The organism is Actinomadura bangladeshensis (genome assembly GCF_004348335.1).
Taxonomy (GTDB): domain Bacteria; phylum Actinomycetota; class Actinomycetes; order Streptosporangiales; family Streptosporangiaceae; genus Spirillospora; species Spirillospora bangladeshensis.
On record NZ_SMJW01000034.1, the window covers coordinates 1 to 44562 of the forward strand.

General features: G+C 70.2%; 41 protein-coding genes and 1 pseudogene. 24 read left to right on the forward strand and 18 right to left on the reverse strand.

Features of this window, described 5'->3' with window-relative positions:
* Positions 1-55: 55 nt before the first annotated feature.
* Positions 56-292, reverse strand: coding sequence for a hypothetical protein (locus tag E1284_RS09380; RefSeq protein WP_131938625.1), 237 nt, complete (start codon positions 290-292; stop codon positions 56-58).
* Between the two features lie 204 nt (positions 293-496).
* On the opposite strand from E1284_RS09380, the gene E1284_RS09385 reads away from it, so the two are divergent.
* Both E1284_RS09385 and E1284_RS09390 read left to right on the forward strand, forming a co-directional pair.
* Positions 497-1291, forward strand: coding sequence for a helix-turn-helix domain-containing protein (locus E1284_RS09385; protein WP_131938626.1), 795 nt, complete (start codon positions 497-499; stop codon positions 1289-1291).
* The gene (locus E1284_RS09390; RefSeq protein WP_131938627.1) at positions 1282-1467 is read left to right on the forward strand and encodes a DUF397 domain-containing protein; all 186 of its coding nucleotides are present in this window, start codon (positions 1282-1284) and stop codon (positions 1465-1467) included. The genes E1284_RS09385 and E1284_RS09390 overlap by 10 nt, the downstream gene beginning before the upstream one ends.
* A 1107-nt stretch (positions 1468-2574) precedes the next feature.
* Here E1284_RS09390 and E1284_RS09395 read toward each other — a convergent pair.
* Positions 2575-3764 (reverse strand): annotated as a pseudogene (locus E1284_RS09395) (IS110 family RNA-guided transposase); the annotation flags it as partial.
* A gap of 263 nt (positions 3765-4027) precedes the next feature.
* Here E1284_RS09395 and E1284_RS41320 point away from each other — a divergent pair.
* A complete protein-coding gene (locus E1284_RS41320; protein ID WP_165965190.1) occupies positions 4028-4174 on the forward strand; it encodes a hypothetical protein in 147 nt (48 codons plus the stop codon).
* A gap of 190 nt (positions 4175-4364) precedes the next feature.
* Here E1284_RS41320 and E1284_RS09400 read toward each other — a convergent pair whose 3' ends face one another.
* Positions 4365-5606 (reverse strand): HNH endonuclease signature motif containing protein, encoded by a 1242-nt coding sequence (locus E1284_RS09400; protein ID WP_165965191.1) that lies wholly within the window; start codon positions 5604-5606, stop codon positions 4365-4367.
* A gap of 875 nt (positions 5607-6481) precedes the next feature.
* Here E1284_RS09400 and E1284_RS09405 point away from each other — a divergent pair.
* From E1284_RS09405 to E1284_RS09445, 9 genes are read left to right on the forward strand one after another with little or no spacing between them, the layout of a single operon-like run.
* A complete protein-coding gene (locus tag E1284_RS09405) occupies positions 6482-10162 on the forward strand; it encodes a nitrate reductase subunit alpha (RefSeq protein WP_131938661.1) in 3681 nt (1226 codons plus the stop codon).
* Complete coding sequence (narH, locus tag E1284_RS09410; protein ID WP_131938629.1) at positions 10162-11790, forward strand: nitrate reductase subunit beta; 1629 nt, start codon at positions 10162-10164, stop codon at positions 11788-11790. Before E1284_RS09405 ends, narH begins: the two co-directional genes overlap by 1 nt.
* The gene (gene narJ / locus E1284_RS09415; RefSeq protein WP_131938630.1) at positions 11787-12407 is read left to right on the forward strand and encodes a nitrate reductase molybdenum cofactor assembly chaperone; all 621 of its coding nucleotides are present in this window, start codon (positions 11787-11789) and stop codon (positions 12405-12407) included. The genes narH and narJ overlap by 4 nt, the downstream gene beginning before the upstream one ends.
* A complete protein-coding gene (narI, locus tag E1284_RS09420; protein WP_131938631.1) occupies positions 12404-13147 on the forward strand; it encodes a respiratory nitrate reductase subunit gamma in 744 nt (247 codons plus the stop codon). Before narJ ends, narI begins: the two co-directional genes overlap by 4 nt.
* Before the next feature lies 1 nt (position 13148).
* Positions 13149-14213: a tellurite resistance/C4-dicarboxylate transporter family protein gene (locus E1284_RS09425; protein WP_207923656.1), complete on the forward strand. Its 1065-nt coding sequence runs from the start codon at positions 13149-13151 to the stop codon at positions 14211-14213.
* Between the two features lie 58 nt (positions 14214-14271).
* Entirely contained in the window at positions 14272-15177 is a 906-nt protein-coding gene (locus E1284_RS09430) for an ABC transporter ATP-binding protein (RefSeq protein WP_131938632.1), read from the forward strand.
* Between the two features lies 1 nt (position 15178).
* A complete protein-coding gene (locus tag E1284_RS09435; RefSeq protein ID WP_207923657.1) occupies positions 15179-15919 on the forward strand; it encodes an ABC transporter permease in 741 nt (246 codons plus the stop codon).
* A 31-nt stretch (positions 15920-15950) separates the two neighbouring features.
* Entirely contained in the window at positions 15951-17105 is a 1155-nt protein-coding gene (locus tag E1284_RS09440; protein WP_131938634.1) for a sensor histidine kinase, read from the forward strand.
* Positions 17098-17736, forward strand: coding sequence for a response regulator (locus E1284_RS09445; RefSeq protein WP_131938635.1), 639 nt, complete (start codon positions 17098-17100; stop codon positions 17734-17736). The genes E1284_RS09440 and E1284_RS09445 overlap by 8 nt, the downstream gene beginning before the upstream one ends.
* Positions 17737-17919: 183 nt before the next feature.
* Here the strand turns inward: E1284_RS09445 and E1284_RS09450 are convergent, their stop codons facing one another.
* Positions 17920-18492, reverse strand: coding sequence for a TetR/AcrR family transcriptional regulator (locus tag E1284_RS09450; RefSeq protein WP_131938636.1), 573 nt, complete (start codon positions 18490-18492; stop codon positions 17920-17922).
* 105 nt (positions 18493-18597) lie between these two features.
* On the opposite strand from E1284_RS09450, the gene E1284_RS09455 reads away from it, so the two are divergent.
* Positions 18598-20757 (forward strand): MMPL family transporter, encoded by a 2160-nt coding sequence (locus E1284_RS09455; protein ID WP_131938637.1) that lies wholly within the window; start codon positions 18598-18600, stop codon positions 20755-20757.
* Here the strand turns inward: E1284_RS09455 and E1284_RS09460 are convergent.
* Positions 20754-21389 carry a response regulator gene (locus E1284_RS09460; protein ID WP_131938638.1) on the reverse strand — a complete coding sequence of 212 codons (636 nt, stop codon included), beginning with the start codon at positions 21387-21389 and terminating at the stop codon, positions 20754-20756. The genes E1284_RS09455 and E1284_RS09460 overlap by 4 nt on opposite strands.
* Entirely contained in the window at positions 21386-22549 is a 1164-nt protein-coding gene (locus E1284_RS09465) for a sensor histidine kinase (protein ID WP_131938639.1), read from the reverse strand. Before E1284_RS09465 ends, E1284_RS09460 begins: the two co-directional genes overlap by 4 nt.
* Positions 22550-22693: 144 nt before the next feature.
* Between E1284_RS09465 and E1284_RS09470 the strand changes: the two genes are divergently transcribed.
* Both E1284_RS09470 and E1284_RS09475 read left to right on the forward strand, forming a co-directional pair.
* The gene (locus tag E1284_RS09470) at positions 22694-23728 is read left to right on the forward strand and encodes an FtsX-like permease family protein (RefSeq protein ID WP_341770384.1); all 1035 of its coding nucleotides are present in this window, start codon (positions 22694-22696) and stop codon (positions 23726-23728) included.
* Positions 23725-24420: an ABC transporter ATP-binding protein gene (locus E1284_RS09475; RefSeq protein ID WP_131938640.1), complete on the forward strand. Its 696-nt coding sequence runs from the start codon at positions 23725-23727 to the stop codon at positions 24418-24420. Before E1284_RS09470 ends, E1284_RS09475 begins: the two co-directional genes overlap by 4 nt.
* On the opposite strand, the gene E1284_RS09480 is transcribed toward E1284_RS09475, so the two are convergent.
* The gene (locus tag E1284_RS09480; RefSeq protein WP_165965192.1) at positions 24400-24849 is read right to left on the reverse strand and encodes a MarR family winged helix-turn-helix transcriptional regulator; all 450 of its coding nucleotides are present in this window, start codon (positions 24847-24849) and stop codon (positions 24400-24402) included. The two genes, E1284_RS09475 and E1284_RS09480, sit on opposite strands and share 21 nt — an antisense overlap.
* Before the next feature lie 62 nt (positions 24850-24911).
* On the opposite strand from E1284_RS09480, the gene E1284_RS09485 reads away from it, so the two are divergent.
* Positions 24912-26033: an FAD-dependent oxidoreductase gene (locus tag E1284_RS09485; protein WP_131938642.1), complete on the forward strand. Its 1122-nt coding sequence runs from the start codon at positions 24912-24914 to the stop codon at positions 26031-26033.
* Positions 26034-26251: 218 nt separating this feature from the next.
* Complete coding sequence (locus E1284_RS09490; RefSeq protein WP_131938643.1) at positions 26252-26896, forward strand: lytic polysaccharide monooxygenase auxiliary activity family 9 protein; 645 nt, start codon at positions 26252-26254, stop codon at positions 26894-26896.
* Positions 26897-26985: 89 nt separating this feature from the next.
* On the opposite strand, the gene E1284_RS09495 is transcribed toward E1284_RS09490, so the two are convergent.
* Positions 26986-27246: a DUF397 domain-containing protein gene (locus E1284_RS09495; protein ID WP_131938644.1), complete on the reverse strand. Its 261-nt coding sequence runs from the start codon at positions 27244-27246 to the stop codon at positions 26986-26988.
* Between the two features lie 166 nt (positions 27247-27412).
* A complete protein-coding gene (locus E1284_RS09500; RefSeq protein WP_131938645.1) occupies positions 27413-28060 on the reverse strand; it encodes a hypothetical protein in 648 nt (215 codons plus the stop codon).
* Positions 28061-28501: 441 nt separating this feature from the next.
* Here E1284_RS09500 and E1284_RS09505 point away from each other — a divergent pair, with 441 nt between their 5' ends.
* Together E1284_RS09505 and E1284_RS09510 are read left to right on the forward strand one after the other, a co-directional pair.
* On the forward strand, positions 28502-29347 hold the full coding sequence (locus E1284_RS09505; protein WP_243714365.1) for a helix-turn-helix domain-containing protein: 846 nt from the start codon (positions 28502-28504) through the stop codon (positions 29345-29347).
* 30 nt (positions 29348-29377) lie between these two features.
* The gene (locus E1284_RS09510) at positions 29378-29716 is read left to right on the forward strand and encodes a HEAT repeat domain-containing protein (RefSeq protein WP_131938647.1); all 339 of its coding nucleotides are present in this window, start codon (positions 29378-29380) and stop codon (positions 29714-29716) included.
* A gap of 36 nt (positions 29717-29752) precedes the next feature.
* Here E1284_RS09510 and E1284_RS09515 read toward each other — a convergent pair whose 3' ends face one another.
* From E1284_RS09515 to E1284_RS09525, 3 genes are all read right to left on the reverse strand, one after another.
* Positions 29753-30262: a flavin reductase family protein gene (locus E1284_RS09515; RefSeq protein ID WP_131938648.1), complete on the reverse strand. Its 510-nt coding sequence runs from the start codon at positions 30260-30262 to the stop codon at positions 29753-29755.
* Between the two features lie 85 nt (positions 30263-30347).
* Entirely contained in the window at positions 30348-30974 is a 627-nt protein-coding gene (locus tag E1284_RS09520; RefSeq protein ID WP_207923658.1) for a TetR/AcrR family transcriptional regulator, read from the reverse strand.
* An 8-nt stretch (positions 30975-30982) separates the two neighbouring features.
* Entirely contained in the window at positions 30983-31615 is a 633-nt protein-coding gene (locus E1284_RS09525) for a TetR/AcrR family transcriptional regulator (protein ID WP_131938650.1), read from the reverse strand.
* A gap of 199 nt (positions 31616-31814) precedes the next feature.
* On the opposite strand from E1284_RS09525, the gene E1284_RS09530 reads away from it, so the two are divergent.
* The 5 genes from E1284_RS09530 to E1284_RS09550 all read left to right on the forward strand — a co-directional run bounded on the left by E1284_RS09530 (position 31815) and on the right by E1284_RS09550 (position 38481).
* On the forward strand, positions 31815-33134 hold the full coding sequence (locus E1284_RS09530; RefSeq protein WP_131938651.1) for an ABC transporter substrate-binding protein: 1320 nt from the start codon (positions 31815-31817) through the stop codon (positions 33132-33134).
* 61 nt (positions 33135-33195) lie between these two features.
* Positions 33196-34101, forward strand: coding sequence for a branched-chain amino acid ABC transporter permease (locus E1284_RS09535; RefSeq protein WP_131938652.1), 906 nt, complete (start codon positions 33196-33198; stop codon positions 34099-34101).
* A 4-nt stretch (positions 34102-34105) separates the two neighbouring features.
* The gene (locus tag E1284_RS09540; RefSeq protein ID WP_131938653.1) at positions 34106-35797 is read left to right on the forward strand and encodes a branched-chain amino acid ABC transporter ATP-binding protein/permease; all 1692 of its coding nucleotides are present in this window, start codon (positions 34106-34108) and stop codon (positions 35795-35797) included.
* Positions 35798-35809: 12 nt separating this feature from the next.
* A complete protein-coding gene (locus tag E1284_RS09545) occupies positions 35810-36514 on the forward strand; it encodes an ABC transporter ATP-binding protein (protein WP_131938654.1) in 705 nt (234 codons plus the stop codon).
* A 218-nt stretch (positions 36515-36732) separates the two neighbouring features.
* Positions 36733-38481 carry an ATP-binding protein gene (locus tag E1284_RS09550; protein ID WP_131938655.1) on the forward strand — a complete coding sequence of 583 codons (1749 nt, stop codon included), beginning with the start codon at positions 36733-36735 and terminating at the stop codon, positions 38479-38481.
* A 119-nt stretch (positions 38482-38600) separates the two neighbouring features.
* On the opposite strand, the gene E1284_RS09555 is transcribed toward E1284_RS09550, so the two are convergent.
* The 6 genes from E1284_RS09555 to E1284_RS09580 are packed head-to-tail and all read right to left on the reverse strand — an operon-like array spanning position 38601 to position 44438.
* Positions 38601-39443 carry a fumarylacetoacetate hydrolase family protein gene (locus E1284_RS09555; RefSeq protein WP_131938656.1) on the reverse strand — a complete coding sequence of 281 codons (843 nt, stop codon included), beginning with the start codon at positions 39441-39443 and terminating at the stop codon, positions 38601-38603.
* Positions 39444-39451: 8 nt separating this feature from the next.
* Positions 39452-40303: an alpha/beta fold hydrolase gene (locus E1284_RS09560; RefSeq protein ID WP_165965193.1), complete on the reverse strand. Its 852-nt coding sequence runs from the start codon at positions 40301-40303 to the stop codon at positions 39452-39454.
* Positions 40300-41475 carry an acyl-CoA dehydrogenase family protein gene (locus E1284_RS09565; RefSeq protein ID WP_131938657.1) on the reverse strand — a complete coding sequence of 392 codons (1176 nt, stop codon included), beginning with the start codon at positions 41473-41475 and terminating at the stop codon, positions 40300-40302. The genes E1284_RS09560 and E1284_RS09565 overlap by 4 nt, the downstream gene beginning before the upstream one ends.
* A gap of 28 nt (positions 41476-41503) precedes the next feature.
* Positions 41504-42349 (reverse strand): alpha/beta fold hydrolase, encoded by an 846-nt coding sequence (locus E1284_RS09570; RefSeq protein WP_131938658.1) that lies wholly within the window; start codon positions 42347-42349, stop codon positions 41504-41506.
* On the reverse strand, positions 42346-43266 hold the full coding sequence (locus E1284_RS09575; RefSeq protein WP_131938659.1) for a VOC family protein: 921 nt from the start codon (positions 43264-43266) through the stop codon (positions 42346-42348). Before E1284_RS09575 ends, E1284_RS09570 begins: the two co-directional genes overlap by 4 nt.
* A complete protein-coding gene (locus E1284_RS09580) occupies positions 43263-44438 on the reverse strand; it encodes an acyl-CoA dehydrogenase family protein (protein WP_131938660.1) in 1176 nt (391 codons plus the stop codon). The genes E1284_RS09575 and E1284_RS09580 overlap by 4 nt, the downstream gene beginning before the upstream one ends.
* Positions 44439-44562 lie beyond the last annotated feature (124 nt).

Below are 44562 nucleotides of genomic sequence, written 5' to 3' on the forward strand. Positions count from 1 at the left end.
CGTTGGTTTTCTGGCATGCTACGGTCCCCTTCACCTTTCGGATCCAGGTAAGCCATTAGACCCAGAAACCTCCCTTCAGTTCCTCCCGACTGAGCCGGGGATATGACAGAGCGCCTCGTGGCGCACAGGCGTTGGTAACCAGTTCGCTAACCACGACCTGGCCGACGAAGTCGTCGGCGATGCCGAGTTCGCGGAACCGCTCGGCCAGGTATCGGCGCGCCAGCGAAGGCGCTCGGTCGGACGGCTCCAACACCAAGGGCGGCGCCTCGGGCGTGAGAAGTGCTGCGGGCATCGGTGAACCCCTCCAGCCTGGACGGTGTGGATGATCGAGAACAGGCCGTCCATCCCAAACTGGAAGAACCCGCCGCTATCACCCTGTGTTACTGAACGACCACCATCAAGCCATGGAAAGACGTAAGATTCCTGGGCACCTCCAAAGCAGTACCCAAATACTCACAATCGCTGCCATCAGTGGTAACCCCAGGTGGGAGGTCTCATGTCGGTGCAGAGAAGGGTCACGCCCGAGTTGCTGGGCTTTGGAGCGGAGGTCCGGCGTCTACGCAAGGCTGCGGGATTGAACCAGCAAAAGCTCGCTGACCTGATCAACGTGACGCGCAGTTACATCACACAGATCGAGTCCGGCCGGACGCGCTGCCGCCGGGAGAACGCTCTGCGCCTCGATCGGGCGCTCAAGTCGGGGACGACTCTCGCCGAGGCGTGGGATGAGCTACTAGACTCGATCAAGTCCGACAAGTACCCGGAATACTTTGCAAACTTCCCGAAGGCCGAGCAGTCGGCGATCATGATCCGGGCCTACGAAGAGAGGGTGATTCACGGACTTTTTCAGATAGAAGCGTATGCCCGCGTCCTGCTGAATGATGAGGATGCGGTTAAGAACAGGATGCGTCGACAAGAGGTGCTCACCCGCGATCCCGCGCCGTCGGTGACGGTCGTCATGGACGAGACCGTCCTTTATCGGGAAGTGGGCGGCAAGGAGGTGATGAGGAAGCAACTCGAGTTCCTCATCGAACTCTCCCATCGCGACAAGATCAATATACAGATCGCGCCAATTCGGTACATACGCAACGTGTGGGCCACCTTCGTGATAGCCACCTTGCCGGACCAGCGACAGGTTGTCTATACAGCGAAAGCCTACGGCGGCGAGACGTCCACCTCACCGGCCGAGGTGGCTTTTGTCAACGAGACAATGGCAACGTTGCAGGCTGGGGCGTTGAACGCAAGCGACTCGAGAGCGTTGATCAGAAAGGTGATCGAGGAAAGATGGACTTGAACGCGGTAGTGTGGAAGAAGGCTTCCCGAAGCAACGAGTCGGGAGATGCCTGTATTGAACTGGCGTCCGACGTCGATGCTGTTGCCATTCGAGACAGCAAGGACCCTGACGGTCCCAAGCTAATTATCGGCCACAGCGATTTCCGGCACCTCGCTGATGCTCTCAAGAGCCTATAGAACGTATCCGCGAGTTGCGTGGACTGGTTGGCGCCCCGGTCCTTGATCACGAGAAGTGATGGGCCAGGCAGGCATGGGTAAGGCAGTGTGGCGGAAGGCTTCGCACGGCAGCGAGCGAGGTGATGCCTGTGTTTGAGTCGGCAGCGACTTCAGGTCTCGTCGCCGCCCGCGACGGCAAGGACCCTCCGGCCCCGTCTCCTGCCGACCCGCGCGGCTCTGCGAACGGCCATCCAGTCAGCGGCCAACGCACTGACCGTCCAGCGCCTAGATCGCAGGGGTGGCGCGTTTTCCATGTCACTCAGGACGGACATCGTTAACGATTGGAGCGACTGGAGGAGCTGATAGGCGATATCGGCTTCATGTGACGTAGGGCGGGGACGATGGAAGATCGCGTACAGTTGCGTAGTGGAGCGCGGCGGCCGTTTTTAGGCTTTCTGCTGACTCTGAACATTGTTTCTTGGTTTGCCGTCGCTGTGGTGGCCGTGCATTGGAAGGGCATCGACGCTCCATCTGTGGTGCTGCTCGTGGCCGTCCTTCTCCTGCTTGTCAAGTTCTGGAGATCAGAAGGATCTTCGGTGGACGTCCTGTCGCCTGGCATGAGATCTCCGATATATCCGTCATCAGGAACGGCGGGTGGCGTCACGTCGCCATATGAACGGACAGTGGAAAGCTGCTAAGGCTGTCCGCGCCGGGCGACTGGTGGCCGAGGCGGGACGCTCTCTTCGATGAGGGGCTCCAGGAAATCTTGGGGCGTTGGGAGAAGCGCCGGACCGAGTCCGCCACCTGACGCTCGCGATGAGGATGCCTCGTTCTGCCAGTCGGGCAGGACCTGCTTGGCGCCGGGATCGGTGAACATCCACCAGAGCATGTCGCGGGCCTCGGGCGGGCGCGCCGACCAGTCCGTCCACAGCGTTCGGGCGGCCGGTTGGAGGCGAGGACGTCCCAGTGGCGGCCGGTCGCGTAGGTCGAGCACGGATCGAGCCGGTCAATGAGCCGGTCAACGAGGGCGACGACGGAGGGGGAAGTCGCTCCGCGAACCGCGGGTCGGTCGGCGGGCAGGGCGCCGTGTACGAGTTCGGGGACATGGGACCGCTCGGTGGCGTCGAACCGTAGCGCGGCGGCCAGCGCGTCGAGTACCTGGCGCGACGGACGTACCCGGCGGCCCTGTTCCGGGTAGGTGTAGTAGATCGAGGAGATCGCTGCGAGCTGGGCCACCGCTTCACGGCGCAGCCCTTGAGTCCGGCGTCGGCCTCCTGCGGGCAACATGACCACGCACTCACTGCCGTATCCCGTCCGTACCGAGCGCATCGACGTCACTGTGGAATTGGTGGTGGGGGCGAGGCCGGCGTAGGAGGCCGGGTGTGCGGCGGTGGGGACGTTGGTGCCGTCGCCGACGGTGACCAGCAGGACTGCTGCGGTCCTGACCGCGACCCCGGTCATCGAGGTCAGAACCGGGGAAAGAGGGTAAGCCTCCAACCGGGCGGTGATCTGGCTTTCCAGTGCGCGCCGCTGCTGGTGAACGGCCGTCAGGGAGCAGGCGAGTGAGGGGATCACCAGGTCGAGGGTGCTGGTGCCAGGGACGATCACGGTCTGCTCGTCGAGGGCGGCGAAGACCTCGTCGACAGCCGCTCGGCCATCCGCGGGGCCTTGGGACGGATCAGATCCGCGAGCCTTCGCCGTCCGGCTTTGCGTAGTGCTGCCGGAGAGCCGTGGCGCTCCAGTAGCCAGGTGACGGCTGGATGGTCCAGCCGGGGGCCCAGCACTCGTTTCAAGGGTGGGATGGAACTGGGCGAGCAGGCCACGGATCCGGTTGGAGGTGCGGTTGGCCTCAGCGGCCAGATCCTGGTCGAAGCCGACTAGCACGGTCAGCTCGGCGGTGATCTCGTCGGTGAGTTCCAGCGACCGCAGGACGTGTGGCATGGTTCGGGCGGCGTTAGCGATCATCGCGGCGTCCTTGACGGCGTCCTTGACGGCGTCCTTGGCGTCGGTCTTGGCCTCGCCCGGGTAGAGGTCGGCGATGCGCCGCATGGCCAGGCCGGGCAGGTAGGCGACTCGGCAGCCCGCGTCGCGTGCCACCGCCAGTGGCAGGGCGCCGATGGATGCGGGCTCGTCCACCACGACCAGCACGGTGCCGAACTCAGCGGTCAGCTTGTCGAACACAGCCCGCAGCTTCGGCTCGCTGTTGGGCAGCGGCTTGTCGAAGACCTTCTTGCCGACCGTGGTCAGCCGTGGCCGTGATGAGTGCTCTTCCCGACGTCCATGCCGAGGAAGACGCCCACGTCTTGGGTGTTGAACAACCCGACACTCTCCAGCTGCTCGCACGGGACCGGCCACAGGTGTCGTACACGCGCATCCACGTTATGCAGACCTGCCGCCCGCAAACGACCGGGCATTGCACCCGGCCGGGCAGTGGTCCGGCCTCTCATCAGCGTCTCCGACGGCACCCACGGGCCCGGTGACACCACCCCCCAGGTCATCGGTTCGACAGGGGGGGACAGTCATGCCGGGCCCGAAGGCCAGCGGCCCTCTTGCAGGACCACGAAGAACATAACGGGGGCCATTGGGGCCGTCGGCCGGCACCGCAAGCAGACCGGGACGTGCGAGCAAGGGTCGGGCACTGTCGGCGGATATGCAGCTGCTGATGACGCCGATGTACCTGGAGAACGACGCGACGCCGCAGGTCGTCCAGCACGTCTTCCACTGCTGATGACGTCGATGTACCTGGAGAACGGGTGACGCTCGCGCAGGTCGGCGCCGGGGTCTCGACCACCAAGGCCGGACGCGTGCGTGGTGGCCCCGCAAATACGCCGACGAATTCCAATCAGGACAACCCAAGGCGTCAGTTGGGCGGAGGGGCGTCAGGCGCATCCGCAGAACCACCACTCGCATCGTTACTGTCAGGCGGCTTGGAGCCAGGGCGGCGGCCGACCTTGTGCGGTGGTTGTTCTGTTTCCGGGTGGGTGGAGGTGGTAGGTGTAGCGGCCGTCCGGTCCCCGGCTGATATCGATCTGGTCGGGGTTGGTGGCTTTGAACCTGTTGTGCCATCCACAGCACAGAGCGAGTTGGTCGATGTCAGTGGCCGAGCCGAGGGCCCAACCGCGAACATGATCGACCTCGGCCAGGATGCCGGGGACTTCGCAGCCTTCGACGGCGCAGGTGGGATACAGAGTCTCCAAAACGCGCCGTTGCGCGGGGCTGGCGAACCGTTCAGTCCGCCCGAGGTAGAGCGGAATGTTCCCGCGCCCGAGCAGCAGAGGTGACACCCCGGCCGCCAGAGCGATGCGTCGGGCCTGCTCGGCAGGGATTGGTGTTCCGTCGGTCAGCCTGGCGGGGGCGGTGCCGCCGGTCAGGGTGTCCAGGTCGCAGATGACCGTGATCTTGGTGGCCTTGTGCCCACCCGACAGCACGCTGCTCAACGCTGCGGCGGTGCGTTCGGGCAGATCGCGTCGGTCGTCGGTGCCTGCGGGTTTGGCGAGCGGGCTGAGGGTGCCGTCCCAGATGGCGGCGTCTTCGGCATTAAGCCAGCCTCGGATGTAGCGGCCGCCGTCCAGGGAGCGGGTGGAGTCGATCCAGGAGTGCTCATAGTCGCGGCGGGCGTCCTGCGGGGGCGGGTCGGTGCCGTCGCGTTCGGCGATGACGTCGCGGATGCGGCGGCCGAACGAGGCGACCTTTCCCGCCGAGCACCCCTGCTCGACCAGACCCAGCAGGATGTCCTGCGCGGCGGCACAGTCAGCATCGTCCAGGCGTGCGGCGGCGTCGGCGATGGTGGCGGCGTACCCGGTGGACAGCTCCCCGGCGGCCCAGCGTTCCGCCACTTCGGGGAGGCGGTGCCGCTGCCGGGCCAGGGTGAGGCGTTCCTTGGCGCGGTTCTCGCGCATGCCCAGCCGGGACCGCAGCCAGGCCCGGGTGGAGGGGTACCCCCAGCGTTGCACTTCCCGGCCCCGGTCCACCACCTCGACCAGCCCGGCCAGGGCCGCCTCCTGCATGTCACCCGCCGCAGCGAGGGTCTCGGCGAGTTCCATGCAGGCCGCTGCGGACTCGGGCGGGGGCCGGCGGGCGAGTTCGGCCGCGATACCTGCGACGGCGTCCACCAATTCCATGGTGGACGCCTCAGCAAGGTCGATCCCGGCCGCTTCCATGACCCCCATTTTACTCGACCGGACCCATCATTGCATCGAATACCGGTTCGAATCCTTGCCGTTTTCTTGCCGCACACCGAAAGTGCAGCAAATGCTTTCAGAAATGGCATTTCGGAAAATTCCGGCATCGCTTCCGATGGACGGCTGCCACACCAGGCGCTGCAATGCCGCAGGACGTGCAGCCAAGGGGTGAAGTCGGTGGACGGGAAGCGGATGGCGCGAAACCGGAGGGGGCGGGCCGGCGAGGGGCGTGGTCGGTCCGCTTTGCGACGGGATGACGACGGGATGATTGGTGCCCGAGGCAGGGGACGCCTTCTTCGATGAGGGCTCCAGACGATCTCGGGACGCTTGGAGAAGCATCGGAGCGAATCCAGCACCCGACGCGGCCTGGATGACGACCGCGCCTGTGCGACGGGTGTAGAGGCCGGCCGACCGCGCATGAGCCGGGCGAGCGCCGCCGTCCTGGTCTGTGTGGTGGGCGTGGAGGCCGGTCGAGCATGAGTGAGGGAAGGGAATGGCGCTGTCCCGGTCTGTGCGGCGAGTGTGGAGGTCGGTCGAGTGTGGATGAGGCGGGCGAGCGGCACCGTTCCGGTCTGTCTGCGTTCTGGGCAGCGTGAACCTGCGCTGTGGCGATAGCCGTCCGGAGCGGAGCGGCTCTACCGCTCCATGCCGCGCCGCCGCGTGCGGGGAGCCCAGAGTGCGAGGCGGGGCATTTTTGCATCGGGATTTGGTATATCCGGGGGCTCGTCGGTTGGGGAGGCGTCGGGCCCGGGTAGTTGTGCCCGCGCACGCGCTCCGGATCGGCGAGGCTAGGTGGTGGCATGTCATCGGTGACGCAGGCGACGGCTCATGACGGAGATCGTCCTCGCGGGCTGATGGCGCCGCTGCTGCCTCAAGGTGAGCCCGTTGAGGGGCTGCTGCGGAAGGCGCAGTTCTTTGTGCCCGGGACGCCGTCCGATGACTACCGCATGCTCAACCGGGACGGCGGGCGCGGGGCCGAGGAGTTCTATCGGGAGCGGTGGCGGCACGACAAGGAAGTGCGGTCCACGCACGGGGTGAACTGCACGGGGTCGTGTTCGTGGAAGGTGTACGTCAAGGACGGCATCATCACGTGGGAGACCCAGCAGACCGACTATCCGTCGGTGGGGCCCGAATCGCCGGAGTACGAGCCGCGCGGTTGCCCGCGCGGGGCGGCCTTCTCCTGGTACACCTATTCGCCGTCGCGGGTGCGGTATCCGTATGTGCGGAGTCCGCTGCTGACGCTGTGGCGGGAGGCGCGGCGGCGGCACGGGGATCCGGTGGCCGCCTGGGCGGAGATCACCGGCGACCCGGAGGCGATGGCCGCGTACAAGAGCGCGCGGGGGAAGGGCGGGTTCGTCCGGTCGTCGTGGCCGGAGGTCACCGAGCTGATCGCCGCCGCGCATGTGCATACCGTCAAGGAGTACGGGCCTGATCGGGTGGTCGGATTCACCCCGATTCCCGCCATGTCGATGGTGTCGTATGCGGCGGGCACCCGGTTTCTTTCGATGATCGGCGGGACGATCCTGTCGTTCTACGACTGGTACGCCGACCTGCCGATCGCGTCGCCGCAGGTATACGGCGACCAGACCGATGTGCCCGAGTCCGGCGACTGGTGGAACTCCTCTTACCTGGTCATCTGGGGCACTAATTTGCCCATTACTCGTACTCCGGACGCGCACTTCATGACCGAGGCCCGGTATCGGGGGCAGAAGGTCGTCGTTGTCTCTCCGGACTTCTCCGACCATACGAAGTTCGCGGACGACTGGCTCGCGGCGGCGCCCGGTACGGATGGCGCGCTGGCCATGGCGATGGGCCATGTAGTGCTCACCGAGTTCTTCCGCGACCGGCGAGTGCCGTACTTCGACGAGTACGTCAAGAGCTACACCGATCTGCCGTTCCTCGTGACGCTGGAAGAGCACGGGGAGGCGATGCGGCCGGGGCGGTTTCTCACCGCGGCCGAGCTGGGGGACGACAGGGAGGGGGCGGCGCACAAGCCGGTGCTGTTCGACGCCCGTAAGGGCGAGCCGGTGGCGCCCAATGGGTCGCTCGGATTCCGCTACACCGAGTCCGGGCAGGGGAAGTGGAACCTGGAGCTGGGCGACATCGATCCGCTGCTGACCCTTTACGGGCGGCACACCGATGCGGCGGCGGTCGACCTGCCGCGGTTCGACATCGGCGAGACCGAGGGCGGGGCGGTCGTCCGGCGGGGCGTGCCGGTGATGCGGGTCGGCGGACGGCTCGTCACGACGGTGTTCGACCTGCTCATGGCCCAGTACGCGGTGCCGCGCGACGGGCTGCCCGGCGAGTGGCCGTCCGGGTACGACGACGCCGCGCACCCGAACACGCCCGCGTGGCAGGAGGAGATCACGTCCGTCCCGGCGGCGGCCGCGGTCAGGGTGGCACGGGAGTTCGCCCGCAACGCCGAACTGTCGCGCGGCCGGTCGATGATCTGCATGGGCGGCGGGACGAACCACTGGTACCACTCCGACCAGATCTACCGGGCGTTCTTCACGCTGACGATGCTGTGCGGCTGCCAGGGCGTGAACGGCGGCGGCTGGGCGCACTACGTCGGCCAGGAGAAGGTGCGTCCGCTGACCGGCTGGCAGCAGACGGCGTTCGCGCTGGACTGGCAGCGCCCCACCCGGCACATGACAGGCACCTCGTTCTTCTACCTGCACACCGACCAGTGGCGGTACGAGACGTTCGGGCCCGGCGAGATGGTCGGGCCGCTCGGCCGCGGCCTGTTCCAGGGGCGGATGTTCGCCGACTGCCTGGCGCAGGCGTCCCGGCTCGGCTGGACGCCGTCCCATCCGGGCTTCGACCGCAACCCGCTCGACCTCGCCGACGAGGCCGAGCGCGCGGGACGTCCCGTCGCCGACCACATCGTGGACGAGTTGAAGTCCGGCCGCCTCGGGTTCGCCGGCGAGGACCCGGACGCGCCGCAGAACTGGCCGCGGGTCATGACGATCTGGCGGGCCAACGTCCTCGGCTCCTCGGGCAAGGGCATGGAGTACTTCATGCGGCACCTGCTCGGGACCGACGACGCCGTCCGGGCCGAGGAGTCGCCGCCGGACCTGCGTCCGGCCGAGGTGGCCTGGCGGGACGAGGCGCCGCGCGGCAAGCTCGACCTGCTCACCACCATCGACTTCCGGATGACGAGTTCGTGCACCTACGCCGACATCGTCCTGCCTGCGGCGACCTGGTACGAGAAGCACGACCTGTCCAGCACGGACATGCACCCGTTCGTGCACTCGTTCAACCCGGCGATCGCGCCGCCGTGGGAGTCGCGCACCGACTTCGACGCGTTCCGGCTCATCGCCGAGGACTTCTCCAAGCTCGCCCGCGAGCACCTCGGCACCCGCACCGACGTGCTCCCGGTGCCGCTGATGCACGACAGCCCGGACGAGACGGCCCAGCCGGGCGGCCGGGTCCTCGACTGGAAGGCGGGGGAGTGCGCGCCGGTCCCCGGCGTGACGATGCCGAAGCTCGTCACCATCGAGCGCGACTACACGGCGGTCGCGGCGAAGATGGCCGCGCTCGGCCCGCTGGTCGACAAGGGGACGTCCACCAAGGGCGTCTCGTGGGTCCCGACCGAGGCGGTCGACTACCTGCGCCAGGCCAACGGGGTCGTGCGCGGAGGCGTCGCCGACGGCCGGCCGTCCCTCTCGCTGGACGTGCACGTGGCCGAGGCGATCCTGGCGCTGTCGGGCACCACGAACGGCCGCATCTCCGTGCTCGGCTGGAAGAACCTGGAGAAGAGGACCGGCGTCGAGCTCGCCGACCTCGGCGAGGAGCGCGCCGGGGAGCACATCTCGTTCGGTGACACCGTGGCGCAACCGCGTGCCGTCATCGCGAGCCCGGAATGGTCCGGCATCGAATCGGGCGGACGGAGATACTCCCCGTTCACCGTCAACGTCGAGCGCAAGAAACCCTGGCACACGCTCACCGGGCGGATGCACTTCTTCCTCGACCACGACTGGATGCACGAGTACGGCGAGGCGCTGCCGACCTACCGTCCGCCGCTGAACTACGTCCGGCACCACTCCGGTGAACTGGGCCTGCGGGAGGAGGGCCGGCCGGAGGTCACCGTCCGGTACCTCACCCCGCACTCGAAGTGGTCGATCCACTCGGAGTACCAGGACAACCTGCACATGCTCCGGCTGTTCCGCGGCGGCCCGGTGATCTGGATGAGCCCGGTCGACGCCGCGAAGATCGACGTCCGCGACAACGACTGGATCGAGGCGTACAACCGCAACGGGGTGGTGGCCTGCCGGGCGGTGGTCACGCACCGGATGCCGCGCGGCACGGTCTTCATGTACCACGCGATGGACCGGCACCTGATGACGCCGAAGTCGGAGCTGTCCGGCTGGCACGGCGGCTCCGACAACTCGCTGACCCGCCTGGTGATCAAGCCGACGCACCTGATCGGCGGCTACGGCCAGTTCAGCTACGGGTTCAACTACTACGGCCCGACCGGCAGCCAGCGGGACGAGGTCGGCGTGATCCGCAGGCGCTCCCAGGAGGTGCAGTTCTGATGCGGCCGATGGCGCAGGTGGCGATGGTGATGAACCTCGACAAGTGCATCGGCTGCCATACCTGCTCGGTCACCTGCAAGCAGACCTGGACCAACCGTCCAGGCACCGAGTACGTGTACTTCAACAATGTCGAGACCAAGCCCGGCCTCGGCTACCCGCGCCGCTACGAGGACCAGGAGCGGTGGAAGGGCGGCTGGACGCTCGACCGCAAGGGCCGCCTCCAGCTCAAGGCCGGCGGCCGGCTGAGCAGGCTGCTCGCGATCTTCTACAACCCGGACCTGCCGTCCATCGACGACTACGGCGACCCGTGGACCTACGACTACCAGACGGTGATCCACGCCCCGCTCGGCACGACGAACCCGAGCGCGCACTCCATCTCGGCGCTCACCGGCCGCGACATGAACCTGAAGTGGGGCAGCAACTGGGACGACGACCTCGCGGGCGCGCCCGAGCACGCCGTCGACGACCCCGACCTCGCCGGGATCGAGGACCGGGTCAAGATGGAGTTCGAGCAGGTGTTCATGTTCTACCTGCCGCGCATCTGCGAGCACTGCCTCAACCCGTCGTGCGTCGCGTCGTGCCCGTCCGGCGCGATGTACAAGCGGTCGGAGGACGGCATCGTCCTCGTCGACCAGGACCGCTGCCGGGGCTGGCGGTTCTGCGTGTCCGGCTGCCCGTACAAGAAGGTGTACTTCAACCACCGCACCGGCAAGGCGGAGAAGTGCACGCTCTGCTTCCCGCGCATCGAGGCCGGGCAGCCGACCATCTGCTCCGAGACGTGCGTCGGCCGGCTCCGCTACCTGGGCCTGTTCCTCTACGACGCCGACAAGGTGACCGAGGCCGCCGCGACGCCCGACGAGCAGGACCTGTACGAGGCGCAGCTGTCGGTGTTCCTCGATCCCTTCGACCCGGACGTGCAGCGGGAGGCGGCGGAGGCCGGCATCCCCGCCGACTGGATCGAGGCCGCCCAGCGCTCCCCGGTCTACTCGCTGGCCGTCCGGCACCGGGTGGCGCTGCCGCTGCATCCGGAGTACCGGACGCTGCCGATGGTCTGGTACATCCCGCCGCTGTCCCCGGTCGCGGACGTCGCGCACTCCGCCGGATACGACGCCGGGGACCCCGACCGGGTGTTCGCCACGATCGACGAGCTGCGCATCCCGATCGAGTACCTCGCGAACCTGTTCACGGCGGGGAAGACCTCGACCGTCCGGGACGTCCTGCGCAGGCTCGCCGCCGTCCGCGCCGTCCAGCGCGCCGGGCAGCTCGGCCTCGACCTCGACGAGGACCTGCCCGCGTCGGTCGGCTCCACCCCGGAGGAGCTGGACGACCTGTACCGGCTGCTCGCCATCGCCAAGTACGAGGAGCGCTACGTCATCCCGAAGGCGCACGCCGAGGACGCCGGACGGCTCATGGCCCAGCACGAGCAGCTGTTCTGCAGCCTCGACACCGACGGCGGCCCCGGCATGGGCGGCAGCGGGCCGCCGAGCGTGAAGGACTTCCATCCGGGCGAGGTCCGCGGCGGCGCCGGCACGTTCCGCGGCGACGACGGCAGGACGCACTTCAACCTGCTCGGCTGGGACGGCCGCGGCGACGCGCCCCACCTCTTCCCCGAGGGCGACGCGACATGACCGCCCCTTACAAGCTCGCGTCGGTGCTGCTGCAATACCCGACGGCGGCGCTGTTCGAGGGGCTCGACCAGCTCGACGCCGCCGCGTCCGACACCGCGCCGAAGGCGTCCCGGGAGGCGTTCGAGCGGTTCCTCGGCTGGCTGCGCGCCACCCCGTCCGGCGAGGTCGCCCAGCACTACGTCGAGACGTTCGACCTGCGGCGCCGCTGCGCGCTGTACCTCACCTACTACCGGTACGGCGACACCCGCAAGCGCGGCATGGCGATGCTCGCGTTCAAGACCGCCTACCGGGTCGCGGGGTTCCAGCCGTCCGACGAGGACCTGCCCGACTACCTGCCGCTCGTCCTCGACTTCGCGGCGCTCACCCCCGCCGGCGAGAAGCTGCTGCGGCGGCACCGCGCCGACCTGGAACTGCTGCGCAAGGCGCTGCGCGGGGCGGGCACCCCCTACGCCGACCTGGTCGAGGCGGTGTGCGCGGGACTGCCGCGGCTGACCCGCCGCGACCTCGCGCTGGTCCGCCACGCATGGGAGAAGGGACCCCCGGACGAGGAGGTGGGCCTCGAACCGTTCGCCCCACCGGAGTACCTGGACGGAACCGGGGCGGGAGGACGCCGATGACGAACTGGGACCTGTGGTGGTGGATCATCCTGCCCTACGCCGCGCTGATCGTGTTCGTGGTCGGGCACATCTGGCGCTGGCGCTACGACCAGTTCGGCTGGACGAGCCGCTCCACCCAGCTGCAGGAGCGCCGGCTCCTCAAATGGGGCGCGCCGCTGTTCCACTACGCCACGTTCGCCGCCATCGCCGGGCACGTCATCGGCATCCTCATCCCGAAGTCGGTCACCGAGTGGATGGGCATCCCGGAACGCGCCTACACCCTGTTCTCCGGCATCGCCGGGTCGGTCGCGGCGATCGGCGTCCTCATCGGCGCCGGCATCCTGATCTTCCGCCGGATGGGCGTGCCGCGGGTGCGCGCCACCACCAGCGCGGTCGACTACCTGGCGCTGATCCTGCTCGGCATCATCAGCGTGCTCGGCATCTACCTGACCCTCGGGGTCCAGCAGTTCGGCAACGGCTACGACTACCGCCACACCGTGTCCCCGTGGTTCCGCAGCCTGTTCGCCGGCAGCCCCGACTACCGAGCGATCGCCGCCGCGCCGGTGATGTACCAGGTGCACGCGACCGCCGCCTGGGCGATCCTCGCGGTGTGGCCGTTCAGCCGGCTCGTCCACGCGTGGAGCTACCCGCTCTGGTACCTGTGGCGCCCCTACGTCGTCTACCGGAACCGCCGCGCCGCCCCGCCCCCCGAACCGGGAACCGGCGGACGAAAGTGGCGCAAGATCGGCGTACCGTACTGATGTGACCACCCTCCCAGGGCGTGCCGCCGCGATGAAGCAGGCCGTCGCGACCCTCAACCCCGGCTACTTCGCCCTGGTGATGGGCACGTGCATCGTGTCGATCGGCGTCCACACCAACGGGCTGACCCTGCTGTCGGACGTGATGATGTGGGTGGCCGTCGTCTGCTACGCCGTCCTCGTCGTGGCGACCGTGTGGCGCGCGGTCGCCTTCCCCGCCGAACTGCGGGCCGACTTCACCGACCCGCGCCGCGGCTTCGGGTTCTTCACCTTCGTCGCCGGCACCGACGTGCTCGGCACCCGGATCGCCGGGACGGGCCAGTACGGCGTCGCGCTCGGGCTGCTCGTCGTCGGCGTTCTCGGCTGGTTCGTCCTCGGCTATGTCGTGCCGTGGACGGCGGTGATCGGTCACAAGGACCGTCCCGTCGTGGCCGGGGCGAACGGCACCTGGTTCATCTGGGTCGTCGCCAGCCAGTCCGTCGCGGTGCTCGCCGCCGTCCTGGAAACGGCGGGCGACACGGGCCGCCGCGAGCTGGCGCTGCTCGCCGTCTGCTCCTGGTCGGTCGGCGCGATCCTGTACGCCGCGGCCGGGATCTTCGTCGCCGCCCGGCTGCTGATCTATCCGCTGCGCCCGGTGGACCTGACGCCGCCCTACTGGGTCGCCATGGGCGCCACCGCCATCACCGTGGTGGCCGGCGCCCGCATCGTGGAGATGGCCGACGCGCCGATGGTGAACGCCACCCGCGGGCTCATCGCCGGCACGTCCGTCGTGTTCTGGGCGTTCGGCAGCTGGCTGATCCTTCCGCTGGTCGCCGCCGGCTGGTGGCGGCACGTCAAGCACCGCGTACCGCTGCGCTACGAGGCGACCCTGTGGAGCGTCGTCTTCCCCCTCGGCATGTACGGCGTCGCCGGCCAGTACCTCGGCGTCGCCGACCGGCTCCCCCTGGTGGAGGGCATCGGCAGGTACGAGACCTACGTGGCCCTGGCCGTCTGGGCGCTCACCTTCGTCGCGATGCTCGTCCACCTGGCGCGGACGCTGGTATGGCCCCGGCATCAACCGATCGGCTGATGCCGGGTCGAGCGGCTCGGGCGATGTGCGCGGGAGCGGGCGCCGCGATGCTCGAAGCATGCCCATCATCGAAGTCAACGGCCTGCGGAAGGTCTACGGCGGCCGTCCGGCCGTGGACGACGTCACGTTCGCCGTCGAGGACGGGGAGATCTTCGGGATCCTCGGCTCCAACGGGGCGGGGAAGACGACGACCGTCGAGTGCCTGGAGGGTCTGCGCCGGCCCGACGGGGGAGCGGTGCGCGTCGCCGGCCTCGACCCGCGCACCGACCGCGCCGCACTCACCGGGATCCTCGGCGTGCAGCTCCAGGAGAGCGAACTCCAGGAGAAGCTGACCGTCCGGGAGGCGCTGGAGCTCTACGGCGCCCTCTACCCGGACCCCGCCGACTGGCGCGAGCTCGCCGAACGCCTCGGGATCACCGCGAAGCTCGCCACCCGCTTCGGGAAGCTGTCCGGCGGTCAGAAGCAGCGCCTGTTCATCGCCCTCGCGCTGATCGGCCGCCCCCGGATCGTCGTCCTGGACGAGCTGACCACCGGCCTCGATCCGCGCGCCCGCCGCGACACCTGGACGCTGATCGAGGACGTCCGCGACTCCGGCGTCACCGTCGTGCTCGTCACCCACTTCATGGAGGAGGCGCAGCGGCTCTGCGACCGGATCGCGGTGTTCAAACGGGGCCGCATCGCCGCGCTCGACACCCCCGCCGGGCTGATCCGGCGCAGCGCCGGCGGCACCGTGCTCTCGTTCACCCCGTCCCGGCCGCTCGACGAGAACGACCTGGCCGACCTGCCCGGGGCCGCGACCATCGAGCGGCGCGACGGCCGCCTCACCGTCCACGGCACCGACGCGACCGTCAACGCGGTCATCACGCTGCTGGCCCGCCGCCGGATCACCGCCGACCGGCTGCGCGTCACCGACGCCACGCTCGACGACGCCTTCCTGGAACTCACCGAAGATGTGGAGAACTGACGTGTCCGCGTCGACCGCCGTCCTCAGGGCGGAATACCGGCTCTTCTCCCGCGAGCCGTTCACGCTGTTCTGGATCGTCGCCTTCCCGACCATCCTGCTGACGATCCTCGGCCTGATCCCCTCGTTCCGGGACCCCGACCCCGGCCTCGGCGGGCAGCGGATCATCGACCTGTACGTACCGGTCAACGTGCTGCTCGCCATGATCATGGCGGGGATCCAGGCGCTGCCGCCCGTCCTGTCCGGCTACCGGGAGCGCGGCATCCTGCGCCGCATGTCGACCACGCCCGTGCGGCCCGCGTCGCTGCTGGCGGCGCAGATCGTCCTGCACTTCGCCGCCGCCCTCGGGTCGGCGCTGCTGGTCATCGCCGTCGGCCGGCTCGCCTTCGACGTGGCGCTGCCCGGCCAGGTGCCCGGATACCTGCTGGCACTGCTGCTCGCCGCCCTCGGCGCGCTCGCGCTGGGCGCCGCGGTCACCGCCGTCACGCCCACCGTCCGGGCCACCACGGTGGTCGGCTCGATCGTCTTCTTCCCGTCGATGTTCCTGGCGGGCGTGTGGGTGCCGGTGCAGGCCATGCCGGACGTGCTGCGCCGCGTCGTGGAGTACTTCCCGTTCGGCGCCGCGTCCCAGGCCCTCGGCCAGGCGGCCGGCGGATCCTGGCCGGACTGGACGCACCTCGGCGTCACCGCCGCGTGGGCCGCCGTGCTGATCGCCGCCGCCGTCCGCTGGTTCCGCTGGCAGTAGGGCTCCGCTGCGAATAGGACAATGGGAAGCGATGGCGACGATCCAGGAGCAATGGGAGCGGTTCTACCGCTGGGGGCCGTTCGCCCTGCTCACCCTCGCGACCCTGCTGGCGCTGCTCATCCGGACGGAGGTCATGTCGGCGGGAGAGGAGCGGGCGGCCGTGCCCCTGCTGCTCACGACGCTGGCCGTCCAGATCCTCCACACCTGCGGGAGGATTCCGGGGCAGATCTACTTCTGGACCCGGACGGTCCTCGCGTTCGTCCTGTCCTGGCTGAACCCGTTCTTCTGCGTCTACGCCGTGCTCGGGTACTTCGACGGCCGGCACTACCTGACCCGCCGCTGGGCGATGACCGGGGCGCTCATCACGGCGGTGACCATGGCGGGCGCCCAGGCGGGCGGCTTCCCGCCGCGGAACCTGATCATGGCGGGCCTCTTCGCCGGCCTCCTCGTCCTGAACACCGTGCTGATCCTCATCTTCGGCAGCCTCGCCGACCGGGAGGCCGAGCGGACCCGCGTCCAGACCGAGACCATCGCCGAACTCGAACGGACCAACACCCGCCTGGAGCAGGCCCTCGCCGAGAACGCGGGCCTGCAGGCGCAGCTCCTCGTCCAGGCGCGCGAGGCCGGGGTCAGCGACGAGCGGCGCCGGCTGGCCGCCGAGATCCACGACACGATCGCCCAGGGCCTGACCGGCATCATCACCCAGCTGCAGGCCGCCGAGGACAGCGAGCACGTCCGCCGCGCCACCGACCTCGCGCGCGAGAGCCTGCGCGAGGCCCGTCGCTCCGTGCGGGCCCTCGCCCCCACCCATCTGGAGGACGACACGCTGCCCGAGGCGCTCAAGAAGATCACCGGCGACGGCGTCGACCTCACCGTCACCGGAACGGTGGAACCCCTGCACGGCGAACTGGAGGCGACCCTCCTGCGCATCGCCCAGGAGGCGCTCGCCAACGCCGCCCGCCACGCGCACGCCGACCGCATCGGCGTGACCCTCTCCTACATGGACGACGAGGTGACCCTCGACATCCGCGACGACGGCCGCGGCTTCACCGGCCCGTCCTCCGGCTTCGGCCTGACCGCCATGCGCGAACGCGCCGAACGCGTCGCCGGTTCGCTGGAGGTCGAGTCCGAGCCGGGCCGGGGAACGGCGGTGTCCGCCCGCGTACCGTTGATCCGCCATGCCTGAGAACACCGCTGACATCACCGTGCTGATCGTCGACGACCATCCCGTCGTCCGGGACGGCCTGCGCGGCATGTTCGCCGCGACCACCGGTTTCCAGGTCGTAGGCGAGGCCGCCGACGGCCGCGAGGCCGTCGCGCTCGCCGCCGACCTGCGCCCGGACGTCGTCCTCATGGACCTGCGGATGCCCGGCGGAGGCGGCGTGGAGGCCATCACCGAACTGACGCGCCGCGGGCTTGCGTGCAAGGTGCTCGTCCTCACCACCTACGACACCGACACCGACACGATCCCGGCGATCGAGGCCGGCGCCACCGGCTACCTCCTCAAGGACGCGCCGCGCGACGACCTCTTCGAGGCGGTCCGCGCCGCGGCCGAGGGCCGGACCGTCCTGTCCCCGGCCATCGCGTCCCGCCTGGTCTCCCGCGTCCGCGAACCGCGCGGCATCGCCCTGAGCACCCGCGAACTGGAGGTCCTGCGCCTGGTGGCCCGCGGCACCGCCAACCGCGAGATCGCCGCCGAACTCTTCATCAGCGAGGCCACGGTCAAGACCCACCTGACCCACATCTACGCGAAACTGGACGTCAGAGACCGAGCCGCAGCAGTGGCCACCGCCTACAACCGCCGAATCCTCCCCTGACCCACCGCCCACACGCGGCGTCCGCCAAGGTTCACCAGATGCGTTGACCTGCGGCGTGTTGTTGTTATGAGCGCCCCCAAAACAACAACACGCCGCAGATCAACGAGCGTCTCCGTTCGTCCGGCCCGCCGACTGACGGCCGACAGTTCAGGCCGGCAGTTCAAACCGGCAGCGCCTGTCGCTCTAGGGCGTGGGGGTTATGGCCGTGATGGCGGTGAGGGTGAAGTCGGTGACGGCGGTGGGGGCCTTGCCGTTGTCGATGGCGCGGATCGCGGTGTCCACCAGGGACTGCACTGCGGATTGCAGTAGGTCCGGGTGGGGGGCGTCCAGCTCCTGGACGGCCTCGGCCAGGAGAGCCTCCAACTCGCCGTGCATGGCCATGACGCGTTGCAGTGCTTCCGGGGACAGGGATGCTCGGGCCAGGCCGACGCGCCAGCGGTGGTCTCCGCTCGCGCCTTCGGCGATGTTGGCGCGGGCGTAGGCGAGGACGCGCTCCCGGGGGGTGTGCGCCGCGTCGACCTCGCGGCGGACGGCGGCGACCCAGCGCGGGAAGTCGCGTGCCACGACGGCCTCGATCAGCTCGTCCACGCTGTCGACGTACTTGTAGACGCTGGAGCGGGCGATGCCCACGCGGCGCGCCACGGCGCCGACGGTCAGGCCGGCGCCCTCGCGGAGGATCTCCTCGGCCGCGTCGACCAGCGCCGCCTCCATCCGGCTGCGGTGCTCCCGGACGGTCGGCGCGTTGATCTTCGGCACGCCGTTCCTCCCGCTTCCCCGACCCCCGGACGACCCCTCGCGGGGGCACCGATATGGTAGCCCGCAGTTATGGCGACACCCTGTTCCTAAAACTGAAGGTTCCCCATGTCAGCTCTGCTGCGGGCGATGCTCGCCTCGAAACGCTCGGCGGCCCTCACGGTCGTCTTCTGGATCGTCCTGACCGGCGTCCTGGCCGGGGTGGCGCCCGACCTGAAGTCCGTGGAGGACAACTCGTCGGCCAACAGCGCCCCGGCGGCGAGCGACTCGTCGGTGGCGCAGCGGGAGCTGGAGCGCGCGTTCCCAGGGAGCGATGCGCTGCCGGCCGTCGTGGTGGTGAGGTCCGAGGACGGGCCGGCCGCCGCCGCGGCCGTGACCCGCGCCGCCCGTGCGGCGGGCCGGGGGCTCGGCGTGCCGGTGTCCCCGGTGTGCGGTCGGGACGGGACGAGGCCCGGCACCGACTGCGTCCCCGGCGGGGACGGTCTGACCTCGGCGGACGGCAAGACGCGGGTCGTGATCGTCCCCGTCACCGGCGACCCGACCGGTGACGCCTTCGAGGACGCCGTCGCCGATCTCCGGACGGCCGTCAAGGACGCCGCTCCGGCGGCGACCGTCGCGGTCACGGGCCCTGCCGGGATCATCGTCGACACCGTCGAGGTCTTCTCCAGCGGCGACAAGGTGCTGCTGCTCGGCACCGTGCTGCTGGTCCTGGTGATCCTGCTGGTCGTGTACCGGTCGCCGCTGCTGGCGCTGGTGCCCCTGCTCGCGGTGGGCGTGGCCATGCGCGTCACCGAGTCGGTCGGCGCGGTCCTCGCCGACGCGGGCGCCATCACGATCAGCCGGCAGACCGCCTCGATCATGACCGTGCTGCTGTTCGGGGTCGGCACCGACTACGCGCTGATCATCACCAGCCGGTACCGCGAGGCGCTCGTGGACGCCGCCGACCGCTTCGCGGCGATGCGCGAGGCGCTGCGCGGGACGGCCGAGTCGGTGCTCGCCAGCGCGTCCACGATCGTGCTGGCCATGTTCGCGCTGCTGGCCTGCGCGTCCCCGGCGCTGCGCGGGTTCGGGCCGTACCTCGCGCTCGGCGTCGCGGTGATGGCGGTGGTCGCGTTCACCTTCATCCCGGCCGCCGTCCTGCTGTGCGGCCGGGCGGTGTTCTGGCCGTTCTCGGAGGCGGCGATGGCCCGGCGCGCGACGGGCGGCGCGCTGTGGCGGCGCGCCGCCGACCTTGTCGTGGCCGCCCCGCGCCGCGTCCTCGCGGGGACCCTCGTCCTGCTGGCGGTGCTCTGCCTCGGCATGACCGGGTACAAGGAGAGCTTCGACTTCGTCAGCGGGTTCCGGGTCGGCACCGACTCGGCCGCCGGGCAGACCATGATCGACCGGGATCTGGGGCCGGGGGAGATCGCGCCGTCCACCCTCCTCGTGCGGGGCCGGAACCTCGCGCCCGAGCAGGTGGAGGCCGTCCGGGCCACGGTCGCGCCGCAGGTCGCGCGGACGGCGTTCGATCCGCGCCGCGACATGGCCGCCGGTGCCGCGCGGATCACCGTCGTCCTCAAGGACAACCCCTACTCGTCCGCCGCGATGGACGCCGTCGGGCCGCTGCGCTCCGCGGCCGCCGCGGCGGCGCGGGACGCCGGGATCGAGGACGCGCGCGTGCTCGTCGCCGGGCCCACCGCCGAGACCGCCGACACCAAGTCGGCGCTCGACCGGGACATGCTCGTCCTCGTCCCGCTGGTCCTGCTGATCGTCGGGCTCGTGCTGGGTCGGCTGCTGAGGTCGGCGCTGGCACCGGTCTACCTGCTCGCCACCCTGCTCCTGTCGTTCCTGGCGACGCTCGGCCTGACGGTCGCGATCACCGTCTGGCTCGGGGGAGACGCGGGCATCGGCAACCGGGTCACCGCCTACGTGTTCATCTTCCTTGTGTCGCTGGGCGTCGACTACAACATCTTCATCATGAGCCGGTACCGGCAGGAGTCCGAGCGCCGGGCCCCCGTGGAGGCGCTGCGCGCCGCGATCACCCGGACGGGCGGCGTGGTGTCCTCGGCCGGGCTGATCCTCGCCGGGACGTTCGCGGTCCTGATGACGCAGCCGATCCGGGAGCTGTACCAGTTCGGCATGGCGATGGCGATCGGGATCCTGCTCGACACGTTCGTCGTCCGCCCGCTGCTGGTCCCGGCGATCGTGCGGCTCCTCGGCGACCGCGCTCTGTGGCCGCGCCGCCCGGCACCGGCGGCGGTCGAGGCGGCGGAGCCCGTCCGCGGCTAGTCGGGCGGGCGGATCAGCCCCCGGCGGGTCGCGGCGGCGACGGCGGCGGTGCGGGAGTCGACGCCGAGCTTGGCGTAGATGTGCACCAGATGCGTCTTGATCGTCGTCTCGCTCAGGAACAGCCGGCGGCTGATCCGCCGGTTCGACAGGCCCTCGGCGACCAGGCCGAGGACGTCCAGCTCGCGCGGGGTCAGCGCGGCGGCCGGGGTCCGCATGCGGCCGAGGAGGCGGGACGCCACGCTCGGCGCGAGCGCGCTGTCCCCGGCGGCGGCCGACCGGATCGCGGCGAACAGCCGGTCCGGCGGCGCGTCCTTGAGCAGGTAGCCGGTGGCGCCCGCCTCGACGGCGGCGAGGATGTCGGAGTCGGTGTCGAAGGTGGTCAGCACGAGGACGCGCGGGGCGTCCGGGGCGGCGGTGATCTGCCGGGTCGCCTCGCTGCCGTGGATGCCCGCGCCGAGCCGCAGGTCCATCAGGACCACGGCCGGTTTCAGGCGGCGGGCCGCCTCGACGCCCTCCTCGCCCGTCGCCGCCTCGCCGACCAGTTCGAAGCCGGGCTGGTCGGCCAGCATGGCGCGGATGCCGGACCGGACGACCGGGTGGTCGTCGACGAGCAGGATCCGGATCGGGGTCATCGCCCGTCCCCGGGCACCGGGAGGGCCGCCACGACGGCCGTGCCCTCGTCCTCGGCGGACTCGACGGTGAGCGTCCCGCCGAGCGCGCGGGCCCGCTCCCGCATCGCGCGCAGCCCGTAGCCGGTCGCCGGCGCCGCCGGGTCGAAGCCGCGGCCGTCGTCGTAGACGTCCAGGACCACCGTGTCGTCGAGATAGGTCAGCGTGACGCCGACGTTGGCGGCGCCGGAGTGCTGCGCGGCGTTACCGAGCGCGCCCTGCGCGATGCGGACGAGCGCCACCTCGTGGTCGGTGGGCAGCGGCAGCGGCGTGCCCGACGCCTCGAACCTGATCCGGGACGTGGAGCGGGCCGCCGCCGACTCGGTGATCCGGCGGAGCGCGTCGGTGAGCGAGGACCGCTCCAGGACGGGCGGCGCCAGTTCCCGCACGAAGTTGCGCGCCTCCTCCAGGTTCTCCGCCGCCGCCTGCTCGGCCTCCGCCAGCCGTCCCCGGACGGCGTCCCGGTCGGCGTCGAGGTCGCGCCGCGCGGCGCGGAGCAGCAGGATGATGCTCGACATGCCCTGCGCGAGCGTGTCGTGGATCTCCCGCGCGAGCCGCTCCCGCTCGGTGAGCCGCGCCGCGTCCGACTCCGCCCGGACGAGCCGCTCGCGGGTGCGCACCAGGTCGTCGATGAGCAGGCGGCGCTGCTCGCTCTCCCGGTAGAGCGCCTGGTAGGCGAGGGCCATCAGGGTGGCGACGGCAGCCCCGACGCTCGGCCCGAGCACCTCCGCGAGCGTGACCCCGCCGCCGTGCCATGCGACGGCGCCGATCGCGGCCGCCGTCAGCAGCACGACGCCGGGCAGCGCCCAGGCGAGCCGCAGTAGGTGGACGTACAGGAAGAACAGCGGGAAGGCCAGCCACACGTAGGCGGGGGACGCGAGCGCCAGCGCCGCCCACCCGGCGGTCAGCACGGCGAGCCACGCCCGCGCGGGCCCCGGCCGGGGGTGGCGCCGCGTGCCTTGGACGACCCCGGCCGCGTACAGGGTGCCCAGCAGGAGCCCGCCCGCCAGCACAGGGCCGTCCCGCAGGGTGCGGGCCAGCGCGATCGCGAGCAGGACCAGGAAGGTGCCGTGCATGGCCCAGGCGAGCAGCCGCATCGCCGGGGAGAACGGATCGTTCCTCATTTCTCACCCAGCGTAAGCGAGGAATGCCCAGGTCACATCGATCGAAAGGTGGATACCGGCCGTCCGGAAGGAGGCGGTCCGGCGGTGCCGCGGCACGATGTGCGCCCTTGTCCGTCCCGCGAGGCTGGAGGCACTGGAACCGAGGTGGACGGGGGATTCACGGTGTTCGTGGCGCTACGGGACCTGCGCTTCGCCAAGGGGCGGTTCGCGCTGATGGGAGCGGTCGTGCTGCTCATCACCCTGCTCGTGACGATGCTGTCCGGGCTCACCGAGGGGCTGGCGCGCGACAGCGGCTCGGCCATCGCGAACCTGCCCGCCGACCGGGTCGTGCTGAGCGGCGACTCGTTCACGACCAGCCGCATCGACCAGCGGACGCTCCAGGGTTGGCAGGACGTCCCCGGCGTACGGGCCGAACCGCTCGGCATCGGCATGAACCGCATGGGGGAGGGCACTCCGGTCGCCCTCTTCGGCGTGGACGTAGGCAGGGATGCGCCCCCGCCGGGCCAGGTCACCCTCTCCCGCGACCTCGCCCGGGACACTGGGCTCAAGCCGGGCGACACGGCGGAGATCGCCGGACGCTCCTTCACCGTCGCGGGCGTCGGCGGCGCCGCGTCCTACAGCCACAGCCCGGTCGCCTGGCTGCGGATGGACGACTGGAAGGCCGCCGACCCGCAGGGTTCGTCCGTCCTGCTGCTGCACGTCACCGGCGACCCGGACCTCGGCGCCGCCGACCGGCGCCTCGGGACGACCGCCCTGACCCCGGGCGACGCCGTGTCCAAGATCCCGTCGTACTCGGCGGAGAACGGGTCGCTGCAGCTCATGCGCGGGTTCCTGTTCGCGATCTCGGCGCTGGTCATCGGCGCGTTCTTCACCGTCTGGACGATCCAGCGCCGCGCGGACGTCGCCGTCCTCAAGGCGCTCGGCGCGAGCACCGGCTACCTGCTGCGCGACGCGCTCGCCCAGGCGGTCCTGGTCCTGCTCGCCGGCGCGGGCCTCGGCGGCGCGATCGGCGCGGCCGCGGGCCTCGCCCTCGGCGGCGCGGTGCCGTTCGTCGTGTCGGCCGCCACCACGGCCGCCCCGGTCGCGGTCATGATCGTCCTCGGTGCCGCCGGGGCCGCGCTCGCCATCCGCAAGATCACTTCCGTCGACCCCCTCACCGCCCTGGGAGCCGCACGATGAGCCTGCACCTGGCCGACGCCGTCCTGACCTACCCCGACGGCGACCGGACGCTGACCGCCCTCGACCGCGTCACCCTGCGCGTCGCGCCGGGCGAGTTCGCGGCGGTCGCCGGCCCGTCCGGTTCCGGGAAGTCGAGCCTGCTCGCCGTCGCGGCGACGCTGATCCCGCCGGTCTCGGGCACCGTCGAGATCGCGGGCCGGGACGTGACCGGCCTCGGCCCGTCCGAACGCACCCGCCTGCGCCGCGACCACATCGGCATCGTGTTCCAGCAGCCGAACCTGCTGCCGTCCCTCACCGCGCTCGACCAGCTCACGGTGATGGCGCACATGTCGGGACGCCGGAACGCCGCCGGCCGCGCCCGCGACCTGCTCGCCGCAGTCGGCCTGACCGGCATGGAGCACAAGCGCCCGCACCAGCTCTCGGGCGGCGAACGCCAGCGCGTGAACATCGCCCGCGCGTTGATGAACGACCCGCAGGTCCTCCTGGTCGACGAGCCCACGAGCGCCCTCGACCACCACCGAGGCGAGCAGATCGTGAAGCTCTTGGCCGACCTGACCCGCGACGCCCGCGTGGCGACCGTCATGGTCACCCACGACCGCGCCCAACTGGCCGCCGCCGACCGCGTCTACGAGATGACCGACGGCCGCCTCACCCCGGCCACGGCGTCGGTCTCAGGAAGCGGGCTCGCGTAGCTCCCTGGCCGCCGCCCGGTACGCCTCGGCGATGCGGGCGAACGTCTCCAGGAACAACGCCGCGTGCTCCGGAGGGAAGGACGCGCCGGCCGCGTCCAGATGGCGCCGGGTGCCCGCGCAGGCGGCGTTGTAGTCGTCCAGCCCGCCTTCGAGCGGTTCCACGCCGACCTTGCGGCGGTCGTGCTCGTCGCGGACCCGGCGCGCGTAGCCGGCCTTCTCCAGCCGGTCGACCAGCCGGGTCGTCGAGGCGGACGGCAGGCCGAGCTCGTCCGCGATCGCCCCCACCGCGAGCGGGCCGCGCATCTCCAGCAGAAGCAGCGCGGCGACGTCGACCGGCTGGAGGCCGAGCCGGTCGGCGACCGCCTCGTTGTGCAGGAGGAGCGCGATCGTGAACTCGCGGAAGACGTCTTCGGGGTGGGTCGCTGCCACCCCGTCAATCTACTCCCGTACGATGTATCTCCAAAGCGAAGATACTTCGATGTGGAGGTGTCATGGAGGTCCTGGTCATCGGGGCAGGAGTGGGCGGTCTCGCCGTCGCGCGGGTGCTGCTCTCATCCGGGCACCGGGTGCGGGTGTTCGAGCAGGCCCCGGCCCGGCGCACGAGCGGCAAGGCGCTGCTCGTCTGGAGCAACGGCAACGCCATCCTGAAGGACATCGGCGTCGGCCTGGACGGCATCGGCAACCGCATCGACCGGATCGACGCGCTCGCCTCGGACGGCCGGCGCCGCATGGGCCAGAACATCGCCGACGCGGCCGCCCGGTACGGGTTCGAGACCAAGGCGATCCCGCGGCCGCAGCTGACGGCGCGCCTCGCCGAGGGACTGCCGGACGACCTCGTCCAGTACGGCATGGCCGCGCGGAGCCTGACCCAGGACGCCGACAAGGTCACGGTCACCTTCGAGGACGGGTCGACCGCCACCGGGGACCTGTTGATCGGTGCGGACGGCCACCACTCCGTCGTGCGGCGGCACCTGTGGGGCGACGGCGCCGTCCAGCCCGCCGCCTTCGGCACCTGGCAGGGGCTCAGCCCGATCGACATCGAGATCACCGACACCCACCTGCACCTCATGATCACCGGACGGGAGGGCGCGTGCGGGCTCATGCCCGCCGGGGGTGGCCTGCTCCAGTGGTGGTTCGACATGCGCTGGTCGCCGTCCGACCCGCGGCCGGCCTCGCCGCTGGCCGAACTGCGGCGCCGCTTCGCGAACTGGGCCGCACCCGTCTCCGAGGTGCTCGCCGCCGCCACCGACGACGACATCGAGTTCTTCGGCCACCACTGGAACAAGGTCCGCAAGGTGTGGGGCGAGGGGCGCGTCACCCTGCTCGGCGACGCCGCCCACACCATGCCGCCCACCCTCGGGCAGGGCGCGAACCAGACCTTCGAGGACGCCTGGGTCCTCGGCCGCGAACTCGCCGGGGGCGGCGCCGACCCGGCGGCCCGGCTGCGCGCCTACGAGAAGGCCCGCTATCCGCACATCTCCCTGGTCTCGCGGATGGCCAAGCGCAACCCGGCCAACCTGCGCATCCCGCCGGTGATCGGGCGGCTGATCCCCGAGACGTCGCAGACCGGGATGCTCCGCCGGTTCAGCAACCGCCTCAGCGACGCGGCCTGACGTCAGCGCCGCGCGAGGTACGCCGCGGCGGTCTCGCGAAGGCGGGCATGGACGCCCGCGACTTCTCCCCCCTTCTCTCCCGCCTGTGGACGAACCTCCGCTGACCGACCCGTGAAAGCTTTCACAGCCGGCATGACGGGCCGTCGCGTCTCGGGTTAACCTCGCCCTGGAAGCGCTTCCAGTCCGGCATCCCCCGCTACCGGAACGGAGAACGCGCGATGCGACGAGCACGCCGCGCCCTCACCCTGCTCCTCACGACGGCGCTCCTGCCGGTCGTGTGGACGGGCACCGCGTCCGCCCACGGCTCGGTCATCGACCCGGCCTCCCGCAACTACGGCTGCTGGGACCGCTGGGGCGACGACTTCCAGAACCCCGCCATGCAGCAGGAAGACCCGATGTGCTGGCAGGCGTGGCAGGACAATCCCAACGCCATGTGGAACTGGAACGGCCTCTACCGCAACGGCGTCGGCGGCGACTACCAGGCCGCGCTGCCCGACGGCCAGCTGTGCAGCGGCGGCCAGACCGAAGGCGGCCGCTACCGCTCCATGGACGCGGTCGGCCCCTGGAAGACCACCGACATCGGCACCACCTTCTCGGTGAACCTGTACGACCAGGCCAGCCACGGCGCCGACTACTTCCTCGTCTACGTGACCCGCCAGGGCTACGACGCCCTCACCCAGCCGCTGCGCTGGAGCGACCTGGAACTGGTCCGCCGAACCGGCCGCTACGCCCCCAGCAACAACTACGTGATCAGCAACGTCTCGGCCCCCGGCCGCACCGGCCGCCACGTGGTCTTCACGATCTGGCAGGCCTCCCACATGGACCAGTCCTACTACATCTGCAGCGACGTCAACTTCCACTGACCCCCACCCCGCTCCCACACAAAGCCCCGGAAGCCCGCATCAGCGGACTTCCGGGGCTTTGAAACTCTCACCAGTAAGGGCGTTCAGTTCTATTTCAGGTCGAGCTGCCCCGCCTTGATGCGTCCGAGGAAGCCGACCAGCACGTCCCGGTCGAGAATGATGACCGGGCTCGACTGGTCGAGGACACTGTCGCGGACACCGGTCAATCCGGCGCCCATCGGACTCACCTCGAGGCAGCCGGTGTTCGCCCCGCAGAACCTGCTTTTGCGCCACCCGTCCCGCTCCGGAAGTGGACCGGTGTGGCGAGTATGCGCTTTCGGCGGATCGGTTTCGCCGGCACCCATGATCATGGGGGATCCCTTACCTCGTCTGACGTGGTTAAACGTCGCCACGCCCCCACCCTATGTCGCCATGGGTGAGAGCGTGGACACGTTCGGTGAATGGTCTCGGACCCGCGCGGGCGGGTTCCGATGCCACCTCGGGATTATGGTCGATTATTTAGTGAATCATGGGCAATTATTGGGTTTTGGCCAGGATCTGCAGATCGGCGAGCGGCCCGGCTTCACCGGCATCGGGTATGTGGATCCAGCCGTAGCGGGTCAGCCCGCAGACGTTGACCTCTACCGCGCGCCGGTACGACTGCGGGCACAGGCCGGAATATCCGTGGATGACGATCGCCTCGTAGATCTGCTGGGACACGACCAGGGCGAGAGGCCCGTTCGTGTTCCGCAGGGCCGAGCGCACGGCGTCGGAGTCGAGCAGCCGGAACGCCGCGTCGATCTCCGCGCCGAACGGCCCGTGGTCGTCCCGGAGCAGATCGCCGGCGTGGACGACCGCGCGCATGCGCAGCCGGTGCGCCGGACGGTCGGCGAGAGGCAGTGCGGCGTTGTAGTCCATCAGCAGGCCCGCCAATACGGGGATGAACGGGTCCAGCAGGCGTGACCTGGGCACCTCGTCCGTCGGCCGGACGAGGACGAGGACCCCGTCACCGCGGTCCTCGATGGGCTCGCAGAACCGCTCGTCGATGCCGGCCGCGCGCATCGCCCGGTGCAGTAGCAGGTAGAGCTGATTCCTCAGCTCGACTTTGACCAGATCGGTGCGGGTCGACGAGCTCTCCAGGTCGAGCGCCAGGATGCTCCGGTGAAGGGGGCCGCAGAGGGGCAAGGTTGGTCCTCCCATCCCCAGTCGGCGGACGAGTCGTCCACGATGCAGAGGCCGCCACCGCCGAGGTGGCATGGCCCGATATCGCACCATCGCGATCACGGGCACCGGACGCTGTGCTTCGCCTCGGGCCGTGGACCCTCGGCGACCTACTCCCCTTGCACTCAATATGCCCGTTCCATGCCGTCCGTGCACCATGCACGGCTTGATGCACCAGGTCTCTCATGGGAATCTATCCCTGCGGTGACACGCCGTTCTTGGAATTCTCGCGCGACTTGTCCGAGTTTTGAGGTAATATCTGCGGTGCAACATGCACTGTTGGTTGCATGTTGGGACAAGCTGATCGGTTGTCGAGCAATTCAAGATCCCGTCGCCAGGTGGTCGTCGCCATTCCTGGCCGCCCTTGGGGAAGAGTGGGCCGTGCCGACATCTCAAGCTCCGTCCGTGCGCCGGCGACGCCTCGGCGTGGCACTCCGGCGCCTGCGCGAGGACGGCGGACTCAGCACTGAGACGGTGGGGCGGCGGCTGCGCTGGTCCGCGTCCAAGGTCTCCCGTATCGAGACGGCGCGGATCGGGGTGCGGGAATCCGACATCAAGCGCATGCTCCGGCTCTACCAGGTCGAGGAGCACGCGCTGACCGAGTTGCTCGCCCTGGCGCGCGAGGCGGCCGCACCCGGCTGGTGGACCCACTACCCGGGCTTGCCGAACGACCAGGCCGCCTACTGCGCGCTGGAGGACGAGGCCGACACCGCACTCGCCTACGAGGCGCAGGTGGTGCCGGGCCTGCTGCAAACGGCGGATTACGCGCGCTGCATGATCACCGGCTGGGCGGAGATCGTCCCCGCGCCTCCGACGGTCATCGAACGCGATCTCCAGGTGCGCATGAAACGCCAGGAACTCCTGCGGGCTCCACGCTCACTGCACCTGTCGGTGATCTTGGACGAGGCCGTACTCCTGCACCGGGTCGGCGACGCCGCGATCATGCGCCGGCAACTGGGGCGGCTCGTGGAGCTTGCGGACCTGCCCAATATGAAATTGCGGGTCCTGCCTTTGACCGCCGATCACAGCGCGGCCCTCCATGCGTTCACGCTCCTGGAGTTCGCGCCCTCTTTCGAGGTGACCTTCCCGGCCGTCGTGCACAGCGAAAGCCACCCGTTGAGCCTCGTCCAGGACGAGACCGTCACCTATGAGCACCGGCGCGTCTTCGACTGGCTCGCGCAAGGGAGCCTCACACCCGCGGACTCGGTACGCCTCATCCAGCACACCGCCGAGCAGGTCTGGACCTCCTGATCGTCGGAGGATGGCCGTAAGGTCGGCGGTATGTCGCGGCGGCGGTTCGATCTGGCCATGCAGTCCATGCGGGAGAAGGATCCGGGGGTTCGGGAGAGCGCGTTCGACTTCCTGCGCGAGCACGCCGATGCGTATGTCGAGGAGTTGGTCGGGGAGTTCACCGCGGAGCAGGACCGGGAACTCCGGTGCTGGCTCCTGGAGCTGGTGGCCGAGGCCCGGTCCCCGAAGGCGCTGGAGGTGTTCCGCGGCCAGTTGGAGAGCCTCGACGAGTCGTTGCGGTTCTGGGCCGTGCGCGGCCTTGAGATGCTCGACAGCCGCGAGGCCGACCAAGCCCTGGAGCAGGCCCGCGCCGATGGCTGGATCGCCTGACCGGGGCGCGGCGCAAGGTCCGCGGACGTCCGCGGGCTAGTGCGGGGTGAAGGTGCCGTAGGCGCCCTGGTGGAACAGGAGCGGGGGTTCGCCCTCGCTCACCTGCAGGTTCTGGACGCGGCCGACGACGATGTGGTGGTCTCCGGCGTCGTGGAGCTGCTCGGTGACGCAGTCGATCCAGGCGACCGCGCCGTCGATGACCGGGTTGCCGGCCGGGGACGGGTGCCAGCCGATGTCGTGGAACTTGTCCGTCTTGCGCATCGCGACGGCACGGCAGACGTCCTCCTGCGCGGCGGACAGGACGTTCACGCAGAACCGCTCGCCCGACTCGCGCAGCGCGCGCCATGAGCTGGAGCCCTTGTCGGGCAGGAAGGCCACGAGCGGCGGGTCGAGCGAGACCGAGGTGAACGAGCCGACCGTCATGCCGATGGCCGTGCCGGCCGGGTCGAGCGCGGTGACCACGACGACACCCGTCGGGTAGTGGCCGAGGACCTGGCGGAAGCGGGCGGGATCGATGACGTCCGTCCCGTGGGCTGTCAGGCTCATGCCGGAACTCCTCCCTGTAGCGATCGCTACAGAGATTGCCATCAGAAGTCCGGTGTGGCAACCGTCCGGTTGACCGAATCCGCGCTCAGGCGGCGGCGACCGCCTGCTCGACGACCGTCACGACGACCGCGACGAAGTCGTCGGGATCCCAGTCGTCGTCGTTGATCTGGTGCGCCAGGAAGAGCCCGTCGGTGGAGGCCACGACGATGCGGGCCAGGTCCATCGCGAGTTCGGGGCGGCGGGCCCGCAGTTCGGTGTCGAAGTGCGAGGTGAACCAGGCCGCGATGGTGTTCGAGACGGAGTCGCGGGTGGCGAGGAAGTAGCGGCGCGCCTCCGCCTCCACCTCGCGGGACTCCAGCAGCAGCATGTGGCCGATGCGCAGGAAGTCGGGCGCGTCGCGCAGGGTGCGCACCGAGCGGGACAGGATCGCGCGCAGGCCCTCGGCCAGCGGGCGCTCGTCGCGCGGGTCGCGCTCCCAGCGCGGCTGGGCGGCGATCCACTGCTCGAAGCTGTGCCGGACGACCTCGGCCATGAGGTGGTCCTTGTCCCGGAAGAACCAGTAGACCGAGCTGGCCGGCAGCCCGGACCGCTTGGTCACCCGCGAGATCGTGGTGCCCTCGTAGCCGCACTCCGAGGCGATCTCGGCGGCGGCCTTGAGGATGCGGTCGCGGGAGATCTCCCGGTCGTCGGCGGGGCGGGGGGGCGTCGGCATGGCCCTCATCATGCCGCGTCGGCGAGCCAGGCCAGGGCCTGGGCGTGGACGCCGTCGGCGATCAGGTCGACGAGGCGGTCCAGGTCCCAGTCGCGGCTCGAGTGGACGCCGATGTAGAGCCCGTCCATCACGGCGAGGTGGAACCGGGACAGCCGGTCGGCGACCCGGTCCGCGCCGGGGGCGCCGGCGGGGAGCACCTGCTCCCACCAGTCCCGGATCGCGGTGCGGGTCTCGGCGCGGACCTCGATGTAGCGGCGCCGGGCGGCGGGCTCCTTCGGACGGTTGGCGAGCCCGAGCATGAGGCCGAGGCGCCAGAACTCCGGACGCTCGGTGATGGCCCGCGAGGCGCGGTGCAGCCGGTCGCGGATCTCCTCGGCCGGGTCGGCGATCCCGACCCGGTCCTGCCAGGTGGGGGCGGTCTCCCGCCAGCGCCGGTAGCTGAACTCCAGGGTCTCGGCGAGCAGTTCGTCCTTGTTGCGGAAGTGCCAGTAGACCGAGCTGGCCGGCAGCCCGGTCGCCTCCGTGACCAGCGCGATCGAGGTGCCGTCGTAGCCGCGCTCGGCGGCGATCGCGAGGGTCGCCTCCAGGATCCGCAACCTCGACTCCTCGCCCTGCTGGTGGCGCCGCGCGGTCTTGCGCATCTGCTCTCGCTCCTCTGGCCTTCGGAAACTCGGCCCCGGCGGGGGGTTGTGCCGCCCATCACATCATGGGTACGGTCGCCGCACGTCCCTGTAGTGATCGCTCCAGTAAGTGTAGCGATCGATACGGATCGACGGATCGATAGAGCGTGCACGATTCCTGCCGGGCGCCTCGGCGTTGGTCGGCGAAACGGAGAAGAGAATGCCCACTCCACGCAGTGCTCTCCGCCGGCGGCGGCTGCTCGCCCCCGCCCTGGCCGCGCTGGCGGCGGCGGCGACGCTCACGGCCTGCGGGTCCGGCGACGCGGGCGTCAGCGCCGCGGACGCCAAGACCCAGGCCGCCGACCTGGTCAAGGTCCTCGGCCTCACGGACGGCGCGGGCCTCGGCGGCGACGTCGCGTTCAAGCTCGGCGCCGCGCTCACCCTGTCCGGCCCGTCCGCCGGGAACGGCGAGTCGATGCGCAACGCCATCGAGCTGGCCGCCGAGCAGATCAAGGCGGCCGGCGGCCCGTCGATCGAGCTGAGCGTGAAGGACATCAAGGGCCCCGACCCCGTCGCCGCCAAGCAGGCCGCGTCCGAGCTGGCCGCCGAGGGCGTCCCCGCGAAGATCACCTCGATGGGGGACGGGCTCGGCGCGATGCTCGCCGACACCGACAAGAGCAAGATCCTCAGCCTGGACGGCGTCGGCGGCGCCCAGGTCTTCACCAAGGGCACGCAGTACTTCTACGGCACCCGCGAGGTCGCGCCGTCCGACGCGGCGCCCGGCGCCCTGGAGTGGTTCAAGAAGGCCCACCCCGAAGGACGGACGGTCGGGCTCGTCGGCGTCGACCTCGGCCCGCTGAACGCCGCCATCCAGGCGGACATGAAGGCGAAGATCGAAGCCGCCGGCCTGACCTTCAACGGCCTGTGGGAGACCGTCTCGCCCAGCTCGCAGGACTACGCGAGCATGATCGCGAAGGTCAAGGACAACGAGCCCGACCTGCTGTGGGTCGCGTTCGGCGGCGCGGCGCCCGGTGCGTTCGCCGCCCAGGCCGAGAGCGCCGGGATCAAGAGCGAGCTGCTCGGCATCGAGTTCACCCAGGACGCGGTCAAGGCGTCCAAGGGCGTCCTCGACTCCGACGGGTTCACGTTCGCGATGGACTACTTCGACGCGTCCGCGCCGCCCAACCCCCTCGCGAAGCTGTTCGCCGAGGCGTACGAGAAGGCGTACGGGGCGCCGGCGGACTTCTACGCCGCGAACGCCTACGAGGAGACCCTGATGATCTGGGACCTCATCCGCCGCGTCGTCGCCGCCGGCGGGAACCCGTCCGACAGCGCGCAGCTGAAGGCCGCGCTGGAGAAGGACCCGAAGTTCGCCTCGGTCTACGGCGGCGACGCCACCACGGTCGGCAGCCTCGAGATCGACCTGAAGACGCACGGTGTCGCGAGCCGCCCGATGGGGGTCTTCGAGTACAAGGACGGCAAGGTCAAGGCGCTCGCCACCTACAACGTCGGCGGCCGGGAGTTCCGCCTCGCCCCCTGACCCGTCCCGTCCGAGGGGACGGCCGCGGCGGCGGCCGTCCCCCTTCCTCTCCGGAGGCTCCATGCACGACCTGCTGGGCGGCGAGCTCTGGCAGCTGACCGTCAACGGCCTCGTCCGGGGCTCCTTCTACGCCGCGCTCGGCGCCGGGCTCGCCCTCGTCATCGGGGTCACGACCCGGTTCCACTTCGCCTACGCGCTCACCTACACCGTCGCCCCGTACGCGGCCTTCTGGGCGATGGACGGTCTCGGCGCGCCGTTCTGGCCGTCCGCGCTCATCGGCCTCGCCACGGCGGTCGCCGTCAGCATGCTGCTGGAGCTGGGCGTCTACGAGCCCGTCGCGCGGCGCGCCGCCGACCGGGCCATGCTCGCCGTGCTGGTGACGTCGATCGGCGTCAGCACGGCGGGCATCGCGCTGCTCCAGCTCGAGTTCGGGACGAGCAGCCTGCCGTTCTACGGGCCGCAGCCGCAGCGGTACGACCTCGGCCCGGTGCGGGTCTCCGGCTTCGACATCGAGCAGGCCGCGACCTGCCTGCTCCTCGTCGCCGGGCTCGCCGTGTTCCTGGCGTTCACCCCGATCGGACGGTCGGTCAAGGCGGTCCGCAGCAATCCGGGCCTCGCCGCCGTGCTCGGGATCAGCGTCCGGCGGGTCAACCTCGTCTGCTTCGCCGCCGCCGGGCTCATCTCCGGCGCGTGCGGGCTCTGGTACGGGCTGCTCTACACCGTCCAGCCGACCATGGGCGACTCGACGGTCATCTACGGATTCGTGGTGGCCTTCCTGGCGGGCACCCGCTCGTCCCCGCTGCGCGCCCTTCCGGTGGGCATCGGCCTCGGGCTGATCGAGCAGTGGGCGTCGAGCTGGCTGTCGCTGCAGTGGACGCAGACCGCCGTGTTCATCGTCCTCACCGGCTACCTCGCGTTCCTCGCGGGGAAGAGCCGCCTTCCCCTCGTGTCGCCGCGGAGGGCCTGACGCCATGTGGATCAACTATCTCGACCAGGCGCTGCTGCTCGCCGCGCTCGCCGTCAGCGTCAACCTGCTCGTCGGCTACGCCGGGCAGGTCTCCGTCGCGCACGCCGCGTTCGCGGGCGTCGGCGGCTACACCGTCTGCTTCCTCGCCGGGGTGCACGACTGGCCCTACCTCGCCTCGCTCGGCGTCGCCGTACTCGTCGCGACCGCGTTCGGCGTGCTGATCGGGCTGATCGCGCTGGGGCTCGCCGAGGAGTTCCTCATCCTGATGACGCTGGCGTTCTCGCTGGGGATCATCGGCACCTTCGCGACGTTCGACTCGCTCGGCGGCGTCATGGGCATCACCGGCGTGGACGGCCTGCGGCTGTTCGGCGCGGAGCTGACGACCCCGTCCGACTGGCTGGTCCCGTCGGCGGCGGTGCTCGTGCTCGTCTTCGCCGTCTGCCGGCGCCTCGGCGAATCCCCCTACGGCCGGGTGCTGAAGGGCATCCGGGAGGACGCCGTGGCGACGCGGGCGCTGGGCAAGAACACCTTCGGCTACAAGATCGGCATCTTCGCGGTCACCAGCGGGCTGGCCGGGCTGATCGGCGGCGTGTACTCGGGCTGGCTCGGCCAGGCGACCCCGTCGGCGTTCGGGTTCCCGCTCGCGATGGCGGTGTTCGCGATGGTCATCGTCGGCGGCAACGCCAACCTGGTCGGCTCGGTCGTGGCGGGCGTCGCGCTGACGATGATCGAGCCGCTGCTGCGCGAGGTCCTCGGCGTGCAGAGCACCCAGGCGACGCTGCTGCAGGTGGTGCTGTACGGGGTGCTGCTGGTGGCCGTCATGATCGTCCGGCCGCAGGGGCTGTTCCCCGAGCGCTCCCGGAAAGTCGTCGCACCCGGCGCCGGGCCGCGGGCGAAGGCCGCGCCGCGTCCCGACCGCGCGCCGTACGACGAGGCCGAGGTGGTGCTCCGTGCGGAGGGCCTGTCCAAGCGGTTCGGCGGCATCGTGGCCGCCCAGAACATCGACCTCGAACTGCGGCGCGGCACGATCACGGCGCTCGTCGGCCCGAACGGCGCCGGCAAGACGACCGCGTTCAACCTGCTCACCGGCACGGTCGCCCCGGACACCGGCTCGGTGACGCTGAACGGCGCCGAACTCGTCGGGATGCGCCCGGACCTCGTCGTCCGCGCCGGGCTGGTGCGCACGTTCCAGGACGTCCGGCTGCTCGGCCGCCTGACGTGCCTGGAGAACGTCATGCTGGCCGTGCCCGGTCAGCCGGGGGAGCGGCCGGCCCGCCTCTTCGTGCCCGGCCGCGCCATCTCCCGCGCGGACCACGACGTCGCCGCCCAGGCCATGGAGTGGCTCGACTTCGTCGGCATGGCCGACCAGGCCGCCACACCGGCCGATGCCCTCTCCTACGGTCAGTCGAAGCTGGTCTCCCTGGCACGAGCCCTGGCCACCGGGGCCGACGTCCTCCTGCTGGACGAACCGGCCTCCGGCGTCGACGCGACCTGGGTCGAGACGATGCTGTCCATGGTCGCCGCAGTCCGGGACGAGGGCCGCACCGTCTGCCTGGTCGAGCACAACCTCGACGTGGTGCGCGAACTGTCGGACCACACCTACTTCATGGAGCTCGGCGAGATCACCGCGTCCGGCACGCTCGCCGAGTTGACCGGCTCGGCCCGGCTCGCCGAGGCGTACTTCGGCGCCCAGTAAGGAAGGACGCACATGACGCTGCTCGAAGTGAGCGACCTGGTCGCCGGCTACGGCCGCAAGGAGGTGCTCCACGGCGTCGGCCTCCGCGTCGACGAGGGCGAGATCGTGACCCTGATGGGCCACAACCGCGCCGGGAAGACGACCACGATCAGGTCGGTGCTCGGCGCCGTCCCCCCCCGCTCCGGGACGGTCCGGATCGCGGGAAGCGACACCACCCGCCGCCCAGTGCGCAAGGCCGTGACCGCGGGCGTCGCGATGATCCCCTCAGAACGGTTCGTGTTCCCCGACCTCTCGGTGCACGACAACCTCCTGCTGGGCGCCGCCAACGCACCATCGGGGACCGACACCGGGGAACGGCTCAAGACCGTCAAGGACCTGTTCCCGATCCTGGACGAGCGCGCCGAACAACCGGCCGGTTCGATGTCGGGCGGCCAGCAGCGCATGGTGAGCCTGGGCATGGCCCTGATGGCCCGCCCCAAGCTGCTCCTCCTCGACGAACCGTCCCTCGGCCTGGCCCCGTCCGTCGTGGAGACGATGTTCGAACTCCTCCGCTCCCTCGCCGACGACGAGGGCCTCGGCATCCTCCTGCTGGAACAGAACGTCAAGCAGGCCCTGCAGGTCGCCGACCGCGCCTACGTCATGCGCTCCGGCAAGGTGATCCTGGAAGAGACCGCGGAGGAAATGCGGAAGCGCACCGACTTCTGGGACCTCTTCTAACGAAACAAATGAAAGCCTCCGTCGCAACAACCGAGCGCTAACTCCGCACCCCCCTCCGTGCCCAACGCAGCGGGTAACGTCGACACCGCGATCACCGCGATGTGCGCGCCTGGCTGCAGGTGCCCAGGTGGTGGCTGTAACATCCTCGGACTTTGCTCCTGCTCACAACCTTGCTAACTATCATGCTAGTTGGCATGGTCGTGGTCTGAGGAGACGGGATGCTTGACGGAGAACTTGCCGAGATCGTCAGCAACCTTCGTGTCATTGGTGCGGACATCGCCGACGTCGAGGTGAAGAAGGCTCAGGGCGGCCTGCCCAAGTCGTTGCGCGAGACTCTCTCGGCGTTCGCCAACACACAAGGCGGCGTCATCATCCTCGGGCTGGACGAAGCCCAGGGGTTCGGCGCATCAGGACTGCCGAATCCGGCGAAGATGGCGGCAGACCTCGGCGCCATGTGCTCGGAGGACATGGAGCCCCCGCTCCGGCCGCTCATCAGGATTCACACCTTCGAAGGGGCTCAGGTCCTGGTTGCGGAGGTCTCCGAGATCGACCCCGCGCAGAAACCGTGCCACTCGCGCGGCGCCGGCATCACCAAGGGCAGCTACATCAGGGTGAGCGACGGCGATCGCCGGCTCTCGACCTATGAGGTTCAGGTCATGCTGTCGTCGCGCGGGCAGCCCCGCGAGGACGAACAGGCCGTGCACGGCGTAGAGCTGGATCAACTCGATGCCGTCAGTGTTGACGCGTTGGTGGCTCGCCTGAAAACCAGCAGGCCGTTCGCGTTCAAAGATCTGGACCGCATGGCGGTGCTGCGCCGAGCCAAGGTGCTGGTCCCCGGGGACGATGGCGGCGACGTGGTGTCGCTGGCGGGTCTGCTCGCGCTCGGCGCCTATCCGCAGGAGCACTTCCCCCAGCTGATGGTCACCTTCGTTCACTACCCCACCGACGGCGGTCCCGGATCCGGGGACAGGTTCCTGGACAACGTGACGCTGGAAGGGCCGATCCCCGTCATGGTCAGGGACACATTGGCGGTCATCCGCCGGAACATGTCCCGCCGGGCGATCATCACCGGCGCCGGGCGGCAGGATGTCTGGGAGTACCCCGAGACCGCCTTGCGCGAAGCGGTCGTCAACGCTCTGGCTCATCGTGATCTGTCAGGCGCCGCCCGGGGTACGCAGGTACAGGTCGAGATGTATCCCGACCGGCTGGCGATCCGCAGTCCCGGTGGTCTGTTCGGACCTGTCACGGTAGACAGCCTCGGTGAGGAGGGCATTTCCTCGGCCCGTAACGCCACTCTCATCAAGCTTCTCGAAGATGTGCCGCTCCCAGGCGAGACCCGCACCGTCTGCGAGAACCGCGGCTCGGGCATCAGAGCCATGGTGGAAGCGCTGCTGGCCGCCGGTATGAGCCCTCCGCAGTTCACCGACAAGATCTCGTCGTTCCTCGTCACCTTCCCCAACCACACGCTGTTGAGCGAGGAGACCGTCGACTGGATTCACAGTCTGGGTGAGCGAGGGCTGACCGACAGCCAATGCATCGCCCTCTCTCTCCTGCGCGAGGAGCAGGCGATCGACAACCGTGCCTACCGCAACGCCACCGGCGTCGACTCCCGCGTGGCCACCAGTGAGCTTCAAGACCTCGTCGCCCGTGAGCTCATCGCACAGACGGGAACGCGTCGCTGGGCCAGATACCGACTCGCAGGGAAACGCGCGGCGGCGAGACCGGGGTCCCCGCGGGCCGACCGCCGTCCTGAACTGCTCAACGCCCTTGGCGCCGAGGTCCTGTCACGTGCCGAGTTGGTCGCACGGACCTCACTGAGCGACCAGACTGTGCGCCGATGGTTGAAGATCATGCGTGATGAGGGCGCCGTGGAGATCGTCGGAAGCAGCGTCAAGAGCAGGCACGTCCGTTACCGTCGCGCGGCGCAGGAACCGCTCTTCCTTCCGGAAAACCACAATCCGGCCTGATCCGGCGAGGTTAACGAATAGCGGGCGACAGGTCTTGAGGCCGGTCTCTTTGCCCCGCATGGACGGCGAAGCCCCGGGACGGACGGAGTTCAGTCCCGGGGGCTTGCGTTCAGGGCGGCTTAGCGGAAGGTGTGCTCCATCTCGCCGATGCCCTCCACCCAGGTGCGGAGGGTCTCGCCGGGCTGGAGGAAGCGCTGGGGGGTGCGGCCGAGGCCGACGCCGTCCGGGGTGCCGGTGAAGATGACGTCGCCGGGGCGCAGGGTGATGACCTCCGACAGCTTCGCGATCGTGCGCGGGATCGAGAAGATCAGCTTGGCCGTGCGTCCGTCCTGGACCGTCTCGCCGTCGATCGAGCAGCCGAGCGCGAGGTCGTCGCGGTCGGGGAACTCCTCGGGCGTCACGAGCCAGGGGCCGATCGGCGCGAACCCCGGGTAGGACTTGGCGAAGCCGAACTGCGGGGCCTGGCCGACGAACTGGAGGATCCGCTCGGAGAGGTCCTGGCCGATCGTGAGGCCGGCGACGTGGTCCCAGGCTTCGGCGGGGGAGACCTTGTGGGCCGTCGTGCCGATGACGGCGACGACCTCGACCTCCCAGTCGGTGTGGCCGCCGTCCGGCAGGGCGATCTCGCCGTAGGGGCCGGTGATGGACGAGGCGAACTTCGTGAAGACCGGCGGCAGGTCCTTCGGGGGCTCGAAGCCGGTCTCCGCCGCGTGGTCGGCGTAGTTCAGCCCGATCGCGACGACCTGGGACGGTGTGGGTGAGGGTGATTCGAGAAGGGCCCGGTCGAGTTCGATGTCGGGGGTCGGGGTGGCGGACGCGGCCCAGGACGTGAACGCGTCCCAGTCGTCGTAGACGCTCTGCGGGTCGGGGCCGAAGCGGCCGCCGGAGGCGGTCGCGATGTCGGCGCCCTTGCCGCCGGACAGGACGAGCACGGCCCGGCCGGCGTGGTTGGCGATGCGCATGTACGTCCTTATATCCGGCCGTCGATCAGGCCCACCAGGAGCCGCTCGAAGGTTTCGGGGTGCTCGATCTGCGTCCAGTGGCCGCACCGCGCGATGACGTACAGGTTTGCGTTCGGGAGGTGGTCGGCGAAGTACCTGCTGGCGGCGACCGGGATGATCCGGTCGTCGCGGCCGTGGACGCACAGCACGTCGTGGGTGACGGCCGCGAGGTCCTCGGGGGTGAAGAAGCGGCGCGTCCCGGCCGGGTCGAAGGACGCCTCGTGCGAGCGCCGGACGTCCTCCCGGTGCACGTACGCCATGCGCTCGGCCACGACCCGGTCGACGGTGCCGCGCATGGGTTCGAGGTCGTAGACGAACTCGCTGAGCAGGCCCTTCAACGACTCCGCGCTGGGGCTCGCGTAGAACTCGCGGAGGTGCTTGAGGCCCGGGCTGACCGGCATGTCCGGTGCGCCGCCGCTGCCCATCAGCAGGATCTTGCCGACCGGCTCCGGCCGGGCCAGCGCCATCAGGAGGGCGAGCTGCCCGCCCATCGAGTTGCCGATCAGGTGGACCTTCCGCAGGCCCAGCTCGTCCACCAGGGCCAGCAGCGCCTCGGCGCGCAGCTCGTTGAACGGGCCCATCCCGCGCGGGGCGTCGAGCGGGTGCGAGGAGTCGCCGAACCCGATCTGGTCGGGGGCGAGGCACCAGTACCGGTCGCCGAGGTCGGCGATGATCCGCTCCCAGTTCGACAGCCCGGTCGCGCCGGGACCGGAGCCGTGCAGGAACAGCACGGCCTCCGCCCCGCGCTCCCCGGTCTCGTGCAACCGGAACGTCAGCTCCCCGCCCCGCACCTTGACGGCGACGTCAGACGAGGTGATCACAGATGCACCGCCGCGAGCTTCTCGGCGCCGAGATGGCGGCCGCCCCAGGCCTTGGCAAGGGGGTCGTCGAAGAGGAAGGCGTGGCTGCCGGCCGCGACGGCGTCCTGGAACTTCGTCTGGAGCGGGTGGTCGACGAAGGCCGAGCGGCCCGAGGAGACGCGCATCAGCGCCTGGACGGTGTCGACCGCCGCGTTCGCCGACCGGGCGACGTCCCAGCGCCAGAAGGCGCGCTGCTCCAGGGACGGGACCTCGCCGCGCTCGGCGTGCTCCATCAGCTCGGTGGCCGTCCGCTTCACCTTGAGGACGGCGGCGTCGAGCTGCCAGGCCGCCTCGGCGAGGTGGTTCTGCACGACCGGCTCCTCGCGGAGCAGCTGGCCGTAGTTGGTGCGGCGGCCCCGCGTCTCGGTGACCCACTGGTCATAGAAGCCGAGGGAGGCGCCGAGCGCCCCCGCCGTGATGATCAGGTTGAAGACGACCGCCCACGGCGTCCGGTACAGCGGCCCGTCGTTGCGCTCCTGGCCGGGCAGCGGGCTGCCGAGGCCGTGCGTGTAGTGGACGTGCGACTGGCCGCGGTGCTCGGGGACGAAGACGCCGTCCACCACGATGTCGTCGGAGCCGGTGCCGCGCAGGCCCGCGACGTTCCAGGTCTGCTCGATCCGGTAGTCGCCCTCGTCCAGGATCACCGAGGTGAAGTCGGGGTACTCGGTGCCGTTCACCTCGCGGGTTCCGGCGATGCCGCCGAGGATGACGCCGGAGCAGATGCCGCTGCCGGAGGAGAAACTCCAGCGCCCGGACACCCGGTACCCGCCCGGCACCTTCTCGATCTTGCCCGTCGGGGTGTAGGACGAGGCGATCTTGCGCGCCGGGTCGGCGCCCCAGATCTCCTCCTGCGTCTCCTCGGGGAAGAGGGCGATCTGCCACGGGTGGACGCCGACGACGGAGGCGACCCAGCCGGCGGACGCGGACGCCCGGCCGATCTCGATCACCGTCTCGGCGTACTCGGCGAGGTGGGCCTCGCCGCCGCCCCAGCGCGCGGGCTGGAGCGAGCGCAGCACCCCGATCCCGTCGAGCGCCGCGACCGCCTCGGGGGTGAGGCGCCCCTGCTCGGCGCTCGGCGCGTCCGCGGCGGCGAGCGCGTCCGCGGCGGCCCGCGCCTTCTCGATCATGCTCATGGTGGTGGTTCCGTCCTGGGATGTCATGTCAGAGACCGCTGCCGACGAAGGTCCGCACGACCGACTGGAAGCGCGCGGCCTGCTCGATCTGGGTCCAGTGGCCGCACTCGTCGATGACGTAGAGGTCCGCCTGCGGCAGGTGGTCGGCCAGGTAGTAGCTGCATTCGATCGGCACGATGACGTCCTGGCGGCCGTGCACGACGAGGGTCGGCTTGTCGATCTTCGCGAGGTCCTCGGGCGTGAAGGAGAGCATCTCGGGACCGAACATGGCCCGGTGCCCCGCCTCGATCGAGGGCCGCCGGACCATCGGCATCCGCTCGGCCGCGACCTTCTCGACCGTGTCGCCGAATGCGCTCTTGTCGTGGACGAACTGGATCAGCAGGTCCGCCATCGCCTCGACGGTCGGGTCGTCGAAGTAGGTGATCAGCTTGATCAGCTCGGGGGTCGGTTCCAGGCCGGGCATGCCGCCGGAGCCCATCAGCACGATCCCGGCGACGAGGTCGGGCCGGAGCTGGGCGATGCGCAGCGAGTACATGCCGCCCATCGAGTTGCCGACGAGCACGACCTTCTCCAGGCCGAGGGCGTCCACGAGCTGGAACAGCGCGTCGATGCGGACCTCGGCCTGCGCCTTGAAGCCCTGCGGCTGCGGGTCCGGGTGGCTGGAGTCGCCGAACCCGAGGATGTCCGGGGCGATGCAGTGGTAGGTGTCGCCGAGCCCCTCGATGACCTCCCGCCAGTTGGACGCGGCGGTCACGCCCGGTCCGGAACCGTGCAGGAACAGCAGCGCGGGCGCGCCGGGCGTACCGGTCTGGTTGACGCGCAGGTGCCTTCCGCCGCCGATCGCGATGTCCTCGACGCGGATCTCGGCGGTCATTCGGCGCCCTCCCCGGCGACCGTGCGGAAGATCCCGGGCGGCCCGTCCAGGTACGCCTGGGAGCGGTGGTGCCCCCAAATGGACGGCAGGTCGTGGTTGCCCGCGACCCAGGTCAGGTCGTCCACGGTGATGCCGCCGTGCCCGTACTCGATCTGCATCGAGGACGGCGTCTGGACGTAGATGGACGTCATCAGGTCGTTGGTGTGCCGCCCGAGCGACAGCAGGATCTCCCGCTCCGGGTCGGCCGTGAACAGGTCGATCGCGCTGCCGAGGTCGTCGAACGACTCGACCTCCAGCATCAGGTGGTTGATGCCGGTCATGCCGGGGATCTCGGCGACGGCGAGCGAGTGGTGGCGGCCGTTGCAGTGGTAGAAGCGCAGGTTGAAGATGTCGCTCTTCACCCGGTCCGACAGCCGGAACCCGAGCGTGTCGGCGTAGAACGCGTTGGCCCGCTCCAGGTCGGGGACGATGAGCACGACGTGCCCGAGGCCGAGGTCGCCGGTGACGAACCGGCCGCGCATGGGACGTCCGGGGAAGAACGAGTTCGGCTGCGAGAACTGGCCCCAGACCAGCTCGTGCCGGTTGCCGAACGGGTCGGCGAACCAGTACAGCTCGGCGACCTGGCGCTCCTTGACCTCGTCGGCGCCGCCCTCGTGCACCTCGACGCCCTTGCCGCGCAGCTCCGCGACGTAGGCACGCAGTCCGGTCTCGTTGCCGCAGTCCCAGCCGACGTACCGGAGTTCGTCCTGCTCGGCCGGGTGGACGGCGATCCGGTAGCCCTTGTCGTCGACCTTGACCCGGACGGCGCCGTCCGGCCCGTCATCGGCGACGACCGCCCCGAGCAGCCGGGTGGCATAGTCGCGCCACTCCTCGGCCTTCGGCGACGCGATCCCCAGGTAGGCGAGTTGCGAAATCAAAGCATGACCTCCGGTGCGGACGAGTCGAGGAGCGCGGCGCCGTAGTACTGGCCGACGCCGTCGGAGACGAGGAACGCGTGGCCGAGTTCGGCGATGACGTCCTGGTAGAGGCGGTGCAGCGGGTGGTCGACGAAGACCGTGCGGCCGGACGCGACCCGCATCAGCCGGTTGATGGCGAAGCCGGTCTCCTGGCAGCCCTTGGTGATGTTCCAGCGCAGCCGGGCCCGCTGCCGCTTGTCGAGGAACACGCCGGCCTCGGCGGCCTCGGTGATCGTGTCGATCGCGTCGTACATCTTCATGACGGCCGCGTCGTGCACCCATTCGGCCTCGGCCAGGTGCATCTGCATCAGCGGGTCGTCGGCGTAGGTGCCGCCCCAGTTCGCCTTGCGGACGGCGGTGTCGGCCGTCCAGTCGTCCAGGACGCGGCGGGCGAGCCCCAGCATCGGCGCGACGAGGACCAGGTTGAACATGACCGCCCACGGCACCTTGTAGAGCGCGGACGGGTTGGTCTCCATGCCGGGCGCGGGGCGGTCCGGGTTGTACTCGTAGAGCGGGCTGGACAGGAAGCGGCGCGCCGGGATGAACGCGTCCGCGACGACGATGTCCTTGCTGCCGGTGCCGCGCGAGCCGCGGACGTGCCAGGTGTCCTCGATGGCGTACTGGTCGCGGTGCAGCAGCGCGGACCCGTAGTTCGGCACCTCGACGCCCGGCGCGGCCTCGACCTTCCCGGCGAACCCGCCGAGGATCACGCCCTGGGCGTGGTCGCAGCCGGACGAGAACGACCAGCGGCCGGACACCCGGTAGCCGCCGTCCACCGGCTCGATCTTGCCGGTCGGGGCGTAGGACGAGGAGGCGTTCCAGTCCGGGTCGGCCTCCCAGACCTCGGCCTGGGTCTCCTCGGGGAAGAGCGCGATCTGCCAGGGGTGCGACCCCATGACCCCGGCCACCCAGCCCGCCGACGGCGCGATCCGGCCGAGTTCGTAGACGCCGGCGAGGTGCTCGCGCAGCGACAGTTCGGCGCCGCCCCAGCGCTTGGGCTGGAGGCCGCGCATGAGGCCGGTCTCCCGCATGTGCGTGAAGGCCCGGCCGGTCAGCGTGCGCTGCTCGGCCGAGAGGTCCTCCTCGGCCCGAAACTCCGGCTCCAGCCGGCGGATCTCGTCCAGGACGGTCATCGGCGTCAGTTCCTTAGGTAGGGCGCAGGTGGAGACGTGACCGGCATCTCTGTAGCAGTCACTACACGGAACCGTAGAACGCCCACTCCAGAGAAGGCAAGGCCCCCGCCGCGAAATCTGCGCC

Coding starts and splice junctions, on each gene's coding strand:
- E1284_RS09455 (WP_131938637.1), top strand. CDS start 18,598: ATGTCAGCTCTGCTGCGGGCGATGCTCGCCTCGAAACGCTCGGCGGCC.
- E1284_RS09565 (WP_131938657.1), bottom strand. CDS start 41,475: ATGAGCATGATCGAGAAGGCGCGGGCCGCCGCGGACGCGCTCGCCGCC.
- E1284_RS09515 (WP_131938648.1), bottom strand. CDS start 30,262: ATGAGCCTGACAGCCCACGGGACGGACGTCATCGATCCCGCCCGCTTC.
- E1284_RS09400 (WP_165965191.1), bottom strand. CDS start 5,606: ATGGAAGCGGCCGGGATCGACCTTGCTGAGGCGTCCACCATGGAATTG.
- E1284_RS09390 (WP_131938627.1), top strand. CDS start 1,282: ATGGACTTGAACGCGGTAGTGTGGAAGAAGGCTTCCCGAAGCAACGAG.
- E1284_RS09490 (WP_131938643.1), top strand. CDS start 26,252: ATGCGACGAGCACGCCGCGCCCTCACCCTGCTCCTCACGACGGCGCTC.
- E1284_RS09535 (WP_131938652.1), top strand. CDS start 33,196: ATGCACGACCTGCTGGGCGGCGAGCTCTGGCAGCTGACCGTCAACGGC.
- narI (WP_131938631.1), top strand. CDS start 12,404: ATGACGAACTGGGACCTGTGGTGGTGGATCATCCTGCCCTACGCCGCG.
- E1284_RS09385 (WP_131938626.1), top strand. CDS start 497: ATGTCGGTGCAGAGAAGGGTCACGCCCGAGTTGCTGGGCTTTGGAGCG.
- narH (WP_131938629.1), top strand. CDS start 10,162: ATGCGGCCGATGGCGCAGGTGGCGATGGTGATGAACCTCGACAAGTGC.
- E1284_RS09475 (WP_131938640.1), top strand. CDS start 23,725: ATGAGCCTGCACCTGGCCGACGCCGTCCTGACCTACCCCGACGGCGAC.
- E1284_RS09405 (WP_131938661.1), top strand. CDS start 6,482: ATGGCGCCGCTGCTGCCTCAAGGTGAGCCCGTTGAGGGGCTGCTGCGG.
- E1284_RS09520 (WP_207923658.1), bottom strand. CDS start 30,974: ATGCCGACGCCCCCCCGCCCCGCCGACGACCGGGAGATCTCCCGCGAC.
- E1284_RS09570 (WP_131938658.1), bottom strand. CDS start 42,349: ATGACCGCCGAGATCCGCGTCGAGGACATCGCGATCGGCGGCGGAAGG.
- E1284_RS09550 (WP_131938655.1), top strand. CDS start 36,733: ATGCTTGACGGAGAACTTGCCGAGATCGTCAGCAACCTTCGTGTCATT.
- E1284_RS09465 (WP_131938639.1), bottom strand. CDS start 22,549: ATGAGGAACGATCCGTTCTCCCCGGCGATGCGGCTGCTCGCCTGGGCC.
- E1284_RS09495 (WP_131938644.1), bottom strand. CDS start 27,246: ATGATCATGGGTGCCGGCGAAACCGATCCGCCGAAAGCGCATACTCGC.
- E1284_RS09440 (WP_131938634.1), top strand. CDS start 15,951: ATGGCGACGATCCAGGAGCAATGGGAGCGGTTCTACCGCTGGGGGCCG.
- E1284_RS09580 (WP_131938660.1), bottom strand. CDS start 44,438: ATGACCGTCCTGGACGAGATCCGCCGGCTGGAGCCGGAGTTTCGGGCC.
- E1284_RS09510 (WP_131938647.1), top strand. CDS start 29,378: ATGTCGCGGCGGCGGTTCGATCTGGCCATGCAGTCCATGCGGGAGAAG.
- E1284_RS09555 (WP_131938656.1), bottom strand. CDS start 39,443: ATGCGCATCGCCAACCACGCCGGCCGGGCCGTGCTCGTCCTGTCCGGC.
- E1284_RS09445 (WP_131938635.1), top strand. CDS start 17,098: ATGCCTGAGAACACCGCTGACATCACCGTGCTGATCGTCGACGACCAT.
- E1284_RS09545 (WP_131938654.1), top strand. CDS start 35,810: ATGACGCTGCTCGAAGTGAGCGACCTGGTCGCCGGCTACGGCCGCAAG.
- E1284_RS09485 (WP_131938642.1), top strand. CDS start 24,912: ATGGAGGTCCTGGTCATCGGGGCAGGAGTGGGCGGTCTCGCCGTCGCG.
- E1284_RS09530 (WP_131938651.1), top strand. CDS start 31,815: ATGCCCACTCCACGCAGTGCTCTCCGCCGGCGGCGGCTGCTCGCCCCC.
- E1284_RS09460 (WP_131938638.1), bottom strand. CDS start 21,389: ATGACCCCGATCCGGATCCTGCTCGTCGACGACCACCCGGTCGTCCGG.
- E1284_RS09380 (WP_131938625.1), bottom strand. CDS start 292: ATGCCCGCAGCACTTCTCACGCCCGAGGCGCCGCCCTTGGTGTTGGAG.
- E1284_RS09525 (WP_131938650.1), bottom strand. CDS start 31,615: ATGCGCAAGACCGCGCGGCGCCACCAGCAGGGCGAGGAGTCGAGGTTG.
- narJ (WP_131938630.1), top strand. CDS start 11,787: ATGACCGCCCCTTACAAGCTCGCGTCGGTGCTGCTGCAATACCCGACG.
- E1284_RS09430 (WP_131938632.1), top strand. CDS start 14,272: ATGCCCATCATCGAAGTCAACGGCCTGCGGAAGGTCTACGGCGGCCGT.
- E1284_RS09540 (WP_131938653.1), top strand. CDS start 34,106: ATGTGGATCAACTATCTCGACCAGGCGCTGCTGCTCGCCGCGCTCGCC.